The 56456-nt window shown below is 72.8% G+C and carries 54 protein-coding genes, 1 tRNA gene and 1 riboswitch (2 of these 56 running past the window's edge); of the genes, 17 read left to right on the plus strand and 38 right to left on the minus strand.

Going from position 1 to position 56456, the window contains the following annotated elements:
• The 12 genes from gcvP to ACFPGP_RS10365 all read right to left on the minus strand — a co-directional run.
• On the minus strand, positions 1-1807 hold the 5' portion of the coding sequence (gene gcvP / locus ACFPGP_RS10310) for an aminomethyl-transferring glycine dehydrogenase (RefSeq protein WP_378589806.1). 1067 nt of this gene lie to the left of the window's left edge; only the first 1807 of its 2874 coding nucleotides appear in the window; the start codon lies at positions 1805-1807; its stop codon lies off the left edge, out of view.
• Between the two features lie 81 nt (positions 1808-1888).
• A riboswitch (glycine riboswitch) is annotated at positions 1889-1988 on the minus strand.
• A 115-nt stretch (positions 1989-2103) separates the two neighbouring features.
• A complete protein-coding gene (locus ACFPGP_RS10315) occupies positions 2104-2706 on the minus strand; it encodes a MerR family transcriptional regulator (RefSeq protein ID WP_378589808.1) in 603 nt (200 codons plus the stop codon).
• Positions 2707-3042: 336 nt separating this feature from the next.
• Positions 3043-3510, minus strand: coding sequence for a bifunctional nuclease family protein (locus ACFPGP_RS10320; protein WP_378589810.1), 468 nt, complete (start codon positions 3508-3510; stop codon positions 3043-3045).
• A gap of 68 nt (positions 3511-3578) precedes the next feature.
• A complete protein-coding gene (gene ftsR, locus ACFPGP_RS10325; RefSeq protein WP_378589812.1) occupies positions 3579-4313 on the minus strand; it encodes a transcriptional regulator FtsR in 735 nt (244 codons plus the stop codon).
• Between the two features lie 14 nt (positions 4314-4327).
• Positions 4328-4840 carry an FHA domain-containing protein gene (locus ACFPGP_RS10330; protein WP_378589813.1) on the minus strand — a complete coding sequence of 171 codons (513 nt, stop codon included), beginning with the start codon at positions 4838-4840 and terminating at the stop codon, positions 4328-4330.
• Between the two features lie 166 nt (positions 4841-5006).
• Complete coding sequence (gene gcvH, locus ACFPGP_RS10335; protein ID WP_378589815.1) at positions 5007-5393, minus strand: glycine cleavage system protein GcvH; 387 nt, start codon at positions 5391-5393, stop codon at positions 5007-5009.
• A 51-nt stretch (positions 5394-5444) separates the two neighbouring features.
• Entirely contained in the window at positions 5445-6281 is an 837-nt protein-coding gene (locus ACFPGP_RS10340; RefSeq protein WP_378589816.1) for a DUF881 domain-containing protein, read from the minus strand.
• Positions 6274-6606 carry a small basic family protein gene (locus ACFPGP_RS10345; protein WP_378589818.1) on the minus strand — a complete coding sequence of 111 codons (333 nt, stop codon included), beginning with the start codon at positions 6604-6606 and terminating at the stop codon, positions 6274-6276. Before ACFPGP_RS10345 ends, ACFPGP_RS10340 begins: the two co-directional genes overlap by 8 nt.
• Positions 6603-7541: a DUF881 domain-containing protein gene (locus ACFPGP_RS10350; protein WP_378589819.1), complete on the minus strand. Its 939-nt coding sequence runs from the start codon at positions 7539-7541 to the stop codon at positions 6603-6605. Before ACFPGP_RS10350 ends, ACFPGP_RS10345 begins: the two co-directional genes overlap by 4 nt.
• On the minus strand, positions 7534-8139 hold the full coding sequence (locus ACFPGP_RS10355; protein ID WP_378589821.1) for a CDP-alcohol phosphatidyltransferase family protein: 606 nt from the start codon (positions 8137-8139) through the stop codon (positions 7534-7536). Before ACFPGP_RS10355 ends, ACFPGP_RS10350 begins: the two co-directional genes overlap by 8 nt.
• Before the next feature lie 109 nt (positions 8140-8248).
• Entirely contained in the window at positions 8249-9298 is a 1050-nt protein-coding gene (locus ACFPGP_RS10360) for a hemolysin family protein (RefSeq protein ID WP_378589822.1), read from the minus strand.
• Entirely contained in the window at positions 9295-10839 is a 1545-nt protein-coding gene (locus ACFPGP_RS10365) for a hemolysin family protein (RefSeq protein WP_378589824.1), read from the minus strand. Before ACFPGP_RS10365 ends, ACFPGP_RS10360 begins: the two co-directional genes overlap by 4 nt.
• 61 nt (positions 10840-10900) lie before the next feature.
• Here ACFPGP_RS10365 and ACFPGP_RS10370 point away from each other — a divergent pair, with 61 nt between their 5' ends.
• The 3 genes from ACFPGP_RS10370 (at position 10901) to ACFPGP_RS10380 (ending at position 14711) form a co-directional block, all read left to right on the plus strand.
• Positions 10901-12478: a DUF1800 domain-containing protein gene (locus ACFPGP_RS10370; protein ID WP_378589826.1), complete on the plus strand. Its 1578-nt coding sequence runs from the start codon at positions 10901-10903 to the stop codon at positions 12476-12478.
• Positions 12479-12483: 5 nt separating this feature from the next.
• Positions 12484-13764, plus strand: coding sequence for a DUF1501 domain-containing protein (locus ACFPGP_RS10375; protein ID WP_378590123.1), 1281 nt, complete (start codon positions 12484-12486; stop codon positions 13762-13764).
• A 95-nt stretch (positions 13765-13859) separates the two neighbouring features.
• Positions 13860-14711, plus strand: a complete 852-nt coding sequence (locus tag ACFPGP_RS10380; RefSeq protein ID WP_378589827.1) for a hypothetical protein — start codon at positions 13860-13862, stop codon at positions 14709-14711.
• Between the two features lie 12 nt (positions 14712-14723).
• Here the strand turns inward: ACFPGP_RS10380 and ACFPGP_RS10385 are convergent, their stop codons facing one another.
• Positions 14724-15647: a phosphotransferase family protein gene (locus tag ACFPGP_RS10385; RefSeq protein WP_378589828.1), complete on the minus strand. Its 924-nt coding sequence runs from the start codon at positions 15645-15647 to the stop codon at positions 14724-14726.
• A 45-nt stretch (positions 15648-15692) separates the two neighbouring features.
• Entirely contained in the window at positions 15693-17132 is a 1440-nt protein-coding gene (locus tag ACFPGP_RS10390) for a glycosyltransferase (RefSeq protein ID WP_378589829.1), read from the minus strand.
• Between the two features lie 96 nt (positions 17133-17228).
• On the opposite strand from ACFPGP_RS10390, the gene ACFPGP_RS10395 reads away from it, so the two are divergent.
• Positions 17229-17993, plus strand: coding sequence for an MBL fold metallo-hydrolase (locus tag ACFPGP_RS10395; protein ID WP_378589830.1), 765 nt, complete (start codon positions 17229-17231; stop codon positions 17991-17993).
• A 185-nt stretch (positions 17994-18178) separates the two neighbouring features.
• On the plus strand, positions 18179-18433 hold the full coding sequence (locus ACFPGP_RS10400; protein WP_378589831.1) for a hypothetical protein: 255 nt from the start codon (positions 18179-18181) through the stop codon (positions 18431-18433).
• A 137-nt stretch (positions 18434-18570) separates the two neighbouring features.
• Here ACFPGP_RS10400 and ACFPGP_RS10405 read toward each other — a convergent pair whose 3' ends face one another.
• From ACFPGP_RS10405 to ACFPGP_RS10425, 5 genes are all read right to left on the minus strand, one after another.
• A complete protein-coding gene (locus ACFPGP_RS10405) occupies positions 18571-20058 on the minus strand; it encodes a hypothetical protein (protein ID WP_378589832.1) in 1488 nt (495 codons plus the stop codon).
• A gap of 86 nt (positions 20059-20144) precedes the next feature.
• Positions 20145-20735: a potassium channel family protein gene (locus tag ACFPGP_RS10410; RefSeq protein WP_378589834.1), complete on the minus strand. Its 591-nt coding sequence runs from the start codon at positions 20733-20735 to the stop codon at positions 20145-20147.
• A 134-nt stretch (positions 20736-20869) separates the two neighbouring features.
• Complete coding sequence (locus ACFPGP_RS10415; protein ID WP_378589836.1) at positions 20870-21250, minus strand: SHOCT domain-containing protein; 381 nt, start codon at positions 21248-21250, stop codon at positions 20870-20872.
• A 96-nt stretch (positions 21251-21346) separates the two neighbouring features.
• Entirely contained in the window at positions 21347-22516 is a 1170-nt protein-coding gene (locus ACFPGP_RS10420; protein ID WP_378589837.1) for an AI-2E family transporter, read from the minus strand.
• A 138-nt stretch (positions 22517-22654) separates the two neighbouring features.
• Positions 22655-25249: a winged helix-turn-helix domain-containing protein gene (locus tag ACFPGP_RS10425; protein WP_378589839.1), complete on the minus strand. Its 2595-nt coding sequence runs from the start codon at positions 25247-25249 to the stop codon at positions 22655-22657.
• Positions 25250-25571: 322 nt separating this feature from the next.
• Between ACFPGP_RS10425 and ACFPGP_RS10430 the strand changes: the two genes are divergently transcribed.
• Genes ACFPGP_RS10430 through ACFPGP_RS10440 form a run of 3 tightly spaced genes read left to right on the plus strand, consistent with a single transcriptional unit; the run spans position 25572 to position 26561 of the window.
• Positions 25572-25841 (plus strand): hypothetical protein, encoded by a 270-nt coding sequence (locus tag ACFPGP_RS10430; protein WP_378589841.1) that lies wholly within the window; start codon positions 25572-25574, stop codon positions 25839-25841.
• Complete coding sequence (locus ACFPGP_RS10435; protein WP_378589842.1) at positions 25828-26121, plus strand: hypothetical protein; 294 nt, start codon at positions 25828-25830, stop codon at positions 26119-26121. The genes ACFPGP_RS10430 and ACFPGP_RS10435 overlap by 14 nt, the downstream gene beginning before the upstream one ends.
• Complete coding sequence (locus ACFPGP_RS10440) at positions 26118-26561, plus strand: DUF7144 family membrane protein (RefSeq protein WP_378589843.1); 444 nt, start codon at positions 26118-26120, stop codon at positions 26559-26561. Before ACFPGP_RS10435 ends, ACFPGP_RS10440 begins: the two co-directional genes overlap by 4 nt.
• Here ACFPGP_RS10440 and ACFPGP_RS10445 read toward each other — a convergent pair.
• Positions 26542-27825, minus strand: coding sequence for an anaerobic sulfatase maturase (locus ACFPGP_RS10445; protein ID WP_378589844.1), 1284 nt, complete (start codon positions 27823-27825; stop codon positions 26542-26544). The genes ACFPGP_RS10440 and ACFPGP_RS10445 overlap by 20 nt on opposite strands.
• Positions 27826-27988: 163 nt before the next feature.
• On the opposite strand from ACFPGP_RS10445, the gene ACFPGP_RS10450 reads away from it, so the two are divergent.
• Both ACFPGP_RS10450 and ACFPGP_RS10455 read left to right on the plus strand, forming a co-directional pair.
• The gene (locus ACFPGP_RS10450; RefSeq protein ID WP_378589845.1) at positions 27989-28438 is read left to right on the plus strand and encodes a DUF6325 family protein; all 450 of its coding nucleotides are present in this window, start codon (positions 27989-27991) and stop codon (positions 28436-28438) included.
• A 13-nt stretch (positions 28439-28451) separates the two neighbouring features.
• A complete protein-coding gene (locus ACFPGP_RS10455; protein ID WP_378589847.1) occupies positions 28452-28772 on the plus strand; it encodes an SHOCT domain-containing protein in 321 nt (106 codons plus the stop codon).
• Positions 28773-28844: 72 nt separating this feature from the next.
• Here ACFPGP_RS10455 and ACFPGP_RS10460 read toward each other — a convergent pair whose 3' ends face one another.
• Genes ACFPGP_RS10460 through ACFPGP_RS10480 form a run of 5 tightly spaced genes read right to left on the minus strand, consistent with a single transcriptional unit; the run spans position 28845 to position 31840 of the window.
• Positions 28845-29258 carry a DUF7144 family membrane protein gene (locus ACFPGP_RS10460; RefSeq protein ID WP_378589848.1) on the minus strand — a complete coding sequence of 138 codons (414 nt, stop codon included), beginning with the start codon at positions 29256-29258 and terminating at the stop codon, positions 28845-28847.
• 30 nt (positions 29259-29288) lie between these two features.
• Positions 29289-29840: an RDD family protein gene (locus ACFPGP_RS10465; RefSeq protein ID WP_378589850.1), complete on the minus strand. Its 552-nt coding sequence runs from the start codon at positions 29838-29840 to the stop codon at positions 29289-29291.
• A complete protein-coding gene (locus tag ACFPGP_RS10470) occupies positions 29837-30622 on the minus strand; it encodes a hypothetical protein (RefSeq protein ID WP_378589851.1) in 786 nt (261 codons plus the stop codon). Before ACFPGP_RS10470 ends, ACFPGP_RS10465 begins: the two co-directional genes overlap by 4 nt.
• Positions 30623-30668: 46 nt before the next feature.
• Positions 30669-31586: a YhjD/YihY/BrkB family envelope integrity protein gene (locus ACFPGP_RS10475; RefSeq protein WP_378589853.1), complete on the minus strand. Its 918-nt coding sequence runs from the start codon at positions 31584-31586 to the stop codon at positions 30669-30671.
• Positions 31583-31840, minus strand: coding sequence for a lipopolysaccharide assembly protein LapA domain-containing protein (locus tag ACFPGP_RS10480; RefSeq protein ID WP_378589854.1), 258 nt, complete (start codon positions 31838-31840; stop codon positions 31583-31585). Before ACFPGP_RS10480 ends, ACFPGP_RS10475 begins: the two co-directional genes overlap by 4 nt.
• Before the next feature lie 159 nt (positions 31841-31999).
• On the opposite strand from ACFPGP_RS10480, the gene ACFPGP_RS10485 reads away from it, so the two are divergent.
• The 3 genes from ACFPGP_RS10485 (at position 32000) to ACFPGP_RS10495 (ending at position 35517) form a co-directional block, all read left to right on the plus strand.
• The gene (locus tag ACFPGP_RS10485; RefSeq protein ID WP_378589856.1) at positions 32000-33412 is read left to right on the plus strand and encodes a DUF2252 domain-containing protein; all 1413 of its coding nucleotides are present in this window, start codon (positions 32000-32002) and stop codon (positions 33410-33412) included.
• A 64-nt stretch (positions 33413-33476) separates the two neighbouring features.
• A complete protein-coding gene (locus ACFPGP_RS10490; protein WP_378589858.1) occupies positions 33477-34862 on the plus strand; it encodes a glutamate decarboxylase in 1386 nt (461 codons plus the stop codon).
• 10 nt (positions 34863-34872) lie between these two features.
• Positions 34873-35517: a hypothetical protein gene (locus ACFPGP_RS10495; RefSeq protein ID WP_378589859.1), complete on the plus strand. Its 645-nt coding sequence runs from the start codon at positions 34873-34875 to the stop codon at positions 35515-35517.
• A 1-nt stretch (position 35518) separates the two neighbouring features.
• Here ACFPGP_RS10495 and ACFPGP_RS10500 read toward each other — a convergent pair whose 3' ends face one another.
• From ACFPGP_RS10500 to ACFPGP_RS10535, 8 genes are all read right to left on the minus strand, one after another.
• Positions 35519-37183 carry an MFS transporter gene (locus ACFPGP_RS10500; protein WP_378589860.1) on the minus strand — a complete coding sequence of 555 codons (1665 nt, stop codon included), beginning with the start codon at positions 37181-37183 and terminating at the stop codon, positions 35519-35521.
• An 81-nt stretch (positions 37184-37264) separates the two neighbouring features.
• Positions 37265-40174, minus strand: coding sequence for an arylsulfatase (locus tag ACFPGP_RS10505; RefSeq protein ID WP_378590125.1), 2910 nt, complete (start codon positions 40172-40174; stop codon positions 37265-37267).
• 269 nt (positions 40175-40443) lie between these two features.
• Entirely contained in the window at positions 40444-41340 is an 897-nt protein-coding gene (locus tag ACFPGP_RS10510) for an aldo/keto reductase (protein WP_378589861.1), read from the minus strand.
• A 90-nt stretch (positions 41341-41430) separates the two neighbouring features.
• Complete coding sequence (locus tag ACFPGP_RS10515; RefSeq protein WP_378589863.1) at positions 41431-43200, minus strand: alkaline phosphatase family protein; 1770 nt, start codon at positions 43198-43200, stop codon at positions 41431-41433.
• Between the two features lie 109 nt (positions 43201-43309).
• Entirely contained in the window at positions 43310-43924 is a 615-nt protein-coding gene (locus ACFPGP_RS10520; protein ID WP_378589864.1) for a carboxymuconolactone decarboxylase family protein, read from the minus strand.
• A gap of 159 nt (positions 43925-44083) precedes the next feature.
• Entirely contained in the window at positions 44084-45928 is a 1845-nt protein-coding gene (locus tag ACFPGP_RS10525; protein WP_378589866.1) for a phosphoenolpyruvate carboxykinase (GTP), read from the minus strand.
• Positions 45929-46086: 158 nt separating this feature from the next.
• Positions 46087-46503 carry a hypothetical protein gene (locus tag ACFPGP_RS10530; protein WP_378589868.1) on the minus strand — a complete coding sequence of 139 codons (417 nt, stop codon included), beginning with the start codon at positions 46501-46503 and terminating at the stop codon, positions 46087-46089.
• Positions 46504-46653: 150 nt separating this feature from the next.
• Positions 46654-47064, minus strand: coding sequence for a response regulator transcription factor (locus ACFPGP_RS10535; protein WP_378589870.1), 411 nt, complete (start codon positions 47062-47064; stop codon positions 46654-46656).
• A 201-nt stretch (positions 47065-47265) separates the two neighbouring features.
• Here ACFPGP_RS10535 and ACFPGP_RS10540 point away from each other — a divergent pair, with 201 nt between their 5' ends.
• Together ACFPGP_RS10540 and ACFPGP_RS10545 are read left to right on the plus strand one after the other, a co-directional pair.
• On the plus strand, positions 47266-48147 hold the full coding sequence (locus ACFPGP_RS10540) for a sugar nucleotide-binding protein (RefSeq protein WP_378589871.1): 882 nt from the start codon (positions 47266-47268) through the stop codon (positions 48145-48147).
• Positions 48148-48229: 82 nt separating this feature from the next.
• The gene (locus ACFPGP_RS10545; RefSeq protein WP_378589872.1) at positions 48230-48982 is read left to right on the plus strand and encodes a GNAT family N-acetyltransferase; all 753 of its coding nucleotides are present in this window, start codon (positions 48230-48232) and stop codon (positions 48980-48982) included.
• Between the two features lie 105 nt (positions 48983-49087).
• On the opposite strand, the gene ACFPGP_RS10550 is transcribed toward ACFPGP_RS10545, so the two are convergent.
• Positions 49088-49882 carry a potassium channel family protein gene (locus ACFPGP_RS10550; protein ID WP_378589873.1) on the minus strand — a complete coding sequence of 265 codons (795 nt, stop codon included), beginning with the start codon at positions 49880-49882 and terminating at the stop codon, positions 49088-49090.
• A 195-nt stretch (positions 49883-50077) separates the two neighbouring features.
• Between ACFPGP_RS10550 and ACFPGP_RS10555 the strand changes: the two genes are divergently transcribed.
• Positions 50078-50467: an SHOCT domain-containing protein gene (locus tag ACFPGP_RS10555; protein ID WP_378589874.1), complete on the plus strand. Its 390-nt coding sequence runs from the start codon at positions 50078-50080 to the stop codon at positions 50465-50467.
• Positions 50468-50533: 66 nt separating this feature from the next.
• Here ACFPGP_RS10555 and ACFPGP_RS10560 read toward each other — a convergent pair whose 3' ends face one another.
• The 3 genes from ACFPGP_RS10560 to ACFPGP_RS23885 form a co-directional block, all read right to left on the minus strand.
• Positions 50534-51010, minus strand: coding sequence for a CoA-binding protein (locus ACFPGP_RS10560; protein WP_378589876.1), 477 nt, complete (start codon positions 51008-51010; stop codon positions 50534-50536).
• Between the two features lie 261 nt (positions 51011-51271).
• Positions 51272-51345, minus strand: a tRNA-Pro gene (locus ACFPGP_RS10565).
• Positions 51346-51406: 61 nt separating this feature from the next.
• Positions 51407-52408, minus strand: a complete 1002-nt coding sequence (locus tag ACFPGP_RS23885; protein ID WP_465263259.1) for a hypothetical protein — start codon at positions 52406-52408, stop codon at positions 51407-51409.
• A 118-nt stretch (positions 52409-52526) separates the two neighbouring features.
• Between ACFPGP_RS23885 and ACFPGP_RS10570 the strand changes: the two genes are divergently transcribed.
• Positions 52527-56291 carry an adenylate/guanylate cyclase domain-containing protein gene (locus ACFPGP_RS10570; RefSeq protein ID WP_378589878.1) on the plus strand — a complete coding sequence of 1255 codons (3765 nt, stop codon included), beginning with the start codon at positions 52527-52529 and terminating at the stop codon, positions 56289-56291.
• On the opposite strand, the gene ACFPGP_RS10575 is transcribed toward ACFPGP_RS10570, so the two are convergent.
• Positions 56260-56456: the end of a hypothetical protein gene (locus tag ACFPGP_RS10575; protein ID WP_378589880.1), read on the minus strand. Its footprint extends 784 nt past the window's final position; the window shows 197 of its 981 coding nt (coding positions 785-981); its start codon lies off the right edge, out of view; it ends in the stop codon at positions 56260-56262. The genes ACFPGP_RS10570 and ACFPGP_RS10575 overlap by 32 nt on opposite strands.

The raw sequence follows: 56456 nt of genomic DNA on the forward strand, positions 1-56456 counted from the left end.
CGTGCGCCGACGACGGGATCAGGCAGACGTCGCGGGCGTCGTCGCCGCGGCCCTGGTGGTAGGCACGGATCGCCATCAGGCCGGCGAGCTCGCCCTGCGAGCCGGCGTTGGGCTGGATCGAGACCCGGTCGTAGCCGGTCACCTCGGCCAGCCAGCCCTCGAGCTGCGTGACCAGTGCGTGGTAACCGGCGGCGTCCTCGGCCGGTGCGAACGGGTGCAGGTCGGCGAAGCCCGGCAGCGAGACCGGCTCCATCTCGGTGGTCGCGTTGAGCTTCATGGTGCACGAGCCGAGCGGGATCATGCCGCGGTCGAGCGCGTAGTCGCGTGCGGAGAGGCGGCGCAGGTAGCGCAGCATCGCGGTCTCGCTGTGATGGCGGGAGAACACCTCGTGGGTGAGGTACGGCGTGCGGCGGCGCAGCGGCTCGGGGAGCGCGTCGCCGGTGGCGTGGTCGAGCGCCTCGAGGTCGACGTCGTCGATCCCGAAGGCGGCGAGCACCCGCTCGAGCGTGCCGTGGGTGGTGACCTCGGAGGTGGTCATGGCCACCCGGTCGGCGTCGACGAGCCGCAGGTGCAGCCCGCGCTCGCGTGCGGCGTCGACGACCGCCTGTCCGCGGCCCGGCACGGAGGCGACCACGGTGTCGAAGAACTCGGTCTCGGCGACCTCGACCCCGTGGTCGGCCAGCGCGCGCGCCAGCACGGCCGCGTAGCGGTGGGTGCGAGTCGCGATCGTGCGCAGGCCCTCGGGGCCGTGGTGCACGGCATACATGGAGGCGACCACGGCCAGCAGCACCTGGGCGGTGCAGATGTTGGAGGTCGCCTTGTCGCGGCGGATGTGCTGCTCGCGGGTCTGCAGCGCCAGCCGGTAGGCGGGCTTGCCCTCGGCGTCGATCGACACCCCGACCAGGCGGCCGGGCAGGTGGCGCTCGAGGCCGGCGGCCACGGACATGTAGCCGGCGTGCGGACCGCCGTAGAACAGCGGGACGCCGAAGCGCTGCGAGGAACCGACCACCACGTCGGCGCCGAGCTCACCGGGCGCCTCGAGCACGGCGAGGGCCAGCAGGTCGGCGGCGACCACGACGAGGGCGTCCCGCGCGTGGGCGGCCTCGGCCAGCGGCCGCGGGTCGCGGACGCGGCCCGAGGTGCCGGGGTACTGCACCAGCACACCGCACAGCGGTCCCTCGGGCAGGCCGGCGTCGAGGTCGGCGACCACGACGTCGATCCCCATCGCGGCCGCGCGGGTGCGCACCACCTCGATGGTCTGCGGCAGCGCGTCGGCGTCGAGCACGAAGGGCCCGGACGCCTTGCGGTTGGCGCGTCGTACGAGGGTCATCGCCTCGGCGACCGCGGTGCCCTCGTCGAGCAGCGAGGCGTTGGCGGTCGGCAGCCCTGTCAGGTCGCCGATCACGGTCTGGAAGTTGAGCAGCGCCTCGAGCCGGCCCTGGGAGATCTCCGGCTGGTAGGGCGTGTACGCCGTGTACCAGGACGGGTCCTCGAGGATGTTGCGTCGGATCACCGGCGGGGTGAGCGTCGGGTGGTAGCCCAGGCCGATCAGCGACTCGGCCGGGCGGTTGTCGGCGGCGAGCGCGCGCAGCTCGCGCGCGACGGTGTCCTCGCTCGCGGGTGCCGGCAGGTCGAGGGTGTCGGCGGACCGGATCCCTCCGGGCAGCGCCGCGTCCATCAGCTCGGTCAGCGAGCCGAAGCCCAGCGTGGCCAGCATGGTGGCCTCGGCGTCCGCGTCGATGCCGACGTGACGGTCCGCGAACGGCGCGGCGGCGTCGAGCTCGGCCAGGGTGGGGTGGTCCGACACGGGGGGCTCCTCTGATCGCTGCGATCGGGTCGCCTCCCCCTCTGTCACCGTCCCGGGGTTGCCGGTGGGCTCCAGAGTTGCCTGGTCCGTGCGGTCCGGGCGCCTGAGAGGTTCCGGGGAGGAATTGCCCCTTCGGCGCTCCGCCGCAGCCTTGCGGCGGAGACTCTCCCGCACGGGATCGTCAGCGCGCCCAATCTACCACCGGGACGCGACGCGGCCCGGGTCCTGGAGGGGACCCGGGCCGTGTCGGTGGTCGCTCGGTGGTCGCTCGGTGGTCGCTCGGTGGAGCGGGGCGGTCAGCCGGTCTGGCGGGCGGCGCGGCGCGCCGCGAGCTCGTCGCCCGCGGTCGGTGACTCGTCGACCTCGGGAGCGGTGCGCTCGCTCGGCAGCTCGGCCAGCGTGCCCTCGATCTCACGCCAGACGCCGCCGATGGCGATGCCGAACACGCCCTGCCCGCCCTGGAGCAGGTCGATGACCTCGTCGTTGCTGGTGCACTCGTACACCGAGACGCCGTCGCTCATCAGGGTGACGCGCGTCAGGTCGTCGGTGCCGCGCTCGCGCAGGTGCTGCACCGCAGTGCGGATCTGCTGCAGCGAGATGCCGGCGTCGAGCAGCCGCTTGATCACCTTGAGGATCAGGATGTCGCGGAAGGAGTAGAGCCGCTGCGACCCGGAGCCGGTGGCGCCGCGCACCGTGGGCTCGACCAGCCCGGTGCGCGCCCAGTAGTCGAGCTGCCGGTAGGTGATGCCGGCGGCGTTGCACGCGGTCGGGCCGCGGTAGCCGGCGTCGCTGGGCAGCGGCGAGACGTCGTCGGTGAACAGCAGGCCCTGCTCCTCGGCTGCCTCGGCAGCCAGGACGGCCTCGCCCGACGCGTCCTGCTCGTGCTCCTTGGTGCCCATCGATCCTCCGCTGACCTACTCCGGTGCGCGTAACCCCGGGGGGAAGGGATCCGCCCGATCAGGAACGACCACAGCGGTGGAGTTACACCAGAGACACTTGAATGTAGGCCTGCGCCGGCGGGTGGTCAACGAGGTGGGCGGCGTGTCGCAACCCTCTACCTCAGGTTGAGGGTGAGGGTGGTCGGAGCTCCTGTCGGTGCGGATTGGTCACCAACCGCACTCCCCGGGGGCTGGATCTGCGGTTTGGTCACCAACCGCACTCCCCCGGCCCTGGACCCTGCGGATTGGTCACCAACCGCAATTCACCCGAGCACCCGCCCACCGCGGGCCGAGGGGTCAGCGGCTCTCGAAGTCCTCGGGCGAGACGTGGTCGAGGAACTCGCGGAACTTCTCGACCTCGTCCTCCTGCTCGGCGGGGACGGCGAGGCCGGCCTCGTCGAGGACCTCCTCGGAGCACACGATCCGCGAGCCGGTGCGCAGGGCGAGGGCGATGGAGTCGGACGGGCGGGCGCTGACCTCGGTGCCCGAGCCGAGCACCAGGGTGGCGAAGAAGACGCCGTCCTTGACCTCGGTGATCCGCACCTCGGTGAGCTCGTTGCCGGTGGCCACGAGGACGTCGCGCATCAGGTCGTGGGTGAGGGGGCGTGGAGGCACCACGCCCTGCTGGGCGAAGGCGATCGCCGTCGCCTCCACCGCGCCGATCCAGATCGGCAGGTAGCGGTCACCTGCCACCTCCCGGAGCAGCACGATCGGCTGGTTCGAGGGCATCTCGACCCGCACTCCCATGACATCGACCTCGCGCACGTCGACCACCCTACTCCCGGGGTGTGCGGACGGCAGGCGGTCGCGCCGGAGCGGTCGGGGAGGCCGGCCTAGGAAGACTTCAGGCCGGACTTGACGAGCGTCGCGTGCAGCCGCACGGAGAGCGCGGCGATCTGCGAGACGGCGTCCTCGGCCCGGGCGGCGGCCGACGCATCGCGGCCCCGGCGCAGCGGGGCGACGACCTGCTCGACCAGGCCCACCTCGCGGTCGGCGGCGGTCTTGAACGCCCGCAGGTGCCGCGGCTCGAGCCCGAAGTCGGAGAGCTCGCGGGCGGTCGTCGCGATCACGAGCGCGTCGGTGTCGTAGTGACCGGTGCCGGTCCGGGGCACGACCAGACCGTACTGCTCGAGCTGGTCGAGGAGCTCCTCGGAAACCTCGGCGATCTTCAGCAGCTCGCGGCGCGAGAGCCGCACCTTGTCGGCGCGGCGGAAGGAGTCGGCGCTCGGCAGGCCGTCGGCAGCGAGGGCGACCTTCGGCACCGTCGGCACCACGGCCTCGATCGGGGGCGGCTCAAGGCCGCGGTCGATCGCGTCGAGGTGCTCGCCGATCACCTTCAGCGGCAGGTAGTGGTCGCGCTGCATGCGCAGGATGTAGCGCAGCCGCTCGACGTCCTCGGGCGTGAACTTCCGGTAGCCGGCCGGGGTGCGCTCGGGCTTGATCAGCCCCTTGTCCTCGAGGAAGCGGATCTTGGGGATGGTCACCCCGGGGAAGTCGGGGCGCAGCCGGTCGAGGACCTCGCCGATGTTCATCCGGGACCGCGACGCGGCGACCGGCTCAGCTGCCATGCCCGCGGCCCTCGTCAGCCCTGGTGACCGGCGAAGAAGACGAGCCGGTACTTGCCGATCTGCACCTCGTCGCCGTCCTTGAGCACGACCTTGTCGATGCGGTCGCGGTTGACGTAGGTGCCGTTGAGGCTGCCGGCGTCGCTCACGGTGAACTCCTCACCTGCGCGGTGGAACTCCGCGTGGCGGCGTGACACGGTCACGTCGTCGAGGAAGATCTGGCTCTCCGGGTGGCGTCCGGCGTGCACCTCGTCCTCGTCGAGGAGGAAGCGGCTGCCGGCGCCCGGCCCGCGCTGCACGACGAGCAGCGCGTGCCCCGGGGGCAGCGCGTCGACCGCGGCGGCGTCGACCGGGCTGAGCTTGCGGTCGGAGGTGTCGACCTTCTCGCCGCCGGTGAAGGTGATCGTCGCCGTGGCGTCGCTCGGAGCCTCGTCCTGGGCAGCCTCCGGCGTGACCAGACGTGTCCCGCACTGCGCGCAGAAGCGTGCGTCATCCGGGTTCTGCCGGCCACAGGCGGTGCAGAACGGCATGGATCCTCCCCTTGCTCGTCGACCCTTCGCGGCCCCCGGGCCCGGGGACCAACCCTCACCAACGGGTTGAGGTTGATGGTTGCTCCGAACCTACCAGCCCCGATCGAGCCCGCGGGCACGGACGGAGGAACCTCGTCCGACCTCCGGCCTTCCCGGGGTGCGGGCCTCAGGAGTCGAGACCGGCCTGGTACGCCGCGGCGTCGAGGAGGCCCTCGACCTCGCTCGGGTCGCTGGGCACGACCTCGAAGAGCCAGCCCCCGCCGTAGGGGTCGTTGTTGACCAGCTCGGGCGTCGCGTCGAGCGAGCCGTTGACCGCGGCGACCTCGCCCGCCACGGGTGCGTAGACGTCGCTCACCGACTTGGTCGACTCCAGCTCGCCGCAGGCGCTACCGGCCGCGACGGTGTCCCCCACCTCGGGCAGGGAGACGTAGACGATGTCGCCCAGCGCCTCCTGGGCGAAGTGCGTGATGCCGACGCGCACCGAGCCCTCGGCCTCGCCGGGGGTGCGCACCCACTCGTGCTCCGCGGTGTACTTCAGGTCCTCCGGGTACAAGGCGTGTCCTCTCATCGGGTGGTGGGGTGCCGGCAGGCGGGCCGGCTCAGGCTACTGCGGTGGCACGGGCTGGAGGAACTGCGTGTCCTCCGGGGTGGCGACGCTCTTGATGTCGAGCGACGGCAGCTCGTCCACGGTGACCGTGGCCCCGTCGCCCTCGAGCTGCTCGATGGGGCCCTCGCGGAAGACCATGGCGCCGTGGAGCGTGGTCGGCTCCCCGATCGCGTCGAGCACGTAGGGCGGCTCGAGCAGCTGGTCGTCGACGTAGATGCCGCCGACGCCGTCCTCGAACGACGTGGAGGCCACGACGCGCACCTGACCGTTGAACTGCATGGCCTCGGCGCCGGCGCCGCGCAGCTCCTGGATCATGTCGAGCAGCGAGTCGGTGCTGACCGCACCGTCGGTCTCGTCGATGGTGACCCGGATGCCCGGGCCGGTGACCGGCACGGTGCCGGCCAGGATGTCGAGGGTGTCGGCCTGCTTGCGGGCCTCGGTCAGCGCGGCCTGCCGCGCCTCCGAGCTCGACTGGAGGTCGGCCTTGGCCTGCTCGAGGCGAGTGATCTCGCGCTGGGCGCGCTGGGTGGTGTCGGTGAGCCCGTTGAGGACGTCGATCAGGTCCTGCTCGCGGTAGCCGGCGTAGGCGGCGTCGTCGGACTGCGCCTGCACCTGCGTCATGGCGGCGAACCCGACGACCGCCAGCAGCACCGCCACCACCACCTGGTGCCGCGAGGGGTGGGTCAGCGCGCGCACCAGCCGGTCGCGCCCCACCGGGGCCCCGGGCTCGTCGCCGGTCGGCGGAGCGGGATCGGCGGAGAGGTCGGGCGTCGGGTCGGCCGGCACCACCGGGGCGGGCGGTCGGGCGGACAGGTCGGGCGTCGGGTCAGGCATGGAACAGGTGCCTCCGGATGGCCGCGACGTTGGAGAAGATCCGGATGCCGAGCACGACGATGACGCCGGTGGAGAGCTGGCCGCCGACGCCGAGCTTGTCGCCGAGGTAGACGATCGCGGAGGCGATCACGACGTTGCTGACGAACGAGACGACGAAGACCTTGTCGTCGAAGATCCCGTCGAGGTAGGCGCGCAGGCCGCCGAAGACGGCGTCGAGCGCCGCGACCACGGCGATGGGCAGGTAGGGCTCGAGCCCGGCGGGGACGTCGGGGGTGAAGACCAGCCCGAGCACGATCCCGACCAGCAGCCCCAGTGCGGCGATCACGGGTTCACCTCCTCGTCGTCCACGCCGGGGTTGGCCCCGGAGGTGCCGGACTGCACGTGCCGCAGCCGCGGCGGGCGCGAGGCCGGCAGCGTGAGTCCGTCGCTGGCATTCTCCACCTCGATCTTGTAGGGGAAGCCGAGGTTGCCCGCGATGTCGAAGAACCGGGCCCCGTGGGTGGTGTCGAGCAGGTCCGCGGGCAGCGTGCGCGGGTCGCCGATCGCCTGCACGACGTACGGCGGGTTGACCGGCCGGCTGTTCACGCGGATCGCCTGGCCGCTGTTGCGGATGGCCGAGAGCGCCGTGAGGCGCTGGCCGTTGATCGCCACCGCCTCGGCCCCGGCCTGCCAGAGCCCGTCGGCGAGCATCGCGAGGTCCTCGTCGACGACGAGCCCGGTCACGTCGGCGCCGGGCGCGTCGTCGACCGTCACCACGACGCCGGGGCCGCGCACCGCGACGTACCCGGTGACCGCCTGCTGCTCGCGCAGCGCCGCGATCTGCGCGAGCGCGTCGGCGGTGAGCCGCTGGTTGCGGTCGTCGGCCTCGACGTAGTCGTCCTGGAGCCGCGCGATCTGCTCCTGGCGGCGCGCCAGGGCAGCGCGGCCGTCCTCGACCTGGGAGACCAGGGCGGCGCGGCTGGCGCTCGTGACGTCGGCGTTGCGCGCGGTCTGCACGGCCGCGATCGAGACCAGCAGGCCGAAGGCGGCCACCACGCCCGCCGCCACCCAGTGGCCGCGGGAGACCCCGCCGCGCGTCGGGGCCTGCGGGGGCGGCGTGGCCGCGACTCCGGCCTGCGCCGCGCGCCGCGCCGCCACGACGCGGTAGTCCTCGTCGAGGCTGCTCTCGGTGATGCGGGTCAGCAGCGGGGTGGTCACGTACGCCGGCAGCGGGGTCCGCTCGGTGGTCGTGGTGGTCGGCCCGGCCTTGGTGTCAGTCACCGGGGGCCGCCCGGCGCCGGGGTGTCGTCGCCACCAGCTTGCGGACCTGCCAGGCGTAGAGGATCCCGGCCCACCAGTAGAGCCCGATGCCCCAGATCGCGAAGGCCCAGCCGAAGACGTCGGCCAGCGTCGCGACCACACCGGTGCCGTCGCCGAGCAGCAGCAGCGGGAAGGCGTAGAGCAGGTTGAACGTCGCCGCCTTGCCCAGGAAGTGCACCGGCAGCGCGCTGTAGCCGCGGGTGCGCAGGATCGGCACCAGGCCCCACAGCAGCAGGTCGCGCAGCGGAAGGATCACCGCCACCCACCACGGGATGATGTCGCGCAGGGCCAGCCCGATGACGACGGCCAGGATGTAGAGCCGGTCGGCGACCGGGTCGAGCACCTGGCCGAGGCTCGAGGTCTGGTGGAGGCGGCGGGCGAGGTAGCCGTCGAGGTAGTCGGTCACGCCGGACAGGAGCAGCACCACCAGCGCCCAGCCGTCGGCCTCGGGACCGAGCACCAGCCACAGGAAGAGCGGCACGCCGGCGAGGCGGGCGAGGCTGATCAGGTTCGGCACCGTCCACACGCGGTCCTGACGTTCCGCGATGCGCTCACTCACCGGCTGCGGGTCCTGTTCTGTGGTGCGGGGGTCGGGTGGTCGGTCGTGGCCACCCTATAAGCCGCTGACCAGCGGAATCGGGCGCGGTGGGGTCGGCGCGCCCGGACGGTCAGGACGGGTCGTCCTGGTGGGCGGCGTCGTGGATCTCCCCCACCAGCTCCTCGATCACGTCCTCCAGGGTCGCCAGCCCGACGAGGCGGCCGTCGGCGTCCACGACGCGCGCCATGTGGGCCCCGCGCCGGCGCAGCGTCTCGAGGACCTCGTGCAGCAGGTCGGTCTCGAGCACGGGCGCGAACGGGCGCACCCACTTGTCGTCGACGACGCGCCCGCGGCGTGCCTCGTCGGTCTCCAGCACGTCCTTGATGTGGAGGTAGCCGAGCGGCTCCTCGTCGTCCCCCAGCACCGGGAACCGGCTGTACCCGGTGGCGGCGCAGAGCTCCTCCACCTCGGCCACCGTGGACCCCCGTCGCACCGCCGCCAGCTCACCGACGGGCAGCACCACCGACGAGGCGGACTTCTCGGTGAAGCCGAGGGCGCCGGCGAGGCGGTCGTACTCGGAGTCGCCCAGCAGGCCCTCCCCCCGCGACTCCTCGACCATCGCCGCGACCTGCTCGCGGGTGAAGCTCGAGCTGACCTCGTCGCTCATCCGGACGCCGACCAGCCTCAGCACCGCGGCGGCGACCGCGTTGATGACCACGATCACCGGCCGCAGCACCGTCACGATGCCCCAGACCAGCGGGGCGAGCACGAGTGCCGCGCGCTCGGGACCCGCCAGCGCGATGTTCTTGGGCACCATCTCCCCCAGCACCACGTGCAGGTAGACCACGACGGCCAGGGCGATGGCGAAGGAGACCGGGTGCAGCAGCGACTCCGGCACCGAGAGCGCCTGGAGCACCGGGTCGACCAGGTGGGCGATCGCCGGCTCGGCCACGGCGCCCAGCAGCAGCGAGCAGACCGTGATGCCGAGCTGGTTGACCGCGATCACCAGCGCGATGTTCTCCATGGCGTGCAGCGTGGTGCGGGCGAGCCGCGAGCCCTCGTCGGCCAGCGGCTCGACCTGGCTGCGCCGTGCCGAGATCAGCGCGAACTCCGCGCCCACGAAGAAGGCGTTGCCCAGCACGAGCAGCAGCGCGACCAGGATGCCGGTGGTGCTGCTCACCGCTCCTCCCCCGCGCCGGGAGCCGGCCGGTCGCCGGAGCCGCCCGGGCCGTCCGAGCCGTCCAGGAGCCGCAGCGACAGCCGGTCGATGCGGCGGCCGTCCATGTGCACCACGGTCAGCACCGCGAGCTGCTCGCGCCGCCCCTCGCCGGAACCGTTGTCCTGCGGCTCCGGGACCGGCACCTCCGCCACGTCACCCGTGCGCGGCACGCGGCCCAGGACCTTGAGCACCAGCCCGGCGACGGTGTCGTAGTCCTCGTGCTCCGGCAGCGCGATCCCGGTCACGTGCTCGACCTCGTCGGGGCGGAGCAGCCCGGAGATCGACCAGCTGCCGTCGCGCCGCTGCCAGGCCCGCGAGCCGAGCCGGTCGTGCTCGTCGGAGATGTCGCCGACGATCTCCTCGATCACGTCCTCGAGGGTCACGATGCCCGCGTGCCCGCCGTACTCGTCGAGGACGACGGCGAGCTGGAACCCCTCCTGGCGCAGCAGGTTGAGCAGCGGGTCGAGCCGCAGCGAGTCCGGTACGACGAGCGGCTTGGCCATGACGTGCTTGATCCGCGTGGTCGCCCGCTCGGGCACCGACAGCCCGACGACGTGCTTGACGTGCACGGTCCCGACGACGGTGTCCTCGGCGTCGAGCACCGGGAAGCGTGAGTGACCGGTCGAGCGGGCCAGCTCGATCACGGCCTCGGCGCGGTCGTTCTCCTCCACGGTCACGGTGCGCACCCGCGGCGTCATGATCTCCCCGGCCGTCCGGGTGCCGAACTCCACCGAGCGCTCCATGAGCTCGGCGGTCTCCACGTCGAGGGTGCCGAGGTTGGCGGAGCGCTGGATCAGCGAGGCGAGCTCGGCCGAGCTGCGCGCCGACCGCAGCTCCTCCTGGGGCTCGATGCCGAGGCGGCGCACGATGCCGTTCGCCGACCCGTTGAGGACGCGGATCGGGAGTGCCATCGCCGCGGTGAAGCCGCGCTGGAAGAGCTGGGTCCCCCGGGCGACCTCCATGGGCCGGGCGATGGCGAGGTTCTTGGGCACCAGCTCGCCGAAGACCATGGTCAGGGCCGTGCTCACGGTCAGTGCGAACACCAGTGCGAGCGGGCGCACCCACGACTCCGGGACCCCGGCCGCCGTGAGGGGGTCACGGACGAGCCCCGCGATCGCCGGCTCGGCGAGGTAGCCGATCGCGAGGTTGGTGATGGTGATGCCGACCTGCGCGCCGGACAGCTGGGTCGACAGCGACCGCAGCGCCCGCTGCAGGCCCACCGCGGTCGCGTCGCCGGCGGCTGCGGCCTGGTCCACCCGCGACCGGTCGACGGTCACGAAGGCGAACTCCGCGGCCACGAAGACGCCGCAGGCGGCGATGAGCAGCAGGGCGGTGCCGAGCAGGATCCACTCGGTCAGCGTGGGCTCCTCGGGTCGGCAGTCGAACGGGCCCCACTCTAGCCAGCGCCGGCCCGCCCCCGGCAGCCCCGGGCCTCCCCCCGCTCCCGCGGCCCCCGACGCCCGTTGAACAATTCTTGAGGATTTCCGGGACGGGCCCCGCACGACGTTCCTACCCTGAGGGACGGCCGAGGGGGCGCGCCTGGCAGAGGAGACATCGGGAGCCATGACAGACGTGCGCACCAGCGGCGGACCGTCCCGACGGACGGTCCTGGGCGGCGCCACGGCCGTCGGAGCCGCGGGGGCGGTCACGGCGGCCGGCCTGGGCGGCGCCGCCCACGCCGCTGCCACCCCCGTCCGGGCCCGCAGCTCGGGCCCGCGGCTGTTGAGCCCGGAGGCGCGCCACCTCGTGGGCCGGCTCAGTTACGGCCTCACCCCCGACCTCGCCGACCGGGTCCGCCGTGCCGGCGGTGCGCGGGCGTGGTTCGAGGCCCAGCTCGACCCCTCCTCCGTCGCCGACCCCGGCACGGCCCGCCTCATCGACTGGTGGGACGGCCTGACCCTCGACGCGGCCACGTTGTGGGAGCGGCAGGTCACCGGGGTCGAGGGCGGCTGGGTGGTGATGGCCGACTACGAGCGCTGGACGCTGCTGCGCCGGATGCGCTCGCGCCGGCAGGTGCTCGAGGTCATGACGGAGTTCTGGGAGCACCACTTCAACGTGCCCGCCACCGGCGACGCGGCGTTCACGCACCGCGTCCCCTACGGCCGGGAGATCCGCAAGCGGGCCCTCGGCACCTTCGAGGACCTGCTGCGGACGGCCGTGCTGCACCCCGCGATGCTGATCTACCTGAACAACGCGGACTCGACGAAGAAGCACCCCAACGAGAACCTCGGCCGCGAGCTGCTCGAGCTGCACACCGTCGGCCGGGAGAACCACACCGAGGACGACGTCAAGTCCTCCGCGCGGATCCTCACCGGCTACCGGGTCGACCTCTGGGACACCTGGGCCCCGTACTACAACGAGCTCGACCACTGGACGGGGCCCGTCCAGGTGCTCGGGTTCAGCGACCCCAACCCGAGCAGCGACGGGCGCGCCCTGGCCAGGCGCTACCTCTCCTTCCTGGCCCACCACCCCGCCACGGCGCAGCGCATCGCCCGCAAGCTGGCGGTGAAGTTCGTCCGCGACGACCCGTCGGACGCCCTGGTCGACCGGCTGGCGTCGGTCTACCTCGCCCACGGGACGGCGATCAAACCGGTGCTCCGTGCCCTGGTGAAGTCCCCCGAGTTCGCCGACTCGGTGGGCGCCAAGGTGCGCGACCCCAACGAGGACGTCGTGGCGACCTACCGGGTGCTCGGCATCGAGCTGGCGCGGCCCACGGCGGACAACTCCGGGGCCAACGCGGTGCTGTGGCAGGCGGCCTCGCTGGGCAACCGCCCGTTCGGCTGGCCCCGGCCCGACGGACAGCCCGTCGACAACGTCTCGTGGTCGTCGCCGTCGCGGCTGATCGCCTCGATGAGCCTGCACCGGGGACTCTCCGCCGGCTGGTGGCCGACGGTGGACACGACCTACCGCGCCCCCACCGACTGGGCGCCGTCGTTCCCGGTCCGCTTCGACCACCTGGTCGAGCACGTCTCGCGGCTGCTGCTGCACCGGCCGGCCTCGCGGACGTTGCTCGAGGCCTGCCTGACCGCCACGGGGTGCTCGGCCGACGAGCAGATCACCGCGGACCACCCGATCATGCGCTGGCGCAGCTGGAACTTCCTGACCACCTTCCTCGACTCCCCAGCCTTCCTGCGCCGGTGACCGCCATGACGATGCCCACGAGAACCCCTGCGACCGCCACCGACGCGGCCCCCTGCTGCGCCGAGTTCGCGCGCATCTCGCGACGCGGCCTGCTGGCCGGAGCCGCCGCCCTCGCCGGTACGACGACCGTCCTCGGCTCCGCCGTGGTCACCGCCTCGGCCGCCTCGGTCGTTCCCGCGGAGGCCGTCCTGGTCGTGCTGTCGCTGCGGGGCGCCGCCGACGGCATGTCGCTGGTCGTGCCGCACGGCGATCCCGTCTACTACGCCGCCCGCCCGCGGATCGCGATCCCGGCCGACGCCCTGCTGGTCAAGGACGAGCTGTTCGGGCTGCACCCCGAGCTGGCGCCGCTCCTGCCCCTCTGGGACGCCGGGAAGCTGGCCTCGGTGCACGCCACCGGCCTGCCGGCGCCCAACCGCTCGCACTTCGCGGCCATGGAGGAGCTCGAGGACGCCGATCCCGGCAGCTCGGCCCGCGTGGGGTGGCTCAACCGGCTGGTCGGTCTGGACGCGAACAGCTCGCCGCTGCAGGGCCTGGGCCTCGGCGGCGGCGTGCCACCGACCTCGCTCGTCGGTCCCGAGGACGTGATCACGGCGTCCGGCGTCGGCTCGGTGGTGATCCCCGGGGACGACCCCGACGAGGCCGGCCGCCCGCGCCTCGCGTCCCTGCACCGGCTGTGGGACGGCGACGCCAGTGCGCTGGGGCGGGCGATGCGGGCCACCTTCGCGGCGGTCGACGACTTCGCACCGGTCCGCGCCACGTCGGAGACGCCCGCCAACGGCGCCGTCTACCCCAACGGCGACCTGGGCGACGCGATGGCCGAGGCCGCCCGCGTCGTCCGCGGCGACGTCGGCGTCGAGGTGATCACCGTCGACCACGGCAGCTGGGACCACCACTCGGGCCTCGGCACCCTCGAGTGGGGCGGGATGCAGCACAACGCCCGCGAGCTCGCCGAAGCCCTCGCGGCGTTCTTCACCGACCTCGGCCCGCTCGCCGACAAGGTCACCGTGGTGGCGCTCAGCGAGTTCGGGCGACGGGTGCAGGAGAACGCGAGCTGGGGTCTCGACCACGGCTACGGCGGCGTGATGCTGCTCGCCGGGGCCGGCGTCGTCGGCGGCTACCACGGCGTCTGGCAGCCCCTGAGCAACACGCTCGACGCGGACCTGACCGTCACGCGGGACTACCGGTCGGTGCTCTCCGAGGTGGTGCTCTCGCGCTTCGGCGCCAGTCCGGCCGCGGTCTTCCCCGGCTTCGTGCGCGAGACCGTCGGGGCGATGACCGGCATCTGAGAGAAATGCTGTCGGCGGGGCGCATGCATCGTCGCCGAGGGGGTACCGATCTGCGCTCGCTGCTCGGGCGGGCCCCTCCTCCCAAGGAACCGCACGTGTCGCTGCCCCCTCCCTCCAGCGGCCCCGTCGGTCGCGCCCTGCAAGCCTGGCTCGACTCCCCCACCACCACCACCGCCCACGGCCTGGCCGCGGCGACGGCCACGCTCGGCCCGGCGTGCGACGTGCTCACCGATGACGACGTGCAGGGCAGCCTGCGGCGCCTCTACGACCTCGCCGAGGCGGCTCCGGGGGCCATCGAGTCCGTGACGGGGCTGCGAGAGCCGCCGCCCCTGGTCCGGGCGCGGGCAGCGCTCGAGTCGGCGGTGGAGTTCGAGCTCCGGATCCGCACCGCCCACCACGTGGACGTCGCGTGCGAGCGCCGCGAGCCGCTGGGCGCAGCCCTGGTGCGCCTGGTCGGGACGATGCACGGCCCGGCGCTCGCCTCCTACCTCGAGCGGCACGCACCGCGCCACCAGGTCGAGCACCACCGCACGCTCAGCATCGTCCATGCGGGTGAGCGTCCCGACGCCCCCGCTCCGGGCCACGCCCTGGTCACCGGCAACGTCGCCACGATGCTCCGGCTGCACCCGCGGCTCCGGCCGAGCGCGACCGGGTTCGAGGCGGCTCGCCTCGTGACCACGGCACGGGCCCGACCCCGGCTCACGGCCGCAGCGCGCCGGGTGGGCCTGGTCCCGCTGCCCGTCGCGGCCGCCACCGCGCCCGACGCCTGCGACGAGCGAGCGCTGGTCGACGAGCTCCTGGGCGGTGCCGGGCAGGAGGCCCCCGACGTCGCCGCCGACGTCCTCCTCGGCGCCGCGTCCTACCTCTACCTCGCGGCCGTGCACGAGAGCCGGCTGCTGGCGCACTGGCGCGAGGAGGACCTGCCGGAGGAGCCGATCAGCGTCTGAGCCCCGCCCTCCTCACGGGCGGCCGTCGAGGAACATCCGCAAGCGCGTCCTCGTTTGGTCGTCGTCCCCGGGCACGTGGCCGTTCACGGCGCGGCAGGCCCACCCCAGCCGCCGGGCGACGTGGACCGCCGCGACCAGGTCGCGCCCCGCGCCGTACCTCTCCTGCCAGGGTCCGAGGTACGACGTGACGTAGGGCGCGAGGTCCTCGGAGTCCTCCTCGTCGTCGACGCCCCAGGCGATCACGCCCTCGAGGGTGACCGACAGCGTGAGGAAGGGGTGGGTGACACAGCTGTCGCCCCAGTCGAGCAGGAGCGTGCGCCCGTCACGGACGAAGACCTGGCCGTCGTGCAGGTCGTCGTGCTGCACGGTGTCGGGCAGGTCGGTGGCCGCCAGCTCGTCGCAGAGTCGCTCGACCTCACCGACCGCCTCGCGGAAGCGCGGCTCGACGTCGAGGCGGGCGACGAGCCCGGCGTACTGCTCCGGGAGCCCGCCGAGGCGGCGGTCGGGCACACCGAGGGCCAGCATGGCGTCGGTGTCGGGCGTCGCGGCTACCTGCACCTCCGCGTAGAGCCGCAGTGCCTCGTGCCACCGGTCCAGGCTGCGCTCACGCGGGACGATCGCACGCAGGCGCTCACCGGCGTCGTCCATCAGCATCCAACCCCGGTCGGGCTCGGAGGCCAGCAGGGGTGGGACCGCGTCGGGACGACGCGCGGCCAGCAGGTCGACCAGGCCGGCCTCGTGCCGCATCGCGTCGTCGTTGGCCTTGAACCACAGCGGGCCCCGATCGGTCGGTAGCCGGAGCACGGTCGACCAGCGGGTCACGTGCGTCTGCTCGACCTCCCCGGTGACGGGTCGCCCCGCGGCCGCAGCGCGGTCGAGGGCCCAGGCCCGCGCGGTCGCCAACCACTCATCGTCGCGCCAGCGCTCCTCGTCCACGGGCCGTGACGCTAGCCCGACCGGCGCTCGCCGCGCACCGGGTTATCAGCGGGCCACGCGGTCGAAGAGCTCGCCGTACTGCACGAGGTGGCGGTCGGGCAGGAACCGCTCGCGCACGCGTTCGCGGGCCGCGGCCCCCAGCCGGGCGGCGTACGACGGGTCGTCGAGCAGGCGGGTCAGCGCGGCCACCATCTCGTCGGCGTCGCGCGGGTCCGCGAGGAGCAGGCCGCTCTCGCCGTCGACGATCTGGTCGCGGATGCCGCCGACGGCCGAGGCGACCACCGGCCGGGCCTTCCACATCGGCTCGGTGACGGTCAGGCCGAAGCCCTCCTCCAGGCTCTTCTGCACCACGACGGTCGCGTGGCGCTGCAGCGCGTTGACCAGCAGCGCGTTCTCGTCGCCGTCGTCCATCGGCAGCTGCGCGAGGTGGATCCGCGCCCGCGCGGCCGCCGGCAGCTCGAGCCGGAACTCGCGGCACTCCTCGAGCACCTCGGCGCCCTCGGGGTCGTCGTCGACGCCGGCGACGTCGGGTCCGACCAGCAGCAGGTGCACGTCGTCGGGCAGACGGTCGAGCCGCCCGGCGAAGCCGGCGAGCAGGCCGCCCATGTCCTTGAGCCGGTCCCAGCGGCTCACCTGGAGGACGACCCGTGCCTCCTCCGGCACTGGCTCGTCGTCGACGAGCAGGCCGATGTGCGCGCGTACCGTGCCGACGCTGCCGTCGCGGCGGACGAAACGCGGACCCACGGGCTCGATGCCGCGGATGCCGTCGGCCACGAGCGAGGCCCGGCGTAGCACCGCCTGCACGTCGGCGTCATCGAGGGGCTGGTTCTTGGGGCTGAACGGGTCGAGCGACGGGGCGATGACGGTGAGGCGGTCGCGCGGCACCCAGTCGGGCGCGTAGCTCTCGCGGGAGAAGACGAAGCCCGCGGCGTCGCCCACGAGCCCGTGCAGGAAGTGCCAGCCGCGTGTGGTCGACGGGTTGTGGCCGTCGCGCCCGATGTGGCAGCGCCAGAGCGGGATGGCCCCCAGTCCCCGGATGCCGTCGACCAGACCGGCGGTCTGGGGGTCGTGCAGCAGCACCAGGTCGCCCGGCCGCACCCGCTCGGCGATCGCGGCGAAGTCGGCGTCGAGCACCGCCTGGTAGACCTCGAGCTCCGCCCGCCCCAGCCCGCCCCCGTCGCCGGGGAAGCCGTGCAGCAGGTTGTGGATGCGCTTGGTGACGGTGAAGAACTCCGGCGAGCCCTCGATCACCAGCCAGCGGGTGTCGACGCCGGCTCCGCGCCCGTAGGCCAGCACCGTCTGCAGCATCTCCGCGACGCCGCCGCCGTGGGCCGTGGAGCTGATGTTCCAGACGGTCCGGTGGCCGAGCAGCGCCACGGCCCGCTGCGCGCGGGCCCGGAGCTCCTCCGCCCGGCCCGGCGCCTGCTGGCTGGCCAACATCTCGAGCGGCACGTCCTGGACGTGCACCTCCTGAACCCCACCCACGGGTGCTCCTTCCCTCGCGCGTGAGTCTGCCACGTCGTGGGGGCTCATCTGCGGCGTACGAGTCCGGTCGGGACCTTCTCCCCTACGCTCGGCGACGTGCTCACCGTCAGCTGGCTCGGCCACTCGACCGTGGTCCTCGACCTCGCCGGCACACGGTTGCTCACCGACCCGCTGCTCCAGCGCCACGCCTGGCCGTTGCGGCGTCGAGCGACGCCGCCGGTGCGGGAGGCCTGGACCGACCCGGACGTGGTGCTCGTCTCGCACCTGCACCACGACCACGCGGAGCTCTCCTCGCTCCGCCTCGTCGCCCACGCGCCGGTGCTGACCGCGGCGGAGAACGCGGAGTGGCTGCGCAAGCAGGGTCTGCGCGGAGAGGCACTCGGCGACGACTGGCGCCCAGTCGGCGGGGACGGCGTCGAGGTGCGGCTCGTGCCGGCTGTCCACCACAGCCGGCCGATGCCGCACCGGCCCAACGCCGCCAACGGGCACCTGGTCCGCCACGGCCCGACCAGCATCTGGGCGGCCGGGGACACCAGCCCCTTCGACGGCATGGAGCACCTCGCCGCGCTCGCCGGCGGTGAGCGGCTCGACCTGGCCCTGATCCCGATCGCCGGCTGGGGGCCGCGCCTCTCCGACGGGCACCTCGACGGGCCGGCAGCCGCCCGGGTGTGCGCGGCGGTGAAGGCCCGCTACGCGCTGCCCGTGCACTGGGGCACGCTGCACCCGCCGCTCTTCACCGTCCGCGGAAGCAGGTGGATGCACCGACCCCGCGAGAAGTTCCTCGAGGCCCTCGCGACCGAGGCGCCCGACACCGAGGCGGTCGACCTCGCGCCCGGCGAGTCCGTGACCCTTGACATCTGATCCGGGACATCTGATCCGGAGTCATCCGTCCGGGCCGCAGGACCCGTGACCCGGATCGACAGCTCCGACCAAGGTCCCGCCCGATCCCGGACCTCGGTCCCTGCCCCGCACGTCGCGCGCCGGGCACGGTGGACCCGTCACCGCGGACACCCCGGCGCCGCGGGCGAGGCACGGGAGGCACACCCATGGACCCCAGGGTCACCGAGATCTACGGCCAGGACCCCCACGGCGTCGGCTGGTGGGTCGCCTTCCTCACCGTGGCCGTGGTGCTCACGTTCGTCCTGATCGGAATCTTCCTGATCGGCGTCACCAAGGCGTACGAGACCTCGGACGACGAGGCTCCCGCGCCCGAGCCGGTCCCCCTCGACGGCCCGGACGACGCGGCCGCCCCGGCCGCCGTCGGAGCCGGGGCCGACACACACCTGACCGGCGTCGGCTGACCTCCTGCCGCCTCCGCGTGACCGGCGACGCAGCGCCGGCCGTCCCCGGTCACGGGCTAGAGTCGAAGGGCCGGGCGTGCCCCCCATGAACCGCCCGGCAGTGCCCGCCCTCCGCGAGGAGGGCGGGCACACCTGCGTCAGGAGGTCGTCGGGCCTGTGGTCCCCGCGGGGTCGTCGGGAGCGCCGGGCGTGCTCGATCCCGTGCCGGCCAGCTCGGCGGTCGGCTCGTCGTCCGCCGACCCTGCGGGGCGCACCTCGAGCGGCAGCGTGTCCTCCCGTCCCTCGTCCAGCTCCTCGGCAAGCGCCTCGGCCTCGCCGGGCGGCGTGGCCAGGAACTCCAGGACCGCGAGGACGACGAGGACCGCGATGGTGATGCCAACGACAGTCCAGCCGGTCGGCCGGGTCCACGACATGAGCAGCACGCCGGCGAGGACGAGCACTCCGGTCACCAGCAGCCGCCGGTGGGCGTGCAGCCAGGTGCCGAAGCCGCCGGTCCGGAAGCCGGCCCTGGCCGCGCTGCGGCGGGCGGCGCCGATCCCGCCGGCGAGCGTGTGGCGGGTGCGCACGGCGCCGCTCGACGGGCCGGTGACGAAAGCGGCCAGCCCGAGCACGAGGAAGAGCACACCGACGTACCGCAGCCCGGAGCGCAGGAACCGCACCAGCTCGTCGAAGACGTTGCCGGCCGTCTCGGGGGTCAGGATCCCCGCAGGTGTCGACTCGACGTAGAGGACCCGCACCAGGGTGAGCAGGGCGCCGACGACGACGACCGACGCGACGATGCCGAACGAGCCCCGCAGCAGCGCGCGGCGCCGGTCCCCGGCGAGCGCGATGCCGGCCGCCAGCAGGACGAGCGCGAGGATGGGCAGCCAGACGCCCAGGGTGTTGAGCACCCGGTACGCCAGCTGCATGTCGGAGATCGAGGAGCTCTCGACGAGCACGAAGCTCCGGTCGATGGCCGGCAGGTTCTGCGCGATCGTGAAGCCCTGGTCGACGAGGCGCTGCTTGACCTTCTCGATGATGGGGGCGAGGTTGAGCGTGATCTGGTCGCCCTGCGCCGACAGCGCGCCGCTCTGGTCACCGGAGAGCAGGGCCACCACCTGCTCGTGGGCCGTGCGGTTCACCTCGTTCCAGACGACCTGGAACTCCGGGCTGGCGACGAACTTGGCGACCTGGTCGTGGGTGAAGCTCTCGATGCCGGAGGTGAGCGGCACCGCCAGGCCCGGGGCGAGGGCCGCCACGCTGGGTGGCACCCGGTCGCCCGAGGCCAGGGTCGTGAGCAGCTGCTCGGTGACCTCCTGGACCTGGAGCTTCTCCATGATCGCCGTGGTCACCTCGTCGGTGATGGCGGCCTGGACGCCCGGGTCCTCGGCGATGGGGGCCATGGTCGCGACGTAGCGGTCGGTGTCGGAGATCTGGTTGCTCGCCCAGACCGACACGACCGACAGCGGGGCCAGCACGATCGCGAGGATGATCAGCACGGCCGACGCCGTGCTGCGGATGCGGTGCCGGTCGTGGGTGCCGTGCCGCTCGGTCCGGGCGACGTCCGCCTCGAGCTCGGCCACGCGGGCGCGCAGCTGCGCGACCTCGTCCGTGCTGGTCGGGGTGGTCGGCTCGTCCTGGCTCATGGGTCCTCCTTGCGCTACCACGTCCTGCCCACTGTCGGGCGGCGCGGGCCGGCCCGCCTCATGCGCACCGGATGAGCCGTGCCCTCTCAGACGACCTGGCCGTCCGCGTCTCCTTCGGTGTCCGTCTCCGGGGCGCCCTTGTCGCCGTAGCCCGGCGGCGGCATGAACGAGGCAGGTCCGGTGATCACCCGCAGCGCGGTGCCGAGGTAGATCAGGTTGAAGAGCATGTGGACGGTGACGAAGAGCCTCGCCGCGTTGCCGGTGGCGTGGATGTCGCCGAAGCCGACCGTCGAGACCACGGTGACCGAGAAGTAGAGGGCGTCGGTGCGGTTCTTGATGCCGTCCATCTCGCCGGTCATCTCCGTGCCGAACCAGGCGTAGACGATCGCACACGTCAGCACCAGCGTGTAGAGCGCCGTCAGCAGCCACTGGATCCGCAGGTAGCGGCTGTAGGTCACCCGCCTGCTGTAGCGCACGTTCAGCCGGAACAACCAGGCCACGAGCCCGAGCGCCACGAGTGACAGGACCAGCTTGCCGAAGGAGAGCGGGTCGTTGCGCGCGTAGCGGAACGGCAGGATGAAGTAGGCCACGGTGAAGAGCCCGATCATCGCCGTCGTGTTGATCAGCGTCTTGCCGATCGGGTCCTCCAAGAGCGGCGGCAGCTCGTCCCGGGCCATGGGGAGAGCCTGCGGTCGCCGCGCCCGCGTCACGTCATCCTGCGGGGATGAACCTCCGCCGACGCACGCGACCCCGGACGTCGTGCGACGTCCGGGGTCGTGGGGCCGGCGCTCCGGCCCGGGTCAAGCAGTGCTCAGGAGAGCGCCTTGGCCTTGAGCTGGTCGAACTCCGCCTGGGTGATCGAGCCGGCGTCGAGCAGGGCCTTGGCCTGCGCGATCTGGTCGGCCGGGCTGGCGCCGCCGCCGGCGACGCTCTTGATGTAGGCGTCCTGCTGGGCCTGCATCGCCTGCGCGCTCTTCACGTTGCGCTCGGCCATGCCGCCACCGCGCGCGATGAGGTAGATCAGCGCCGTCAGGAACGGCGCGAAGATCAGGAAGATGATCCACACCGCCTTCATCACCCCCGAGACCTCGTGGTCCCGGAAGAGATCCATGATGATCGAGAACATCACCATCAGGTACGCGATGAACGCGAAGCTGATGATGATGAACCAGATGACGTCCCCAAAGGACATTGCCGACTCCTTCTCGTTCTCGGGGCAGGGAGCCCCGTCGGGGGCAGTGTCCCACGGGCAGCCGGTGCGGCCGCCTCATCTCCCGCGGATGAGTCGTCAGGCGCCTGCGTGGCGGGGCTTCGCCCGCTTCCCGGGGGCTCCGTCGGCAGCGTCGTCGGTCCCGGCATCGTCGTTCTTCGCGGAGTCCTCCCCCGGCAACGGGCTCTGCAGCTCGTCGCTCCCCGAGACCAGTGGTCGCACCCACTGCGCGGCGGGGTCGACGTCGATCAGCAGTGCCTTCGCCAGCAGGCTGACCGGGATCGCGAGCAGGGCGCCGAGCGGCCCGAGGACCCACGCCCAGAAGATCAGCGAGACGAACGTGAGGCTCGCCGACATGCCGACCGTGTCACCGATGACGCGCGGCTGGATGAAGGTCTGGATCACGACGTTGATCAGGCAGTAGGCGACGATCACCGCGATCATCTTGTCGACCCCGCTGTCGAGCAGCGCGAGGATCGCCGGCGGCACCAGCCCGATCACGAAGCCGATGTTCGGGATGTAGTTGGTGATGAAGGCCAGCAGCCCCCACAGGATCGGCTCGGGCACGTCCATCACCCACAGCACGCCGGTGTCGATGACCGCCACGATCAGGCCGAAGACCGTCGTCACGACCAGGTACTGCCGCGTCCCGTGGGCGAACGACTCCAGCGCCACGACGACCTGCGGCCGCTGCGGGCGCAGGCCGCTCAGCCGGGCGGCGAAACCGGTGCCGTCGGCGACGAAGAAGAGCAGGAGTGCGCCGATCAGGAAGAGGTTGCTGGCGGCCGACAGCACGGCCGACAGCAGGCTCGCGACGAAGCCCGCCAGCTTGCTGGGGTCGAGCTTCGAGGTGATGTTCGAGGCCTGGTCGGAGCCCACGCCCGCACTCTTCATCCAGTCCTGGACGTCCTTGACGAGGGAGCTGAAGTCGTCGGAGTACTGCGGGATCAGTGCAGCGAACTTGACGCCGCAGTAGGCGACCGAGAGCGCCAGGGCCGCGAGGATGCCCCAGGCGGCCAGGATGGTGATCGTGGTGGCCAGCCACCCCGGCCACCGGTGCCGGCGCAGGACCCGTGCGAGCGGCTGCACCGCCACCGCGAGCACCAGCGCCAGCAGCGTGGGCGCCAGGATCGAGGCGATCTCCTTCACCCCGGCAATGGTGATCACCGCCAGCGAGACGCCGAGGGTGATCAGCATCCCCCGCGTGAGCCCGGCGCTCGCCGGCGGCACACCGGCCCGGTCGCTCATGCCCGCCCCGCCGGCTCGGTCTGCCCGTGCCACGCCTGCGCCATCACCACTCCGATCGGTCGGGATGCCTCGATCCTCAGCGGCACCCTCGCGGCGCGCGACCCGGCCCGGCATCACCCGGCAGGGATGAATGCGCGCTCAGTGCGCCTCGCCGGCACGGGGGACGAGCGCCCCCGGGTCCGACAGTCGACGGGGCAGCAGCCCGAGGTCCCAGGCCCGGCGTACCGCCTCGTTGCGCCGGGTGACCCCCAGCTTGCGCAGCAGGCTGCGCACGTGGCTGCGCACCGTGTTGACCGACACGAACATCGCCTCGGCGATCTCCTCGGTGGTGAGCAGCTCGGCGAGGTGGCCGAGCACCTCCCGCTCCTTGCGCGTCAGCGGCTCGAGGAGGTCGGAGCCGGCGTCCGCGACGACGGCGTCCGCACGCCCCAGCTGCTCGGGGTCGGGGACCCGCAGCCACCGGGTGGCTGGCGCGCCGGCCTCGGCGACGAGCGCGAGGACCTCGCCCTCGGCTTCGAGGAACGGCCGACGCATCTGCTCGCCGGCGGCCTTGCGCAGCGCCGTCGTGACGTGGTCGAGCGCCACACCCCGCTCGCCGCGGCGGCTCGCCTGGTCGGCGAGCAGGAGCAGCCACGCGACCTGGCGCTCGAGCGGCCAGGAGGCCAGACGCCGTCCCGACGGCGCCGGCAGGTCGGGGGTCCCGGGGCTGACCGCCCGCTGCACCCGCTGCCGCAAGGGCTCGAGGTCGGGGCCGGCCACGGACGGGTCGGCGAGGAGGGCCATCGCCTCCTCGGGGCAGTCCTCGGCCAGGCAGGCGAGCACCTGCTCGGCCACGAGGCACCGGACGAGCCAGTTGGTCGGACCGAGGCGAGCCGCGTCCGCGGCCGCGGCCCGCAGCCCGGCCCGGGCGAGCTCGTGGTCGCCGCGGGCGACGTCGAGCCGCCCGCGCACCAGCGCGAGCACGCCGCTGAGCAAGCGGGCGTCGAACCCGCCGCCTCCGGCCTGGGAGGCGTCCACCAGGTGCTCCACGTCGGACAGCGCGTACTCGTCCATCCGGACCCAGGCCAGCGCGACCGTCGCTGCCCGGCTGATGCCGACGTCCTCGGACCGCGCGAGCAGCCGGTGCGTGCTCTGCGCTGCGGCCCGGAGCCGCCCGGCCACGGCGGCCACGAGCGCCGCCATGCCCTGCAGCTCGGCGTGCAGCGCCGTGAGCCGGGCCCCCTCGGCGGCGCGCACGCCGTCCTCGAGGGCGCGTCCGGCCGCCGCCACGTCGCCCCGGAGCAGCAGGACGCGGGCCCGGGCACCGGCGACCAGGGCGACGAGGTCGCTGGGCACCTGCGTCTCCTCCTCCGCCGCCAACCGCAGCTCCGTGTCCGCGGCCATGGCCAGGTCGAGGGCAGCGTCCGCGTCGTCGCCGAGGCTTCCGGCGACGGCCGCGACGGCCGTGACCGCCAGTGACATGGCGCTGGTGGGCCCGGCGCCCTGGGCGGCCAGCCCCGTGCGGGCACGTTGCAGCTCGGCTGCGCAGGTGGCGAGGTCGTGGTCGGACAGGGCGAGGGAGGCCCGGACGACGGCCGGCCCCGGCCCGGACGCCTCGGTCGGCACGGCGGCGACGAGGCCCCGCAGTGTCGACGCCCGCTCCCCCACCAGGAGCGTGCCGACGCCGATCCGATCCACGAGCAGCTCGCACGCCAGCGTCCAGTCGTCGGCGTCCACGGCGTGCTGCACGGCAGCCACCGGTTCACCGTCGCGGGCGAGCCACTGGGCAGCGGCCCGGTGCAGCTCGACCTCGAGCTCGGGCTCCGCCCAGGACAGCTGGCTGCGCAGGAACTGCCGCAGCAGCGAGGGGTAGACGAAGCGACCGGGGCGTCCGGGCACGCGCTCGAGGAACGACGTGCCGCGGGCCAGGTCCTCGAGCACCCCGTCGTCGCACGGCGCGCCCGTGAGGGCGGCGGCGACCGGCGGGGTCACCTCGTCGACGATGCAGGTGCGGAGCAGGAACCGGGTCACGTCGGGCTCCTGGCGGGCCAGCACCTCGGTCATCAGGTAGGCGGCCACGTTGCCGGTGTCACCGCGGAAGTCCGCGAGCGCGGCGGACACGTCGTCCCGCTCGCGCAGCGCGATGGCAGCGAACCGCAGGCCGGCCGGCCAGCCGCCGGTGCGGTCGCGCAGGGTGGTCACGTCGGAGGGCGTCAGCTCCAGGCCGGTGCCCGCGAGGAAGGTGGCGGCCTCGGTCGCGGTCAGGACGAGGTCGGCGGCCCGGACCTCGGTGATGCTGCCGGCGAGCCGGTAGCGGTGCAGTGGCAGTGCGGGGTCGGTCCGCGTCAGGAGCACGAGCCGCAGCCGCCCCGCCGATGCCTGCAGCACCCGGTCCAACCCGGCGGCGACGGCGTCCGCGAGGTCGTGCTCGCCGCAGTCGATCACCCACGCGGTCGGGGTCTCGGCGCGCGCGACGGCGCGGGCGACCGCCTGCACGACCCGGGCGTCACTGGCCCCGGAGGGCGCCGTCACGCCGGAGAGATCGATCCCGGCGGTGCGCAGCGCCTCGAGCGCGGAGGTCCAGAAGACACGCGGCGTGGCGTGCTCCTCCCGCAGGGTCAGCACGGCCAGCGGGGGCGCGTCGGCGGCCCGTTGCTCCGCCCACAGGGCGACGGCGAGCGTCTTGCCGTAGCCGGCCGGAGCGCTGACCAGGGTCAGCGCGCCCCGGGTCCCGCGCTCGATGCGGTCGCTCAAGCGGCGGCGGACCACGGCGTCCGGTGGGACGACGGGCAGCCGCGACCCTCCGGCGGCGCCGGTCCGCGGGCTCCGGGTGGTGCCGGAGTCCCTCCGTGCGGTCCTGCTCCTCCGTGCCGTGGTGGTGCTCGTGCTCGTGGGCATGGACGCCCTTTCCCTCGACGAGAACGACCTGCCTGCCCCCCACGTCACAGTTGAGCGGACGCAGCGCTCGGGCGCCAATGACCTTAGTCCTCTTTCACAGAGACTTCACGCCTGCTTTCACCCCTGCGGGATGACGCGGAGGGGTGGAGCGGCCAGCACTGTCGGTCCTGTCAGCGTCGTGCCGAGCGGAGGACGGATGCACCGGGCCATGTACGAGATCCGCGTCGAGGGTGACGTCCCCGAGCAGGACCTCCGCGACCTCGGCGCCGTCAGCGCGGGCCCGGAGCGGGTGAGCACCCTGCTCTACGGGATCGAGGACGAGGCGGCGCTCTACGGCCTCCTGGCCAGGCTGCGCTCACTCGGCATCGAGGTGCTCGAGGTGCGCCGGCTGCCCGAGCAGGCGGACGACCCCGGCGACCCCCCGGAGGCGACCGGTGGCCACGACTGAGCCCCGCACGGCGAGCCCGCCGGCCCGGCCGACACGCACCCGCTACGCGGTGGAGCTGCCCGGCCGGTTGAGCCCGTCACTGCTCTGCTCGCTCACCCGCGACGTCACCCGCGACTCCGAGGTGCGCAGCCTCGTCGAGAGCGTCTTCGTGCTTCCTGAGGCCGACCTCTCCGAAGTGGCCGCGCGACTCCACGACCACGGTCTGGTCGTGCTCGGCATCCGCAAGCTGACCACCGCACAGCACCGCGACCGGCACCCCACCGGAGAGGAACAGCCATGACCAACTACTCCGACCCGCTCCCCCCGATCCCGGAGGCCGGCGCCCGCGGGACGTCAGGCTGGGTCGGCTGGGTGGCGTTCGCCGGCTTCATGCTCGTCCTGATGGGCACCTTCTCGGTGATGAACGGCCTGACGGCCATCTTCCGCGAGGAGACCCTGCGCGTGCGCAAGGACAACCTCGCCCTGCCCGCCGACTACACGACGTGGGGCTGGATCCACATCATCATCGGGATCGTGGTCATCCTGGCCGGGCTCGGCTGCTTCGCGGGCAAGGTGTGGGCGCGCACGGTCGGCGTGGTCGTGGCCCTGATCACCGCGACGCTCAACATCTTCTACCTCGTCGCGACGCCGTTCCTGTCGGCCGGGCTGATCTTCCTCGCCTTCATCTGCTGCCTGGCCCTGACCGTGCACGGCTCCGAGATCAGGCCGGAGGGTCGCTGACCGCCGCCCGCCGCTCGTCGCGGCGGCGGTAGACCTCCATCACCGTGTCGGGGCTGCCACCGAACCGCACCTCCGAGGCCATGTAGCGCATCGGGTCACGCACGTGGCGGAAGAAGGTCTGGTAGCTCGGGCAGAGGTAGTTCAGCCCGGGCTCGCCGTCGGCGGTGCTGGTGAAGCGGTCCTTGGGGCACCCGCCGTGGCACACGGACCGCACGTCGCAGCCGCGGCACTGGGCGGGCAGCGCGTCCCGCTTCGCCCGGCCGAAGGCCACCTGCTCGGGTGAGGCCACCAGCTCGAGCAGGTGATGCTCGGCGATGTTGCCCAGCAGGTGCTCGGGGTCGACGAAGTGGTCGCAGGAGTAGACGTCGCCGTTGTGCTCGAGGGCCACGGCCGTGCCGCACGTCGCGCTGTGCACGCACAACGAGCCGGGCACTCCCACGACCCCGGCCAGGGTCGAGTCGAACATCTGGACGAACACCTGCCCGACGTCGCGTCGTACCCACTCCTCGAAGACGTCGACGAGGAATCGTCCGTACCCCTCGGGGGAGACCGAGCGCCCGGTCACGGTGTCGCCCTCCGGAACCCCGCCGGGCGACGGCCGCTCGACGATCGGGATCAGCTGCACGTGCTCGGCGCCGAGGGTGTCGCGGAGGTAGCGGTAGACCTCGAGCCCGTGGGCCTCGTTGGCGTGGTGCACCGTGGTCAGCGCGTTCCAGCGGACGCCGTGCGCCTGCAGCCGCTCCAGCCCGCGGACCACCCGGTGGTGGGTCGGCTTGCCCCCCTTGTCGACGCGGTAGGCGTCGTGCAGCTCGGCCGGACCGTCGATCGACACGCCCACCAGCACGTCGTGCTCGGCGAGGAACGCGGCCCACTCGTCGTCGATCAGCGTGGCGTTGGTCTGGAGCGCGTGGTCCACCAGCTGGTCCGGTGCCTTGAGCTCCTCGACCAGCGCCATCGCGCGGCGGAAGAAGGGCAGCCCCATCATCGTCGGCTCGCCGCCCTGCCAGGCGACGGTCACCTCCGGGGTGCGGTGTCCCTCGAGGAGCTGGCGGAGGTACTCGGCCAGCAGGTCGTCCCCCATGCGGAACGAGCTGCCCGGGTAGAGCTCCTCCTTGCTCAGGAAGAAGCAGTAGGAGCAGTCGAGGTTGCAGATCGCGCCGGTCGGCTTGGCCAGCACGTGGAACGAGGGCGGACCCACCGGCCCTCGGTCGCCGCGGGGCAGCTCGGGGCGTCGTCCCGGCAGCCCCAGGTCGACGGTCGTCATCGCGCCTCCTCCGCTCGCCGGCCCCCACGGTCCCAACCGACCGCCCGTCGCGGCTTCACCCCCGGCGGATGATGACGCCCCCCGCGCCGCCGGGTGAGGTGGGCACAGCGGGAGGACCCGGGCGGAGGCCGCGGGAGCGCCCTGACCCGAAGGAGAGTGGAACATGACCGAGGACGACGTGTACGGCCCCGTGGACTTCGTGCTCATGGAGTTCGAGGGGGACAGGCTCACCGGCCGCGGCGCCGTCGAGATCCTCGACCTCGTGGACCGCGGCATCGTCCGCATCTACGACATCGCGGTGATCGGCAAGACCGACGACGGTGAGGTGTACGCGGTCGACCTCGCCCAGGAGGCCGTCGCCGCCGAGCTGGGCGACTTCGGTGAACTCGTCGGAGCCCGCTCCGGCCTGCTGGGCGACGAGGACGTCGCCGAGGCCGCCAACGCCATGGAGCCCGGCCGGCTGGCCGTGCTGATCGTCTTCGAGAACACCTGGGCGGTCCCGTTCATCCGCGCCGTCCGCGCGTCCGGAGGCGAACTCATCGCCAGTGCCCGGATCCCCGCCCAGGACGTCATGGACGCCATGGACGCCCTCGACCAGCTGTCCCCGATCTGAGAAGGAGAGCACGATGCCAGGACTGATCCGCGGAGTCGCCCGCACCGCTGTGGTGGCCGGGACCGCCACCGCCGTCAGCGGGCGCGTCCAGCGTCGGCAGGCGGAGAAGTACGCCGGGCGCGACGCCAACATCGCCGCGCAGCGCACAGAGGCGTACGAGGAGCAGATGTACGCCGACCAGCCGCCGCCGCAGCAGTACGCCGCTCCCCCGCCGCAGGCCGCCCCGGCACCGGACCCGATCGAGCAGCTCAAGCAGCTCGGCGAGCTGCACGCCAGCGGCGTGCTGACCGACGAGGAGTTCGCCCAGCAGAAGGCCAAGATCCTCGGCAGCTGAGCTCCCCCGGACACCGATCGGGCCCACCCGCAGCAGCAGGTGGGCCCGATCGTCGTACCAGGAGGTCCTGTCTCAGTGCAGGTACTTCATCTCACGGCCGTGGACCGTGACCGCCCAGATGACCAGGACGTCGACGGCGATCATGATCATCGACCAGATCGGGTAGGCCGACAGGAACGCGACGTTGATCACCGCGCTGCCCATTGCCAGGATCACGGCGACCACGCGGGCCCACATCTGGCCGGCCAGGAGTCCGGCTCCGGCCAGGACGACCACGATGCCCCAGATCAGGTGGAACCAGCCCCAGGTCGTGTAGTCGACCTGGACCAGCAGGCCCTCCTTGCCGACGAGGTAGTAGTCGTCCTTGAAGATGCCGACGAGGCCGGCGATGCCGTGGAAGATCCCCAGCAGCAGCATCATCACGCCGGCGAACGTGATCCAGCCGACCCAGCCGGTGGTCTCACCGTGCTCGGTGTTCGTACTCATGTGTGCTCCTCACTCGTGGACCAGATGAGCTCACGGTCCCGCGTCGCGCCCGTCCCCTGCCTCACCCGGGGCGGGTGATCTGTGCGGGGCCGCGGCAGCTGGTCTGGGCCGCCAGTCGTAGACGACGCTCGTGCGCAGGACGACGTCCTGGATGCTGCCGCGGCGGGGGTTGATCACGCACCACAGCAGACCCACCGGGAAGAAGATGCAGAAGGCGGCGCGCGCGGCCGCGATCACGAAGCGCGGTCTCCTCCCCTTGCGCCCGAGCACCCGCAGGCCCATCACGTGGTCGCCGTAGGTCCGCTGCGGGAACGCCCACGCGAACGTCAGGTACACGCCCGAGACCACCATGAAGACGGTCAGGGTGAAGGCGGGGCGGGGCTCGCTGAACGTGAAGCCCCGGGGGTCGAGGAAGAACTTGACACCGTTCCAGCCGAGGTAGCCGCCCACGATCACCACCACGACGACGGCCGAGTCGATGGTGTTCGCGACGAAGCGGGTGATCAGGCCGGCGGGCTCGCCCTGGAAGCCCCGGGCCTCCACCGGGACGGTGGTCAGCTCGTGGGGACCGGGTGTGCTCACGGCTGCTCCTCACGGGTGGCGGAGGGATCCCCGGGCGCCCCGTCGTGCGTGGCGCCTCGCAAGTCGTCGGGGGTCAGGTCGGCGGCCCGGTAGGCGCGCCGCCGCAGCCGGAACCTCTCGAGGGCGCGGTCGAGCGCGTCGTCGGCCGAGACGCCCTGCATGCGTACGCCCCGGACGGTCTCGGACGCCACCGACCCGGTGGACTCACGGATGATCTCGGGCAGGTCGATCTCGTCGATGATGCTCTCGGTGAGCCCGACGAGGTCGACCCGGTTGATCACGGCCTCGACGTCGACGGTCGCCACCAGCCCGTCGAGGTCGACCTGCTCGCGGACGATCCGGTTGAGGTCGAGGCGCTGCACGATCGAGTCGAGGTCGACGCCCGCGACGAGCGCGTCGATGTCGACGTAGCGGCCCACGGCAGCGGTCAGGTCGATCCGGCGCAGCATGGCGTCAGCGACGACCGGCACCAGCGCGTCGAGCAGGCGCGAGACCTCCCGGCCGATCGCGGTGCGTCGCAGGTCCCCGCGGTGGGTCGCCCGGGCCAGCAGCGTGGCCGGCTGGTAGCGCGGGTGCAGCAGCGGCGGACGCAGGGCGAGACCGGCCACCGGCCGCGCGACCGGCGCCAGGGCAGAGCCCACCCGTCGTCCGACGGCCTCACCCGTCGAGAGGGCCGAGGCGGCGACTCCGAGCCCCAGGTCGAGGACCGCCACCAGCGTGGCGGCAGCAGGATCCGGCCCGCGTTCCTCGGGGAGGCGCTCGAGCTCGGTCGAACCGGTCACGGGGCCATCCTGCACCTCGGCGGCGCTCCCGGTCGCGGATTCCCGGTCAGGCATCCGTCTCCACCTCCCCGCGGTCGCGGGCGACCTCCTCGGCCGGCGGGCCGGTCAGCGACCACCGCTCGCGCAGGCGCGCGGCCCACGGTTGGTCACTCCGGTCGAACTCGCTGCAGACGACCGTGGCCACGACGAGGATGAACGACAGCGCCAGCAGCCAGCTGACGAGCGCGAGGGTGAGGCCGAAGAGTCCGTAGCGCTCGGTGTAGCGGGCCATCAGTGCCGGCATGTAGACCGAGCTCGCCGCGCCGTAGGCCGTGACGGCGGCCGAGGTCAGCACCCCGGTCGGCAGCAGCCGGCGCCACGCGAGTCGGCGGCTCAGCATCAGCCACGGGACCGTCGCCCACAGCAGCACGCCCGCCAGCGCGGACGCGACGCCCGCGACCAGCCCCTCGAGCGGGGCGCCCTTGACCAGCGCCCGGGCGAAGAACAGCACCGAGACCTCGGCGAGGAGCACGGCGAGCGCCACGAAGGCCGGCAGCGACCCACGCACCCCCGGCTCGCGCCCCATCCGCCAGGCGCCCAGGTACATCCGTTGCAAGCGACGGGTCAGCGACAACGCGGAGAAGAGCAGCAGCGCCACGCTCATCACGCCGATGCTCGCGTGCCCCGGGTTCGCGAACAGCTGCTGCACCCCCTCGGCAGCGGAGCCGCGCAGCCGGAACCGGCTGACGAAGCCGTCGGCGACCAGGGTCGAGCTCTCGACCGGCACCAGGGTCGAGACGAGGATGATCATCGGGATCAGCGCGGTGAACGCCTGGGAGGCGATCACCAGCCCGCGGTCGATCCCCTGCAGGTCCATGAACGCGCGCACGGAGCGCCCGAGGAAGGTGTCCTCGAAGTGCTCGACCCAGTGCGCCACGGTGGGTGGGGCGACCGGCGTTCCCCCGTCGCTGCGGCGCTGGGTCATCCCCGGCGTTCGCGGCGGCGGTCCACCCGGCGCCGGTGGCGTCGCAGGATGCCGAGGCCCAGCCAGACGATGGCGCCGAAGACCGCGACCACGATCGTGTACAGCCAGAGCGGCCAGGTGAAGCTCCAGGCCAGGAACTGGACCTCGACGTCCTGGGTGTTCTGGATCGCGAAGATCGCCAGCACACCCACGCCCGTCAGGCTGGCGATGGCGCCGGCTCCCATCCCGCCTCCGTCGGTGCCGCCCTCGGCCATGCCCGCCTCCTCGTGTCCAGCCCCGTGTCCAGCCCGGTCAGTGCGCCCAGCGTGGGGGCTCGGCGCCGGTGCTACCTCACCCCTGCGGGACGAGTCGCACACCGGCCCCGGCCCCCATGCTGGACCCGCGGCCGCCGGGCCGGGATCGGAGAGAGCGCCATGACCCACCTGTCCCTCGAGGAGCGCGCCGCGCGCGGACGCGCAGCCCGGGCGGAGGTTCCCGCCGACGCCCAGGCGGACGCCGTACCCACCCCCGACCGAGCCGACCCGGTGGCGGTTCTCGAGCAGCAGGGCAGCTCGCGGGTGCCGGACCTGCTGCCACTGCGGCATGCCCGGATGGCGGTCTCCGCCTTCACCTTCTACCGCGGCGCCGCCCGGCTGATGGCCCTCGATCTCGCCGGCCGGCCGACGTCGGGTCTCGGCGTGCAGGCCTGCGGTGACGCCCACCTGTCCAACTTCGGCATGTACGCGTCTCCGGAGCGCCGGCTGGTCTTCGACCTCAACGACTTCGACGAGACCCACCGCGGCCCGTGGGAGTGGGACCTGAAGCGACTCGTCACCAGCTTCGTCGTGGCGGCACGCGACAACGGCTCCACCCCGAAGCAGCAGCGGCGCGCGGCCCTCACCGTGGGGCTCGCCTACCAGGAGGCGATGGCGTCCTTCGCCGGGATGCGGACGCTCGACGTCTGGTACACGCGTATCGAGGTCGAGGAGCTCCTGGAGCGGCTGCGCTCGACCGTCAAGGCCGGCCGGATGAAGAAGGTGGACAAGAACATCGCCAAGGCGCGCTCGCGCGACAGCCTCAAGGCCTTCGGCAAGCTGGCCGAGGTGGTCGACGGCCGGATGCGGTTCCGTGCCGACCCGCCCCTCCTCGTCCCGGTCGAGGACCTGCTCCCCGACGGCGCCGTCCACGACCTCACCGCGCAGCTGACGGGCCTGGTCGGGGGCTACCGCCGCACCCTCTCCGCCGACCGCCGCCTGCTGCTCGACCGGTTCCGGCCCGAGGCGCTGGCGCGCAAGGTCGTCGGCGTCGGCAGCGTCGGCACCCGCTGCTGGGTGATGCTCCTGAGTGGTCGGGACGAGGACGACCCGCTGTTCCTCCAGATCAAGGAGGCCCAGGCCTCGGTGCTCGCCGACCTCGTGCCGGAGGAGTTCCGCGACGCCCACCTCGACCACCAGGAAGGAGAGCGGGTCGTGACCGGGCAGCGGATCACCCAGGCCACGAGCGACATCTTCCTGGGCTGGGACCGGCTGACCGGCATCGACGGCCAGGAGCGCGACTTCTACGTCCGCCAGCTGCGCGACATGAAGGGATCGGCGCTGGTCGAGGAGATGGAGCCCGCGGCTCTCGAGGTGTACGCCCGCCTGTGCGGCGGCGCGCTGGCCCGGGCCCACGCCCGGTCGGGCGACCCCGTCGCGATCGCGGCGTACCTCGGCGAGCCCGGCGACGAGGCCGTCGCCGAGGCGATGGTCGCCTTCGGCGAGTCCTACGCCGACCAGAACGCGCGTGACCACGCGGCGATGGTGGCCGCGATCGCGGACGGCCGGCTCCCGGCCGCCGAGGGCGTCTGACGGCTGCCGCCTCATCCGGGGCGGAGGATGCCCCGCGCACCCGCTGCGGCAGAGGCTGGACCGCATGGCTGTGCACCGCTCGAACTCCACCGGCACCGACGAGTCCGTCCTCCCCCGGTTCACCCGGGCCGGGATGATGAACGTCCCCAAGGACCGGCTCCCCGAGGGAGCGATGCTCCCCCAGACCGCCCTGCAGATCGCGCGCGACGAGGCCGCCCTCGACGGCAACGCGCGCTTCAACCTCGCCACCTTCGTCACCACGTGGATGGACGAGGAGGCCGACCGGCTCTACTCGGAGACGGCCGACAAGAACATGATCGACAAGGACGAGTACCCGCAGACCGCCGCGATCGAGGAGCGGTGCGTGCGGATGCTCGGCGACCTGTGGCACGTGCCCGAGGCCGCGCAGAGCGTCGGCACGTCCACGACCGGCAGCTCCGAGGGCTGCATGCTCGGCGGGCTGGCCCTGAAGCGTCGCTGGCAGACGGCCCGCAGGTCCGCGGGCAAGTCCACCGACCGGCCCAACATCGTGATGGGCGGCAACGTCCAGGTGGTCTGGGAGAAGTTCGCCAACTACTGGGAGGTCGAGCCTCGCTACGTGCCGCTCGAGGGGGACGTCTTCCACCTCACCGCCGACCGCCTGCTCGACTACGTCGACGAGAACACGATCGGCGTGGTGGCCGTGCTCGGCTCCACCATGGACGGCACCTACGAGCCGGTCCAGGAGATCTGCCAGGCCCTCGACGACTACGAGGCCCGCACCGGCATCTCGGTCCCGGTGCACGTGGACGCCGCCTCGGGCGGCTTCATCGCTCCCTTCGTCCAGCCCGACCTGGTCTGGGACTTCCGGCTCGAACGCGTGGTGTCGATCCAGTCCTCCGGGCACAAGTTCGGCCTCGTCTACCCCGGCATCGGCTGGGTGCTCTGGCGCGACGCCGAGCACCTGCCCGAGGAGCTGGTCTTCCACGTGAACTACCTCGGCGGCGACATGCCGACGTTCGCCCTCAACTTCTCGCGCCCCGGCGCCCAGGTGCTCCTGCAGTACTTCCAGTTCCTGCGCCTCGGTCGCGAGGGCTACCGCGAGATCCAGCAGGCGTGCCAGGACGTCGCGGTCCACATCTCCGACGCCCTGCGCTCGATGCCCGAGTTCCACGTCATCGCCGACGGCACCGAGCTGCCGGTCGTCTGCTTCAGCATGGGTGAGGGCGTCACCAAGTACGACGTCTACGACGTCTCGCGCAAGCTCCGGGAGGCGGGCTGGCTGGTGCCCGCCTACACCATGCCGGCCAACCGCGAGGACCTCTCCGTCCTGCGCGTCGTGGTCCGCAACGGCTTCAGCCACGACATGGCCGACCTGTTCCTGCGCGACCTCCGCACGGCGGTCGACTGGCTCGACCACCTCGACGGCCCGATGCCGCGCGAGGAGCAGCCGGCCAACTTCCACCACTGACACCGGCGTCGTGGTCAAGGCGACCCGGCACACGCACGGCCACTCCGCGGGGCACACGCGGACGTGGTGGATCGGCGTCCTGTTCTCGATCGGGTCGGTCTGCTTCCTGGTCGGCCCCTTTCCCGGCTTCGTCGAGCTGGTCGGGTCGCACACCGACGGCATGGTCTTCTTCGTGGGCTCGATCTTCTTCACCACGGCGGCGGCACTGCAGCTGCTCGACGGCGTCGTCACCCACGAGGACCGGCTCGACCTCTGGGCGTCGATCGTCCAGCTCGGCGGGACGCTCTACTTCAACGTCAGCACCTGGCGGGCGCTCGACTCCGCGCTGGACGACCCCACCGCCTACGACAAGCTGGTCTGGGCCCCCGACGCGATCGGCTCGGTCCTGTTCCTCGTCTCCGGCCTGATGGCGTACGCCGCGACCAGCGGTGGCGTCTTCCGCAGATGGCCGCGCACCCGGCCCGGGGCCATCGCCGCCTGGAACCTGCTCGGCTGCGTGGCCTTCGGCATCTCGGCCATCGGCGCGTACCTCGTGCCGGACACCGGCGACGTCGTCGATCTCGCCGCCGCGAACGTCGGCACGTCGTTCGGCGCGCTGTGCTTCCTGGTCGGCGCGCTGCTGCTCCTCCCCCGCCAGCCGCAGGTCACAGCCTGACTCACACGACGGCGGACTCGTCCCCGTCGACTTCCACCTCGTCGTCGCCCGCGCCCGGCTGGCGGGTCGGGATGCCGCCCGAGAGGAACAGGGCCACCAGGGCGAGGACCGCCATCACCGCCAGGGCCGCCCGCAGCCCGTCGAGCCGCGCGGCCTCGTTCTCGTCGACGATCGCCGACTTCGCCGGCTCCTGCACCCCCGCGTCGTCGAGGGCTGCCTCGAGCTCGCTGTCGGAGACGAACGGCACGCCGGGGGCAAGCTCGACCTGGGCGCTGGACGAGAGTGAGTCGGGCACGTCGGCGTTGTCCTCGATCCCGGCGAGGAACGACGAGGTCAGCCCGGAGATCAGCACCGCCCCGGCCAGCGCGGTGCCGATCGAGGCGCCGAGGTTGGTCATCGTGTTCTGGAGGCCGCCGACCTCAGGTGCCTGCTCGTCGCGCACGGCCGACACCGTCACGGCGCCGAGCTGCGAGGCGAGAGCGCCGATGCCGAGCCCGGCGAGCAGCAGCGGCCAGGTCACGATCTCCGCGCCCACCCCGACCTCGAGCGAGGCCATCAACGACACGATGCCCGCGAACAGGCCGATGAAGCCGAGCCGGACCACCCGGCGCGGGTTCGCGTCGGGGAAGAACCGCGGGATGCCGATCGCCGCGAGGAGGAGCGTCAAGGACAGCGGCAGGATCCGCACCCCGGTCTCGACCGCGGACAGCCCGAGCGAGACCGACAGGAAGAGCGGCACCGTGAAGAACATGCCCGCCTGGAGCAGGAACTGGAAGAAGAACGACGTGAGCCCGCCCCGCAGGCGTGCGTTCTCCAGCAGGACCGGGTCGAGCAGTGCCGCCCGCCCCGTCTCGAGCCGGTGCCGCTCCCAGGCCAGGAACAGCCGGAGCACGACCCCGCCGGCGAGGACCAGCCACGTCACGGCCGACAGGCCGAGCCACTCGGGGGCGTCGGGCTTGGGCCTCACGAAGCCCCAGCTGCCTCCCTGCAGGATCCCGAAGACCACGAGGCCGAGCCCCAGCGCCGACAGCGCCGTGCCGACCAGGTCGAGGTGGGTGTCGGGGTCGGGCTCGGCACCCTGCATCCGGCGGGTGAGGGCCAGGATCCCGAAGACGATCAGTACCTCGCCGGCGAAGACCCAGCGCCACGAGGCGTACGTCGTCAGCAGGCCGCCGATGAGAGGGCCGACGGCGACCGCCACGGCCCCGGCAGCCGCGACCAAGCCGTAGGCGCGGGGGCGACCCTCCGCGGCGAAGTTGGAGGCCACGAGCGCGACGACCGCCGGCATGATCAGCGCAGCTCCGATGCCCTCGAGGAACGACCAGCCGATGATCATCACGGTGAGGTTGGGCGAGAGGGCCGTGGTGAGCGACCCGGCCCCGTAGATCACGCAACCGATCGCGAAGGCCCGCTTGCTGCTGATGATCTGGCCGATCTTGCCGCCGGTGATCATCATGGTCGCCATCACGAGGGTGTACAGCGTGATCGCGGTCTGGATGCCGGTCACCGTGGTGCCGAGGTCGGAGGCCACCGTGGCGATCGACACGTTCATGACCGAGCTGTCGAGCGTCATCAGGAACTGCGCCGACGCCAGCGTGAGGAGGACGGCACCGGCGGCCGACGTACCGGCGGCGGTGGACGGAGCAGTGGTGCCCTCGGCGCTCATGCCGGACATTCTCGCCCCATCCGCCCCCGGGCGCGGCTCATCCCGCGCGGACGACCGCGAACGTCGGGCGCTGCGGCCGGCTCAGCCGGCGGCCCCGTGGGCGAGGTTCTCCCGGGCGTGGTGGGCGTGGATGGCCTGCGCGTCCTCGTGCGAGGTCGGGGCGAGGTCGAAGGTCACCCAGTGCACGTCGCCGGTGAAGGCGTACGGCGCGCGGTCCTCGTACTCGAGGTCGACGACGAGCCCGTTGTCGCGCCCGATGTCCATGCCCGAGTAGCTGGTGAACGCGATCGGCACCGTGTGCGGCATCGGCCCCTCGGCCACCTGCTCGTCGTTGACGAAGAGGGTGACCGTGCCACCCGTCCCGGGCTTGACCTCGTCGGCCTCGAACAACATGCGCACCGTGACGTCGCCGGCCGGCAGCGGGCCGGTGGCCTGGTGCCGGTAGGTCTCCACGCCGAGGAAGGAGTAGGTGTGGGTGAGCCGGCCCTCGTGGTCGACCCAGAGGGCGAACCCGCCGATGAAGTCGGCGTGCGCGACCAGCACGCCCTCGACCCCGCCCTCGGGCACCGTCAGCTCGGCCTCGATCGCGTAGGAGCGGCCGTAGATCCGCGGGATCATGCCGCGCTGCACGTTCTGCACGTCGCCGGCGAAGCGGAACCTGGTCTGGGTCGGGAGCGGCGGCAGGATCCCGTACATCACCGAGAGCCCGCCCATGAGCGGCAGCACCCGGTTGCGCTCGGCCTCCTGCCACCAGAGGTCCTGGAGCTCCTTGACCTTGCCCGGGTGGTCGGCAGCCACGTCGTGGGCCTGCGAGAAGTCGCTCGGCAGGTGGTAGAGCTCCCACCCGACGTCCCGGTCGGGGTCCCAGTCGGCGTCGGGCCCGAACTGCGCGATCGTCTCCTGGCTGAAGTCCCACGGGATGCGGTCGGGCCGCGAGGCGGCCCACCAGCCGTCGGAGTACATGGCCCGGCTGCCGAACATCTCGAAGTACTGCGTGGTGTGCTCCTCCGCCGCCGTCGGGTCGTCGAAGGTGTAGAAGAAGCTGGTGCCGTCCATCGGCTCCTGCTCGATCCCGTCGACGGAGCCCGGCTCGGGGATGCCCGCCGCCTCCAGCACGGTCGGCGCCAGGTCGATCACGTGCGTGAACTGGGAGCGCATCGGCTGGCCGGACACGAGCCGGCGGGGCCAGGCCACGACCATCGGGTCGAGCGTCCCCCCGAGGTGGCTGGCGCTCTGCTTGCCCCACTGGAACGGGGTGTTGCTGGCGTGCGCCCACGCCGCCGCGACGTGCGGCGCCGTGTGCACTCCGCCGAGCGCGTCGATGCCGCCGTACTGCTCGATCAGCTCCATCTGGTGCTCGGGGTCGAGCACCAGGCCGTTGAGGAACGTGAGCTCGTTGAAGGAGCCGGTGGTCGTCCCCTCCATGCTGGCCCCGTTGTCGCCCCAGATGTAGAAGACCAGGGTGTTGTCGAGGTCGCCCATCTCCTCCAGCGAGTCGAGCAGGCGTCCGACGTTCCAGTCGGCGTTCTCCTGGAAGCCGCAGTAGACCTCCATCTGCCGCGCGTAGAGCTTGCGGGCGGTCTCGTCGAGGCTGTCCCAGGCCGGGAACAGGTCGGGGCGCGCGGTGAGCTCGGTGTCCGGCGGGACGATGCCGAGCTCCTTCTGCCGGGCCAGCGTGCGCTCGCGCAGCGCGTCCCAGCCGTCGTCGAACTGCCCGGCGTACCTGTCGGCCCACTCCTTGGCCACGTGGTGCGGGGCGTGCGCACAGCCGGTCGAGTAGTACATCATCCAGGGCTTCTGGGCGTCCTGCGCGCGCACGGCGTGCAGCCACTCGACGGCCTTGTCGGTGATGTCGTCCGGGAAGTAGTACTGCTCGCCGTCCTTGCCCTCGGGCACGCCGATCGTCGAGTTGTCGAGGGTCACGATCGGGTCGTACTGCCCCGCGGCTCCCGACAGGAAGCCCCACCAGTGGTCGAACCCCCAGCCGGTCGGCCAGTGGTCGAAGGGGCCCGCGGCACCCTGCACGTTGTCGGGCGTGAGGTGCCACTTGCCGAAGCCGCCGGTGACGTAGCCGTTCTCGCTGAGGATCCGCGGCAGTCCGGCGCAGCTGCGGGGCTTGGCGGCGGTGTAGCCCGGGAAGGGTCCGGGGTACTCCGCGATCGAGCCGAAACCGATCCGGTGCTGGTTGCGACCGGTGAGCAGTGCGGCGCGGGTCGGCGAGCAGACGGCGGTCACGTGGAACCGGTTGTACGTCGCGCCCATCTGCTGCACGCGGGTCAGGTTCGGCGTGCGCACCGGCCCGCCGAAGGTGTCGGGTGCGCCGTAGCCGGCGTCGTCGATGAGGATCACCAGCACGTTCGGTGCACCCTCGGGCGCCTGCGGGCCGGGGATCATCGACCAGTCGGCCACCGAGTCCTTCAACGTGCGTCCGCTGGTGCCGCCGAAGGTCCGGTCGGGGATCGGGAGCACGCTGCGGTCGGGGGCGAACTTGCCCATCGCCTGCGCGAGGCCGGCGGTCAGGTCACGGACGCCGTCCGCGTCGAGCTCGACCACCGACTTCGCGGGCGACCCGGGCAGTGCCTCCTCCGCGGGCAGCCGCGAGGCCGACTCGATCACCGTGATCACCAGCGCGGTGCCCGCCTTGAGGGCGTCGCCGATCTTGCTCTCGAGCCCGCTCTTGAGCTTGTGGTCCGCGAACTTCCCGACGATGCCTCCGGCCGCAGCACCGACGGCCACGGAGGCGAGCAGCGGCGGGTTGAAGAGCCCGACCACGAGGCCCACGCCGCCACCCCAGCCGGCGCCCTTGCGCCCGAGGCGGTCGCCGGTGTCGGTCAGGTGGACCTCGCCGAGGTCGTCCTTGCTGACGAGGACGGCGCCCTCGGCCCGGACCTCCCCGGCGCGGATCTTCCCGACCAGCCCGTCGAACTCCTGCTGCGCCAGCTCGTCGTCCTGGTAGGCCGCCACGAGCACCAAGGTCGTTCCGTCTGCCATCGTCTCCACGCCTCTTCCTCGTCGGGGTGACCCCGCGTCGAGCCTCACCGGGCCCGGCAGCGGCGTCATCCCCCGGGGCGGGTGACTCGCGTGCCGAAGCGCAGGGCGGGAGATCACCGGGGAACCGGCTCCAGGGCCCCAGCCACAGAGGTCTGGCGCCGGTGTTGTCGGCGTGATGTGGATGCCCCGGGCTCGGCAGCCGGGGGTCGGACCCGCCCGAACCGGTCTGGTGCTGGCGCACCAGGTGGTCTGGTCCGGTGGCGTGGGGTTCAGGCGTCGTGCTCGTCGGCGTCGAGGCGGAGCAGCTCCTCGAAGGTCAGCTCGAGGTCGGCCGCCGCGGCGGAGTCGCGCACCGACTCCGGTCGCTTCGCGCCGGGGATCGGGACGACCACTGGCGACTGAGCCAGCGACCACGCCAGCGCGACCTGCTGCGCGCTGATCCCCCGCTCCCCGGCCACCGCCGCGAACGCCGGGTGCTGCTCCGCGAGCTCCTTGGCGTCGGACAACCCGCCGAGCGGGCTCCAGGGCAGGAACGCCAGGCCCAGCTCGGCGCACAGGTCGATCTCCGGCCGGCTGCTGCGGAACTTCGGGGAGAACTGGTTCTGCACGCTCACCAGCGCGTCGCCGAGCACGTCGTGCGCCGCGCGGATCTGGTCGCGGTCGGCGTTGGAGAGGCCGATCATCCGCACCTTGCCCGACTCGTGGATGTCGGCGAGCGTGCCGATCACCTCGTCGTAGGGCACGTCGGGGTCGGGACGGTGGTGCTGCCACAGCGCGATCTGGTCGACGCCGAGGCGCTTGAGGCTGGCGTCGACGGCGTCCCACAGGTGCTCGGGCGTGCTGTCGGTGGCCCAGCCGCCGCCCTCGGTGCGCACGTGGCCGCCCTTGGTGGCCAGCAGCACGCGGTCGCGTACGCCCAGCTCGTCGAGCAGTCCGGCGACGAGGCGCTCGTTCTCGCCCTGGGCCGCGGCGCCGAGCTCGTCACCGGGACCGTAGGCGTCGGCAGTGTCGAAGAGCGTGACGCCGGCGTCGAGGGCCGCGCGCACGGTGTCGAGCAGCTGCTCACGTGGCTGCGTCCCGGTCTGGTCGAAGGTCATCAGGCCGAGCCCGATCGCACCCACCTCGGTGCGGCCGACCCTTCCGTTGCCGATCTCTCGTGTCCTCACCCCGGCACAGTGCCCCGTCGGGGGGCGCCGGAAACGCCCGGGCCCGCCACGACGGGCGGACCCGGGAGCTTGCTGGTCAGGCGTCCGGCGTCAGTTGGCCAGCGGGTGGGCGACGCCGTCCGTCGCCGCGGTCTGGCTGATGCCCATGGCCGCGAGGATGGTCGGCATCACGTCGGGCGTGCGGAACGAGTCGCCCGTCTTCAGCTTGTCCACGCCCGCTCCCCAGAAGACCATCGGCACGCGCTGCACCGACTCCTGGGCGCCGCCGTGGTCGCCGTACACGCCGTAGCTCGTCCGGTCGTGGAGCAGCCCGATCACGTCGGGACCGTCGTCGGCGGCCATGGTGTCGACGATCTCCTGGCCGTGGGCCCTCCACCACTGCTTCTCGGAGTTCGTCATGGCGTTGGTGCCCCGCAGCACGAAGCCGTCACCGGCCGCGTTCTTGAAGTAGGACGCGGTCACGCCCGGCATGTCGAGCATCTGGTCGGCCTTCTCCTTCATGGCCTGCGGCGAGCGGTCGAGCAGCCAGGCCTCGATCGCCGTGGACTGGTAGGAGAACTGCACGTTCCCGTCGGCGTTCAGGTCGGCGATCGCCGGGGACGGGCTGGAGTACGTCGAGTAGTCCGGGGCGACCGCGCTGCTGCCGGCGTCCCAGACCCCGAGGTCCGGCGGGGCGTAGTACCAGTTGCTGTTGCCGGCGCCCGAGGTCCGCTTGCCGTAGAAGTGCTCGCCGTACGTCGCGCCGTGGTCGGCGGTGAGCACGACCAGCGTGTGCCCGCCGTCCTCGGCGTCCTTCGCCTTGACCGCGTCGAGGATCTTGCCGAGCTGGACGTCGGCGTTCTCGGCGGCGCACTCCACGTGGGTCATGCCCTCCACCGTGGAGCAGTCCTGCGGACCGTTGTCGGCCTGGGCGCCCCACATGTGACCGTTCTTGTCGATCGCGCCCATCGTGATGAACATGCCCGACCAGTCCTCGTTCTCCATCATCGCGATGGCGGCGTCGGCGACCCAGGTGTCCCCGCCCAGGTGGTCGGGGTCGGTGCCGGCGACGTAGCGGTTGCCGTCGGTCGGGTACAACCAGGACGGGAACGCGGCCTTGGTGCCGTAGTCGGTGCCGGACGAGGAGCTGATGTAGAAGCGGCCGCACAAGCTGGGATCGTCCTCGTCGACCGCCAACAGGTAGTCCGGCACGTTCTTGCCGTCGGGCTGCCGGTACTGCCCGTAGGTCGTGGTGCCGGGGAGGGGCAGGTTGCGGCAGCCGGTCGGGTTCGTCGTCGCGTTGTAGGCCGACTTCCGGCCGGACATGTACACACCGATGTCGCCGCTCGCGCCGGTCGCGGTCGTCACGGCGTAGGGCTTCTGGCCGACGGTGATGAACTCCGTGTCCGGCCGCGCCTCGTGGAGGTAGTCGGCGAGCTTGGGGTAGTCGATGCCCTCGTTCTTCTCGATCGCCACGAAGTCGGCGAGGCTCAGGTCGCCGGTGATGTGCATGGCGTCGACGCCCTTGCCGAACACGTTGGCGTGGTCACGGTAGGCCTCGTCGGTCCACCCCATGTGCCGCGGCTCCAGGCCGGAGGTGATGACGTTGTGCGCCATCACGGTCTCCGACGCCATGTAGCCGAGGTAGGCGTTCTTGAAGTTGGTGCCGCTCCCCCGCAGCTTGCGGAAGTTCGGCATGTCGAACTGGTCCGCGTACTGCGGCAGCATCTGGTCGAAGAGCACGATCACGACGCGGTCGGCCGGGTCGGCCGGCGCCGGTGGCGGGCCGGCCGCCTCGGTGGTGGGTGCCGCCGCGACGAGGGCGGTGGCGGTCAGGGCTGCGGCGGCGGTCAGTGCGGCCAGGGCGCGGCGTCGGTACATGAGCTCTCCTTCGACGGCAGTGCGGTCCCGAGCCCCCCAACGGTCGCGACCCTGCTCCTGCGTTGCGCGTCGTGTCAACGGTTGCGTGTGACGCAACTCACGTCGTACCTCACGTGGGTGACGGCCGGCCGAAGCCGACGGCCCGGCGGACGGCGGGCGGCACGCGGTCCGCCAGCTCCGCGTCCGGAGCGGCGCCCAGGGCGTCGTTCACGGTGGAGAACGCCTGGCGCAGCGCGACGAAGAAGGTGAGGCCGAAGACCTGCTGGTCGGTATAGCCCAGGCGCCGCAGCTCCTCCACGTCGGCCCCGGTCGTGCCGTTGGGATCGCCCACGACCTGTCGCGCCCAGTGGGCGAGGGCCAGTCCGCGCTCGCCGAGGCGGCTGTCGTCCCCCCGGATCAGCCCTGCGGCGACGTCGTCCCCCACCGCTCTCGCCAGGTTGGCGCCCCACGCCAGCGAGCAGTAGGCGTCACCCATCGTCGAGGCGGTCGCCGTGGTGAGCAACGCCCGCTCCGCCTCACCGAGCCCGGCGAGTGTCGTGGCGAGGGACAGCGCGTGGGACAGGACCGCGAGCGCCTCGGGGCTCTGGGCCCAGACCCGGGTCAGGTTCGCGACGTAGCCCTGCCGCTCCTGCTCCTGGTCGTACAACTGGGCGACCGGCCCGGTCGGCTCGGGCTCCACGAGGAAGCCCGCGCGGTTGGCGGTGGTGGTCGTGCTGGTGGACATGGTGGTCTCCTCGACGGTCAGTGCCACCACCCTCGTGCCGTGCCCGCCCGCGGACATCGGGAGTCACGCCCCATTTCCGCGGCACGGCCCGGACGCAGTCGAGCGGCACCGCCCCTGGGGACGGTGCCGCTCGGCGGGGATCGCCTGACCGGTCGGCCGCTACTCCTCGGAGTCGGCGGCCTCGAGCGCCTCGGCCACCCGGCGGTGCGCCACCCAGATCGCCTCGGGGAGGCGGTCGAACTGCTTGAGGTGCACCTCGCGGTTGTCGAGCTCCTGGCGCCAGCGGTCGACGTCGATCGAGAGCAGCGTGTCGAGGTCCTCGGGCACGATCTCGAGCCCCTCGAGCTTCAGCTCCTCCTTGACCGGGACGACGCCGACCGGCGTCTCGCGGCCCTTGACCTGGCCCTCGTTGAGGGCGACGAGCCAGAGCAGGGCACGGAGGTTGTCGCGGTAGCCCGGCCACAGGAAGTGGCCGTCCTCCGGGTCGCGCTGGAACCAGTTGACGTGCGCGAAGATCGGCTTGGTCGTCGCGGCGCCGATGATGTCGAGCCAGTGCTGAGCGTAGTCGCCCTCGGGGTAGGACATGAAGGGCCGCATCGACATCGGGTCGTAGCGCAGCTGGCCGTCGAGACCGTCGGCGGCGAACGTCGCCTCGGCACCGAGCGTCAGCCCGTCGTACACGCCCTCGGGGACGTCGGTGATCGCACGGACCAGCGGCTCACGGTCGCTGGTGCGGCCGCCGAAGATGATCGCGTCGATCGGGACGCCCTGCGGGTCCTCGTAGTCCTTCGCCACGTTGGGCACGTTGGCGAGGTTGGTGGTGAAGCGGCTGTTGGGGTGGGCCCACGGGTCGGAGGCCTGGTCCGGCCCGCGCTCCGCGATCCGGTTGCCCTTCCAGTCGATCCAGCCGTCGAGGTCGGCCGGCGGGGTCTTGGTGCGCCCCTCCCACCAGACCTCGTGCGTCTTGTCGTTGTAGGCCACGTTGGTGAAGATCGTGCCGCTGCCGTCGCGGATCGAGTCGAGGGCGGTGGGGTTGGTCTTCTCGTTGGTGTCCTTGGCGACGCCGAACACGCCGTTCTCGGGGTTCATGCCGTAGATCCGGCCGTCGTCGCCGACCCAGAGCCAGGCGATGTCGTCTCCGTAGAACTCCACAACGTAGCGGTCGCCGAGGGCGTCGGGCGCGAGCGTCATCGCGAGGTTGGTCTTGCCCGAGGCGCTCGGGAAGCCGCCGCAGACGTTGTACTTGCGGCCGGTCTCACGGTCGGTGATACCGAGCAGCATGAACTGCTCGACGAGGAAGCCGTTCTTCCAGCCGTCGTAGCAGCCCTGGCGCAGCCCGTGGGCGATCTTGCCCAGCAGCGCGTTGCCGCCGTACGACGAGCCGAAGTGCAGGATGGTCCGCTCGTCGGCCACCGTCACGAAGTAGCGCTGGTCGTCGGGCGTGCCCTGGCCGAGGTTGGGCAGGTCGCCGGTGACGTGCACCGCGCGGACGAACGAGTCCTGGTCGGCGAGGTCGTTGACGTAGCTGACGTTGACGCGGGCCATCCGGATCATGTGCATGACCACGGTGCGGCTGTCGGTCAGCTCGACGCCCGCGGCGAACTTCTCCAGCGGGGAGCCGGGAGGCGCCATCAGGTAGGGGATCACGTACATCGTCTTGCCGGCCGAGGCGCCGCGCATCCGCTCCTCGAGCATCGGCTTCATCTCGGACGACGGACGCCAGTTGTTGTAGACACCCTTGTCGGAGGGGTCACTGGTCGCGACGATGGTGCGCTCCTCGGAGCGCGCCGTGTCCTTGAAGTAGCTGCGCGAGTAGTAGCAGCCGTCGCCCACCGGCAACAGCTCTCCGGCGTCGAGGGCCTCCTGCGCCAGCCGCGCGTCGTCGGAGGTGTTGACCACCTCGACCCGCTCGGCGCCGGTGATACCGGCCCAGCGGCGCACGAACTCACGTACTGATTCGTTGGTGAGACCTGCCTGGTCCAGCACCACGTCGACGTCCGGCATCAGTTCCTCCGCTCCTCGCCCGATGGCCAGCGAGTGCGTACCTGCTGACCCGCGGGCAGGCTATCGCAGGCGATCTGCGCCCCGACGGGGCCACAAGTCCCTAACCCGACGGGACGTATGGCGCCTTGCCGACGGGGCCTGCCGCCCGGGCTGCGGCCTCAGCAGGTGCCCTCGACGTCGTCGACGAGGGTGGTCACGTCGGTGAGCAGGGCCTGGACCGAGGTGCCGAGAGCACCCAGCGTCGTCGCGTTCGGCGTCTCCTTCGCCGCAGCGAAGTCAGACTCGACCGTGGACAGGTCGGTCGTCACCGCGTCCACCTCGTCCGAGAACTCCGCCGAGGCGTCCGCCTGCACCTGCTCGAGGTCCGTCTTCACCGTCTCGAGCGCCGTCTGTAGCTGGCTCACCCCGTCGGCGGACAGGTCGATGTCCTTGACGGCGGCGATGTCGGACTTGAGGTCGTCGACCGACGAGCACACCGCAGGCGTGTCGCTGCCGCCGCACCCCGCGAGCACGGCGCTCAGCAGGAGCAGCACGACCGCGGGCCCTGCGGACCTCTTCCACTTGTCGCTTCGCATGGCGGGACTCCCTGTCCTCGGGTGCAGCACGGGTACCGGACCCCGTCGCGCGACGGGACCCACCCGCGAGACTCCCGTGGTCAGGTGCCGGCGGGCAGGGTCGCACGGTCCCCGCCGCGGGGGACGAAGGTCACCCGCAGCGCGGCCGGGTCAGGCCAGCCCGTGGCTCACGGCGTACGCCGCGGCAGCGGCGCGCGAGCCCAGGTCGAGGGAGGTGTACGTGTTGGCGAGGTGGCGGTGCACGGTGTGCTCGCTCACCTGGAGCTCCGCGGCGATCTCGGCGTTGCTCAGCCCCCGGGCGACGAGCCGGAGCACCTCCCCCTGACGTCCGGTGAGCCTCTCGCCGTCGGTGCGCTGGGCCCGGGGGCCGCGCAGCCGGGCCAGCACGGCGGCCGCCACCTGCTCGCGCTCCTGCGCCGCCGCGTCGTCGCCGGCGCCACGCAGGGCCGCTGCGAGCCGGAGTCGCGACTGTGCCTCGTCGTGGGCGAGCCCCGCCTCGTGGAACCCCCGGACCGCGTCCTGCCAGTGCTCGACGACGTCGCCGTCCCCCGTCACCGCCACGGGGCGGTCTAGCGCTCCCCCCGCCGCTACCCGTACACCGCCCGCACACACGCCGGCGTCCGTGGTGAGCGGCCCGGGAGCGCGACACCGTGGACAGAAGTCGGACAGGTCGACGACAGGGCGCGACCTGACCCCGGTCCGACCCCCGTCCCATGCACGGCCAGCGCCGTGCCGACCGCCCCTCGGGGGCAGAGGAGAGTCATGGAGATCGTCGTCATCGGTGGCACCGGCTACCTGGGCTCGGCCATCAGCGCCGCGCTCGACAGCGCCGGGCACCACGTGGTCCGCACCGCCCGCGAGGCCGTCCCCGACACCGACCGGGGACCCGTGCACGCCGTCGACCTGGGCGACCCCACCAGCCTGCACGGCGTGGTCACGGCCGACGTCGACGCCGTCGTGCACGCCGGCGCACCGCTCGGCGACTGGTCGGCGGACGCCGACGCCGTCGCCCACCTGCTCGGCCGGCTGCGCGAGGACGCGGCGTTCGTCTACGTCAGCGGCGCCTGGGTGCTCGGCCCCTCGTCCACGCCGCTCGACGAGCAGGCCCCGGCGCGGCCGATCGCGATCGTGAAGGGCCGCGAGGAGGTCGAGGAGCTGGTCCTGGAGAGCCGCGGACGCGGCGTCGTCATCCGCCCCGGCATCGTGCACGGAGCCGGCGCCGGCATCCCGGCGCTGATGACGGCCTGGGCCGCGGAGAGCGGGCACGGACGCTACGTGGCGGCCGGCGGCGAGGTGCCGACCTGGGCGTCCGTGCACGTGGACGACCTGGCCGACCTGGCGGTCCTCGCCGTGGCCGGTGCCCGCGCCGGGGACGTCCTGCACGCGGTGGCCGAGGAGGCCGTGCCACTGCACGAGGTGGCCCAGGCCGCCGACCTCGCGGTCGGTGGCACCGGCGTGGCCCGGCCGTGGCCGCTGGACGAGGCCGCGGCCACGCTCGGCACCGACTTCGCCGGGGCGCTCGCCACCGGTCAGCACCTGGTCTCCCGCCGCGCGGCCGAGCTCGGGTGGGCACCGCACCGGCCCGGCCTGGTCAGCGACCTGCGGGACGGCTCGTACACGGCGCAGGCGGCCACCGGTGCGTGAGGTGGCCGACCCGGCCCGTGCGCGCTGGCGTACCGGCGAGGTCGGTATCGTCAGCGGGCTCCCGTGACGGACAGGAGGCGACGTGGACCCGACCGACGCCACTGCCCGGCTCGCCCACGGTGACGCGTGGCAGGCGCTGGGGCGGCTCCATGCCGCACGGGGCGGGGGCCGGGTGGCGCAGGTGCCCGGAGCGCTGCTGATGGCCAGCGGCCTGCCGTTGCCCCAGTACAACAACGTCGACGTCACCGACCCCGCCGCCGTCGACGTCACGGCGGTGGCGCGCTGGTACGACGAGCTCGGCGTGCCGTGGGGCGCCCGGGTCCCGGCCGGCGCCGACTGGCCCTGGGGTCGCCTGCTCTTCCACAAGCGGCTGATGGCGCTGCGGAGCGAGGACCTCGTGCGGCCGGCGCCCGACGACCGGATCGTGGTCGCGGCCGCCGGTCCCGACGACCTCGACACCGTGGTCCGCCTCGACGTCGCGGCCTTCGGCGACGCGGGCGAGGCCCAGCGGCGGTGGCTGGAGGCCCTGCTGGCGGGTGGCGACGTCACCGTGGCGCTCGCGTCGTGGGAGGGGGCCCCCGCCGGCACCGGCTACGCCGTCAGCACCGACGGCCTCGCCGGTCCCGCGGTGTACGTCGCCGGCATCGGCGTCGACCCCGCCTTCCGGCGACGCGGCATCGGCACCGCCCTCTCGGCTCACCTCGTGGAGCAGGCCGGGACGCACCGCCTCGCCCACCTGCACCCCGACACCGACGAGGCGGTCCGGGTCTACCGGCGCCTCGGCTTCGTCGAGGTCCCGGGCTTCGACGTCTACGTCGACCTGACCGCGCCGTAGCGAACTGCCTCGCCCCGCACTCCTGCCACGAGCCGCCGGCCCGGCGTTCACCTCAGTTGCCTGGACCACTGCGCGGCTCGGGGTGAGGCGCCGGGATCAGCCGGCTCAGCCGGCGCGGCCCTCGGCGATCGCCCGCTCGAGGGCGGCGATGGCGACGCGCTGCTGCTCGAGGAGCTCCTTGGCCTGCTGGAGCTGGAGCGCGACGGCGTCCTGCTCCGCGTCGGACGAGCCGGCCGACCGCTCGCGCCGCGGCTCGAGGAAGAAGTTGGCCAGGAAGCCGGTGAGCGTGCCGAAGATGCCCACGCCGACGACGATGATCAGCGTCCCGATCTGGCGGCCGAGCAGGGTCACGGGGTACTGGTCGCCGTAGCCGACCGTCGAGATCGTCACTACGGTGTACCAGATCGCGTCGCCCGCTGTCTCGATGTTGGCCCCCGGCGCGCCCATCTCGGCCTTGAGGATGGCCAGGCTGCCGAACTCGAGGACCAGGATGCCGACGAACAGCAGGGTCAGCAGCGCGCTGCCCGCGCGGTCGCGCAGGACGCTGCGCAGGATCGACGGACCGCCGGCCGCGCGCAGCAGCCGGATCACCCGCAGCAGGCGGAAGAGCCGGAGGACCTTGAGCTGGGGGAAGGGCAGGCTGGCCAGCAGGTCGGCCCACCCGAACCCGCGGAAGAAGTACCCGGTGCGCGACGGGGCGCGCTTCATCCGGGCCGCGAAGTCGGCGAGGAAGATCACGCTGAGCAGGGCGTCCAGCGCGTAGATGACGGTGGACAGGGAGGCGTCCCGGATGACCAGCAACAGAAGGATGTTCACCAGTGACAGCACCGACAGCGCGCCGATGAAGAGCTCGTAACCGGTGTTGCCGAGCTCCGGAGCTGAGGACTTGCTCGCGGACATCCTGGGTCTCCCTCGGGCGGATGGGCGTCAGTATGCCGACGCGCCGCGCGGCCGCCGTACCGGCACGCCGAAGTCATCCGTCACGGGTGGTTTGCGCGCACGCGCGCCTCCCTACGGTGACGACGACAGAGCAACCACCGCGGTCGGGAGCACATCGAGCCTGACTCGCTCCAACGGAACGGAAGAAGACTTCACATGTTCGACGACAACGGCTCGTTCCTGCTCGCCCTGTTCGAGTTCTTCCTCTTCTTCGCCTGGTTCATGTGCCTGTTCTGGGTCATCGGCGACATCTTCCGCAGCAAGGACATGGGCGGCGGCGGCAAGACGCTGTGGCTGCTGTTCGTGATCCTCATCCCGTGGCTCGGCATCCTGATCTACCTGATCGCGCGCGGAGGCGGCATGCAGGAGCGCCAGCTCGAGCAGGCCAAGGAGATGCAGGCCGCCCAGGCTGAGTACATCAAGTCGGTCGCCGCCCCTGCCGGCAGCACGGCCGCCGACCAGATCTCCTCGGCGAAGTCGCTGCTCGACTCCGGCGCCATCACCCAGGAGGAGTTCGACGCGCTGAAGGCCAAGGCACTCGCCTGACGCACCCCTCGACAGCAGGAGACCCGGCGAACCTCACGGTCGCCGGGTCTTCGGCGTCGACGGTGATCAGACCTTCCGGGGCACCTTGCCGGTCAGCGTGCACACGGCGCGCATGAACTTGTGGCCGGGGTCGGACGTGGCGCCGAACATCAACGGGCATCCACCGTCGATGACCGTGATGCCGTGGGAGCGTCCGTACTCGGTCGCCGCGTCGGACACGCTGCCGCCCCCGAAGGCGCGGTGCATCCACACGTGCTTGATGCCGAGCTCGGCGCACTCACGCATGGTGTCCTCCGCACGTGACGGCCTCGTGCCGATCACGACGGCGTCGACGCCACCCGGGACCGACTTCAGGTCGTGGTAGCAGGCGTCGCCCTCGACGGTGTCGGCGTTCGGGTTGACGGCGAACACGTCGTACCCTCGCTCCCGCAGCCGCTGGTAGACCACGTTGCTGCCGTGGTTGCCGGCTTCACGCGAGACGCCGGTGACCGCGATGCGCCCGTGCGCCAGGAACTCGGCTGCTGCTGCCTTGGTGGTGGGCATGGTTCCTCCCCTCAGGGCTCCGGACGCGGCCCGCAGACCGCCGAGGATCCGTCACCGGCGGCAGTGTGTTCCGCGGGCCCACGGAGCCCACGTCCCAGCGTGCCGGTCGCCCGGGGCAGCGGGCAGGGGCCAACGGCCGTGCCCCTTGGGACCAACGACCTTCCGCCCCAGAGCCGAAGCACGACCGGCATCGACAGACCCGGGCCGAGCAGAAGAGGCCACCTCCCCGTGGAAGTGGCCTCTGACCTGCGACTTCTTCGGTCGGGCTGACAGGATTTGAACCTGCGACCCCTTGACCCCCAGTCAAGTGCGCTACCAAGCTGCGCCACAGCCCGAACGGCCCCCGCAGGAGCCGCGTGAACACTACAACAGCGCGCCGGGTGCTGCGGAATCGGGTCAGCCGACCTGGCCGCTGTCGTCGGAGACCTTGAGGCCCCGGGTGTCGACGGCGACGAACTGCCGGGCCGGTACCTGCTTGAGCTGCTCGATCACGCGCGAGGGCCAGCGGCGGTTCTGCTCGCCCTGGAAGTACCACGGGCTGCCGTTGTCGGCGAGGACCAGGCCGTACGTCTTCATCGCGCGCACCACCTCGCGGGCAGCGCCGCCGAACGACGACGGTGGCTGCCACGAGGCCTTGAGCCGGAAGCGGGCGCCCATCGGCGGGTACTTCAGGCTGTTGCGCGAGCCGGCGTCGTGCCGGGCCGGCCAGACGTGGTGGCGCGAGGTCACGTCGGTGGTGAAGCGGATCGCATGGTCGACCTTGCGGTCGCGCACCTCGTTCCAGCGCAGCAGGCCGGGCAGGATCGGCAGGCCGGCGGCGTCCGCCGAGGTCCAGCCGTCGGGGCGCAACGCGTTGCTGGTCAGCCGCCAGACCGCGCCGGAGCCCGCCCGCCAGCGGCCGTCGCGCACGCGGGTGTTCCAGGTCTCGTAGAGCTTGCACCGCGACCTGTCGACGACGATCGCGTGCTTGTCGCCCGACGACCGGCGCCCGCCCTCGATCCGGGTGTCGCGACCCAGCGGGTAGCGCACCCGGTCGCTCTCGTCCGCGTAGTCGAAGCGGACCCTCACCTTCCGGTGCCCACCGCCGACGACCGTGATCGGGATGCCGTAGTTGGGGCCGTCGCCGTACGACGGGCCGAAGTCGGGGTGCAGGTCCACGCGGCGGTGCATGTGTGAGAGCCACTGGCGGCTGCGCGGGTGGCGCGGCAGGTCGCTCACGTCGGCGTGCCAGTAGTTGTCCGCGGGGAACTCCGAGCAGTGCGTGCCGGCGATCGGCTTGGCCGTCACGGCCGGGTCCGACGCACTCGCAGCAGGTCCGGGAGCGGGACCGGCCGCCACGGCCGATCCGGCGGCGAGCGCGGGCAGCAGGACGGCGAGCAGGGCGGGCTTCAGGCGCACCCGTCCACGCTAGCGGCGCGTGGCTGCCGATCAGCTGGAAACGCGCGCGCGGCTCGCCGTCCCGTTCACCGGCGGTCGCTAGAGTCCGAGCGAGTCGCGTGGGAGGCGGGCGAGGGACATGACCAGGGGAGCCGACCCGACGACGGTCCTCGCGCCCTTCGTGCCCCGCCTGCTCGGGGCGTGGCCGCCGACCGGGACCGACGAGCGGCACGTGCGGCTGCCGGGGTCCCTGGCCTTCCTCGACATCTCCGGGTTCACCCGCCTCACCGAGCGCCTGGCCAGGCGCGGGAAGGTGGGCGCCGAGGAGATGAGCGACGCGCTCAGCGCGACCTTCGCCGGCCTGCTCACCGCGGCCCGCGACGACGACGCGGACCTGGTGAAGTGGGGCGGCGACGCGGTGCTGCTCCTGTTCCGCGGCCCCGACCACGCCCTGCGCGCGGCCCGCTGCGCACACCGGATGCGGGCCACGCTGCGCCAGACGGCTCGCGACCGGGCGTCGACCCACACCCTGCGCATGTCCGTCGGTATCCACAGCGGCGACCTCGACCTCTTCCTCGTCGGCGACCCCGCGCTGCACCGTGAGCTCCTGGTCTGCGGACCGGCGGCCACGGTCGTGGCGCGGACCGAGTCGGCGGCGGCCACGGGTCAGATCGGACTGAGCGCGGCCACCGCGGCCCTGCTGCCGTCCCGGTTGCTCGGGGCTCCCCTGCTCGACGGTCGCACCCTCCGCTCCGCCCCGGTGCTCGCCGACCTGCAGCCCTCCCCCGCCGCGGCGTTCGACCCCAGCCCGCTGCTGCCCCGCCCGATCCGCGAGCACCTCCTGCAGGAGCAGCGCGAGCCCGAGCACCGGCTGATCACCGTCGCCTTCCTCCAGGTCTCCGGCGTCGACGCGCTGCTCGAGCACCAGGGCCCGCAGGTCGTGGCCGACGAGCTCGACGCGCTCGTCCGCACGGTCCAGCAGGCCTGCGCGGACACGGCCGTGACGTTCTTCGAGACCGACATCGCGCGCGACGGCTTCAAGGTCATGCTCACGGCCGGCGCTCCCCGCAGCAGCGGGCACGACGAGGAGCGGATGCTCCGGGTCGCACACCGCGTGCTCGCCGAGCCTCGGCGTCTCGAGGTGCGGATCGGCGTCAACCGGGGCCGGGTCTTCTCCGGCGACTTCGGACCGTCCTTCCGGCGGACCTACTCGGTCAAGGGCGACGCCGTGAACCTCGCTGCCCGGCTCGCCTCGGCTGCCCCGCCCGGCGAGGCCTGGGCCACCCCCGCCGTCGTGGAGCACGCCGACTCGGCCTTCGACACCCGCGACCTCCCGCCCCTCACCCTCAAGGGCAAGGCGGCTCCCGTGCGGGCGGTCGTCGTCGGGGCACCAGGCCACCGCCGCGTCCGGACCGGGCGCGACGTCCGCCTCACCGGTCGCGACGCCGAGGTGTCGCTGCTGCGCGGCGTGGTGGCCGACGTCCGCGCCGGCGAGCGGCGCGTGGTCGACCTCGTCGCCGACCCGGGCATGGGCCGGTCGCGGCTCGTCGCGGAGCTGCTCGCCTCGGTCGACGACCTGCCGGTGGTGCGGGCGCACGGCGACGAGTACGAGGGGTCGACGCCCTACTTCCCCTTCCGGCGGCTGCTGCGCGAGGCGCTCGGGCTCGAGCCAGCCTCCGGTGCCGACGAGGTGGCCGACAGAGTGGCGGCGCTGGCTGCCTCCGGTCCACCACGCCTGGCCCCCTGGCTGCCGCTGCTCGGGCTGCCGCTGGACGTGCCGCTCGCCCCCACCGCGGAGGTCGAGCAGCTCGACGGCCAGTTCCGCGCCGCCCGGCTCGAGTCGGTGGTCGTCGACGTCCTGCGGGAGTGTCTGCCGACCACAGCCGTGCTGGTGCTCGAGGACGCCCACCTCGTCGACGACGCCTCTGCCTCGCTGCTGCGCGCCCTGGTGGCCCACCCGCAGCCCCCGCCCTGGCTGGTGGTGGTCAGCCGCCAGGACGTGGCGGCGGGCTTCGTGCCGGAGGGCACCGACGTCACCGCCCTGAGGCTGCCGCCCTTCCCGGAGGAGGCCTCGCTCGCCTACCTGCACCAGGCGCTGGAGGACCTGCACCTGCCGCCACGCACGCTCGAGGCGCTGGCCCGGCGCAGCGGCGGCAACCCCCTGTTCCTCGACGCGCTGGCGGCGGAGGTACGACGGTCCGGGCCCGGCGCCGTGCTGCCCGAGTCGGTCGAGCGGCTGGTGGCCAGCCAGGTCGACCGGCTCGAGCCGGCGGACCGCGCCGTGCTCCGTACCGCGGCCGTGCTCGGCAACGTCGTCGACCGCGGCACCCTCGCGGGGCTGGTCGGTGACCGCCTCGCGGGCGACACCCTGACCCGCCTGGCCCCGTTCCTCGAGCAGCGCCCCGACGGCCACCTCCGCTTCCGCAACGCCCTCCTCCGCGACGTGGCCTACGAGGGTCTCCCCTACCGCCGGCGCCGGGCGCTCCACGAGCAGGTCGGGACGGCGCTGGAGGTCAGCGACCCCGAGGACGCCGAGGTGCTCTCGCTCCACTTCGCCCACGCAGGTCGGCACGACAAGGCGTGGCACTACTCCGTCGTCGCGGGCGACCGCGCCCTGGCCAAGTACGCCTACGGCGACGCCGTCGACTTCCTGCAGCGGGCGGCGGCGGCCGCCCCGCACTCCGACGCCGGGGACCGCGAGGTGGCCCGGGTGCTGGAGATGCTCGCCGACAGCCTGTTCCTGCTCGGACGGGCGGACGAGGCGACCTCCGCCTTCGCCCGTGCCCGCAGTCACCTGCACGACGAGCCGGTGCTGCTCGCCGGCATCGTGGAGAAGGAGGCCCGCATCGACCACCGGCGGCGGCGCTGGAGCCAGGCCATGCGGCGGCTCAGCCGCGGGCTCCACGCGCTCGACGGACTGCCGGGCGCGCGGGCCGCCGTCGCCCGCTCGCTGCTCTGCCGCCGCTACGCGTTCAGCCTGTTCAACCAGGGACGCGTCGACGAGGCGCTGACGTGGGCCGGGCGCGCGGCGGACGAGGCGGAGGCGTCCGGCGACCGCGACGCGCTGGCGCAGGCCCACGAGATGCTCAACGCGGTCCACGTGGGGTCCGGCCGGCCGGAGCCGGTTCCCTACGGTCGGCTGGCGCTCGCCGCCTACACCGAGCTGGGGAACCTGCCCCGGCAGGCCCACTGCCACAACAACCTCGGCCTCCAGGCGTTCGACCAGGGCCGCTGGGACGAGGCGCTGGCCGACTACGCGTGGGCGGTCGACGCCTTCCGGCGCATCGGTGACGCCGCCAACGAGAGCAACGCCCAGTTCAACCGGGCCGAGCTCCTGGTCCGCCAGGGTCGCGAGGCGGAGGCAGGACCGCTGCTGGGCGAGGTGCTGCGCGATGCACGGGCCGTCGAGGACGACGAGCTGGTGGCCCTGACCCTGCGCGAGCTCGGTCGGGTCGCAGCGGTCGAGGAGGGTGTCGACGTGGCGCGGCGGGTGCTCCGGGAGGCCCGCGCCGCCTTCGCGGACCTCGGCGAGGACGACGAGGTGGCCGCCACCGACCTCGCGCTCGCCGAGACGCTGCTGGCCGCCGGGCTGGTCGAGGAGGCAGCCGGGCTGCTGGCCGGCGCCGACCCGACCACCCCGACGGCGCTGCGGCTGCGGGCGGTCGTGGCGCTGGCCGGGACGAGGTACGACGAAGCCCGTGCCCTCGTGGGGAGCGGGCTCGACGGCGCCCGCGTCGGGGGCGACCGCTACGAGGAGGGGCTGCTGCTCGCGACGCTGGCGGACGTGCACGCCGCGGCCGACCCGGGAACTGCGGCCGTGACGGAGGCCTCCGCGCAGGCTGCGGCCGTGCTCGAGCCGATGGGTGTGGTGCTCAGCCGACGCTCACGCGTCCGTCGCGGGTGAAGAGGAAGTAGAGGTACGTGTCGCTGGCGTTGTCGCGCTTGCTCTGCACGTAGTCGACGCACACCTCCTGCGTCGCACCGATGGTGTTCTTCGCCGGGCACGGCGGCACCGGTTGCAGGGCGTCGTTGCCCGCCAGCGAGTAGTTGAGCGTCTGCTTCTGGATGG

The organism is Nocardioides taihuensis (assembly GCF_042657275.1).
Classification (GTDB): domain Bacteria; phylum Actinomycetota; class Actinomycetes; order Propionibacteriales; family Nocardioidaceae; genus Nocardioides; species Nocardioides taihuensis.

Coding starts and splice junctions, on each gene's coding strand:
- ACFPGP_RS10315 (WP_378589808.1), bottom strand. CDS start 2,706: ATGGGCACCAAGGAGCACGAGCAGGACGCGTCGGGCGAGGCCGTCCTG.
- ftsR (WP_378589812.1), bottom strand. CDS start 4,313: ATGGCAGCTGAGCCGGTCGCCGCGTCGCGGTCCCGGATGAACATCGGC.
- ACFPGP_RS10330 (WP_378589813.1), bottom strand. CDS start 4,840: ATGCCGTTCTGCACCGCCTGTGGCCGGCAGAACCCGGATGACGCACGC.
- ACFPGP_RS10340 (WP_378589816.1), bottom strand. CDS start 6,281: ATGCCTGACCCGACGCCCGACCTGTCCGCCCGACCGCCCGCCCCGGTG.
- ACFPGP_RS10370 (WP_378589826.1), top strand. CDS start 10,901: ATGACAGACGTGCGCACCAGCGGCGGACCGTCCCGACGGACGGTCCTG.
- ACFPGP_RS10375 (WP_378590123.1), top strand. CDS start 12,484: ATGACGATGCCCACGAGAACCCCTGCGACCGCCACCGACGCGGCCCCC.
- ACFPGP_RS10400 (WP_378589831.1), top strand. CDS start 18,179: ATGGACCCCAGGGTCACCGAGATCTACGGCCAGGACCCCCACGGCGTC.
- ACFPGP_RS10405 (WP_378589832.1), bottom strand. CDS start 20,058: ATGAGCCAGGACGAGCCGACCACCCCGACCAGCACGGACGAGGTCGCG.
- ACFPGP_RS10410 (WP_378589834.1), bottom strand. CDS start 20,735: ATGGCCCGGGACGAGCTGCCGCCGCTCTTGGAGGACCCGATCGGCAAG.
- ACFPGP_RS10415 (WP_378589836.1), bottom strand. CDS start 21,250: ATGTCCTTTGGGGACGTCATCTGGTTCATCATCATCAGCTTCGCGTTC.
- ACFPGP_RS10420 (WP_378589837.1), bottom strand. CDS start 22,516: ATGAGCGACCGGGCCGGTGTGCCGCCGGCGAGCGCCGGGCTCACGCGG.
- ACFPGP_RS10440 (WP_378589843.1), top strand. CDS start 26,118: ATGACCAACTACTCCGACCCGCTCCCCCCGATCCCGGAGGCCGGCGCC.
- ACFPGP_RS10445 (WP_378589844.1), bottom strand. CDS start 27,825: ATGACGACCGTCGACCTGGGGCTGCCGGGACGACGCCCCGAGCTGCCC.
- ACFPGP_RS10450 (WP_378589845.1), top strand. CDS start 27,989: ATGACCGAGGACGACGTGTACGGCCCCGTGGACTTCGTGCTCATGGAG.
- ACFPGP_RS10455 (WP_378589847.1), top strand. CDS start 28,452: ATGCCAGGACTGATCCGCGGAGTCGCCCGCACCGCTGTGGTGGCCGGG.
- ACFPGP_RS10460 (WP_378589848.1), bottom strand. CDS start 29,258: ATGAGTACGAACACCGAGCACGGTGAGACCACCGGCTGGGTCGGCTGG.
- ACFPGP_RS10475 (WP_378589853.1), bottom strand. CDS start 31,586: ATGACCCAGCGCCGCAGCGACGGGGGAACGCCGGTCGCCCCACCCACC.
- ACFPGP_RS10480 (WP_378589854.1), bottom strand. CDS start 31,840: ATGGCCGAGGGCGGCACCGACGGAGGCGGGATGGGAGCCGGCGCCATC.
- ACFPGP_RS10485 (WP_378589856.1), top strand. CDS start 32,000: ATGACCCACCTGTCCCTCGAGGAGCGCGCCGCGCGCGGACGCGCAGCC.
- ACFPGP_RS10490 (WP_378589858.1), top strand. CDS start 33,477: ATGGCTGTGCACCGCTCGAACTCCACCGGCACCGACGAGTCCGTCCTC.
- ACFPGP_RS10500 (WP_378589860.1), bottom strand. CDS start 37,183: ATGAGCGCCGAGGGCACCACTGCTCCGTCCACCGCCGCCGGTACGTCG.
- ACFPGP_RS10505 (WP_378590125.1), bottom strand. CDS start 40,174: ATGGCAGACGGAACGACCTTGGTGCTCGTGGCGGCCTACCAGGACGAC.
- ACFPGP_RS10515 (WP_378589863.1), bottom strand. CDS start 43,200: ATGTACCGACGCCGCGCCCTGGCCGCACTGACCGCCGCCGCAGCCCTG.
- ACFPGP_RS10520 (WP_378589864.1), bottom strand. CDS start 43,924: ATGTCCACCAGCACGACCACCACCGCCAACCGCGCGGGCTTCCTCGTG.
- ACFPGP_RS10525 (WP_378589866.1), bottom strand. CDS start 45,928: ATGCCGGACGTCGACGTGGTGCTGGACCAGGCAGGTCTCACCAACGAA.
- ACFPGP_RS10530 (WP_378589868.1), bottom strand. CDS start 46,503: ATGCGAAGCGACAAGTGGAAGAGGTCCGCAGGGCCCGCGGTCGTGCTG.
- ACFPGP_RS10540 (WP_378589871.1), top strand. CDS start 47,266: ATGGAGATCGTCGTCATCGGTGGCACCGGCTACCTGGGCTCGGCCATC.
- ACFPGP_RS10550 (WP_378589873.1), bottom strand. CDS start 49,882: ATGTCCGCGAGCAAGTCCTCAGCTCCGGAGCTCGGCAACACCGGTTAC.
- ACFPGP_RS10555 (WP_378589874.1), top strand. CDS start 50,078: ATGTTCGACGACAACGGCTCGTTCCTGCTCGCCCTGTTCGAGTTCTTC.
- ACFPGP_RS10560 (WP_378589876.1), bottom strand. CDS start 51,010: ATGCCCACCACCAAGGCAGCAGCAGCCGAGTTCCTGGCGCACGGGCGC.
- ACFPGP_RS10570 (WP_378589878.1), top strand. CDS start 52,527: ATGACCAGGGGAGCCGACCCGACGACGGTCCTCGCGCCCTTCGTGCCC.